General features: G+C 67.4%; 83 protein-coding genes (1 of these 83 only partly in view). 69 read left to right on the forward strand and 14 right to left on the reverse strand.

All coding sequences use genetic code 11. The features are described 5' to 3' along the window. The first annotated feature begins 179 nt into the window (after positions 1-179). The 26 genes from ACZ54P_RS37555 (at position 180) to ACZ54P_RS37680 (ending at position 11,413) form a co-directional block, all read left to right on the forward strand. The gene (locus ACZ54P_RS37555) at positions 180-746 is read left to right on the forward strand and encodes a hypothetical protein (protein ID WP_465466370.1); all 567 of its coding nucleotides are present in this window, start codon (positions 180-182) and stop codon (positions 744-746) included. Between the two features lie 69 nt (positions 747-815). Next, positions 816-1,226: a hypothetical protein gene (locus ACZ54P_RS37560; protein WP_465466371.1), complete on the forward strand. Its 411-nt coding sequence runs from the start codon at positions 816-818 to the stop codon at positions 1,224-1,226. A 2-nt stretch (positions 1,227-1,228) separates the two neighbouring features. Then, complete coding sequence (locus ACZ54P_RS37565; RefSeq protein WP_465466372.1) at positions 1,229-1,381, forward strand: hypothetical protein; 153 nt, start codon at positions 1,229-1,231, stop codon at positions 1,379-1,381. A gap of 215 nt (positions 1,382-1,596) precedes the next feature. Then, the gene (locus ACZ54P_RS37570; RefSeq protein WP_465466373.1) at positions 1,597-2,046 is read left to right on the forward strand and encodes a hypothetical protein; all 450 of its coding nucleotides are present in this window, start codon (positions 1,597-1,599) and stop codon (positions 2,044-2,046) included. Positions 2,047-2,078: 32 nt separating this feature from the next. Further along, positions 2,079-2,510 (forward strand): hypothetical protein, encoded by a 432-nt coding sequence (locus ACZ54P_RS37575; protein WP_465466374.1) that lies wholly within the window; start codon positions 2,079-2,081, stop codon positions 2,508-2,510. Between the two features lie 122 nt (positions 2,511-2,632). Further along, positions 2,633-2,971: a hypothetical protein gene (locus ACZ54P_RS37580; protein WP_465466375.1), complete on the forward strand. Its 339-nt coding sequence runs from the start codon at positions 2,633-2,635 to the stop codon at positions 2,969-2,971. A gap of 157 nt (positions 2,972-3,128) precedes the next feature. Continuing rightward, on the forward strand, positions 3,129-3,446 hold the full coding sequence (locus ACZ54P_RS37585) for a hypothetical protein (protein ID WP_465466376.1): 318 nt from the start codon (positions 3,129-3,131) through the stop codon (positions 3,444-3,446). Positions 3,447-3,645: 199 nt separating this feature from the next. Beyond that, positions 3,646-3,939, forward strand: coding sequence for a hypothetical protein (locus ACZ54P_RS37590; protein ID WP_465466377.1), 294 nt, complete (start codon positions 3,646-3,648; stop codon positions 3,937-3,939). 98 nt (positions 3,940-4,037) lie between these two features. Further along, on the forward strand, positions 4,038-4,337 hold the full coding sequence (locus ACZ54P_RS37595; RefSeq protein WP_465466378.1) for a hypothetical protein: 300 nt from the start codon (positions 4,038-4,040) through the stop codon (positions 4,335-4,337). Then, the gene (locus tag ACZ54P_RS37600) at positions 4,331-4,597 is read left to right on the forward strand and encodes a hypothetical protein (protein ID WP_465466379.1); all 267 of its coding nucleotides are present in this window, start codon (positions 4,331-4,333) and stop codon (positions 4,595-4,597) included. Before ACZ54P_RS37595 ends, ACZ54P_RS37600 begins: the two co-directional genes overlap by 7 nt. Beyond that, positions 4,594-4,788, forward strand: coding sequence for a hypothetical protein (locus ACZ54P_RS37605; protein WP_465466380.1), 195 nt, complete (start codon positions 4,594-4,596; stop codon positions 4,786-4,788). Before ACZ54P_RS37600 ends, ACZ54P_RS37605 begins: the two co-directional genes overlap by 4 nt. Before the next feature lie 133 nt (positions 4,789-4,921). Further along, entirely contained in the window at positions 4,922-5,470 is a 549-nt protein-coding gene (locus tag ACZ54P_RS37610; RefSeq protein ID WP_465466381.1) for a hypothetical protein, read from the forward strand. Between the two features lie 98 nt (positions 5,471-5,568). Next, positions 5,569-6,072 carry a hypothetical protein gene (locus ACZ54P_RS37615; protein ID WP_465466382.1) on the forward strand — a complete coding sequence of 168 codons (504 nt, stop codon included), beginning with the start codon at positions 5,569-5,571 and terminating at the stop codon, positions 6,070-6,072. Between the two features lie 394 nt (positions 6,073-6,466). Then, a complete protein-coding gene (locus tag ACZ54P_RS37620) occupies positions 6,467-6,835 on the forward strand; it encodes a WhiB family transcriptional regulator (protein WP_465466383.1) in 369 nt (122 codons plus the stop codon). Between the two features lie 38 nt (positions 6,836-6,873). Continuing rightward, on the forward strand, positions 6,874-7,035 hold the full coding sequence (locus ACZ54P_RS37625) for a hypothetical protein (protein ID WP_465466384.1): 162 nt from the start codon (positions 6,874-6,876) through the stop codon (positions 7,033-7,035). Continuing rightward, on the forward strand, positions 7,035-7,277 hold the full coding sequence (locus tag ACZ54P_RS37630) for a hypothetical protein (protein WP_465466385.1): 243 nt from the start codon (positions 7,035-7,037) through the stop codon (positions 7,275-7,277). The genes ACZ54P_RS37625 and ACZ54P_RS37630 overlap by 1 nt, the downstream gene beginning before the upstream one ends. A gap of 149 nt (positions 7,278-7,426) precedes the next feature. Beyond that, positions 7,427-7,792 (forward strand): hypothetical protein, encoded by a 366-nt coding sequence (locus tag ACZ54P_RS37635; RefSeq protein WP_465466386.1) that lies wholly within the window; start codon positions 7,427-7,429, stop codon positions 7,790-7,792. Between the two features lie 45 nt (positions 7,793-7,837). Continuing rightward, entirely contained in the window at positions 7,838-8,209 is a 372-nt protein-coding gene (locus tag ACZ54P_RS37640; protein WP_465466387.1) for a hypothetical protein, read from the forward strand. After that, on the forward strand, positions 8,206-8,385 hold the full coding sequence (locus ACZ54P_RS37645; protein ID WP_465466388.1) for a hypothetical protein: 180 nt from the start codon (positions 8,206-8,208) through the stop codon (positions 8,383-8,385). Before ACZ54P_RS37640 ends, ACZ54P_RS37645 begins: the two co-directional genes overlap by 4 nt. After that, positions 8,382-8,705 carry a hypothetical protein gene (locus ACZ54P_RS37650; protein ID WP_465466389.1) on the forward strand — a complete coding sequence of 108 codons (324 nt, stop codon included), beginning with the start codon at positions 8,382-8,384 and terminating at the stop codon, positions 8,703-8,705. The genes ACZ54P_RS37645 and ACZ54P_RS37650 overlap by 4 nt, the downstream gene beginning before the upstream one ends. Positions 8,706-8,832: 127 nt before the next feature. Then, complete coding sequence (locus ACZ54P_RS37655) at positions 8,833-9,498, forward strand: hypothetical protein (protein WP_465466390.1); 666 nt, start codon at positions 8,833-8,835, stop codon at positions 9,496-9,498. Then, a complete protein-coding gene (locus ACZ54P_RS37660) occupies positions 9,495-9,866 on the forward strand; it encodes a hypothetical protein (RefSeq protein ID WP_465466391.1) in 372 nt (123 codons plus the stop codon). The genes ACZ54P_RS37655 and ACZ54P_RS37660 overlap by 4 nt, the downstream gene beginning before the upstream one ends. Beyond that, entirely contained in the window at positions 9,863-10,249 is a 387-nt protein-coding gene (locus ACZ54P_RS37665; RefSeq protein ID WP_465466392.1) for a hypothetical protein, read from the forward strand. The genes ACZ54P_RS37660 and ACZ54P_RS37665 overlap by 4 nt, the downstream gene beginning before the upstream one ends. Beyond that, positions 10,246-10,368: a hypothetical protein gene (locus ACZ54P_RS37670; RefSeq protein ID WP_465466393.1), complete on the forward strand. Its 123-nt coding sequence runs from the start codon at positions 10,246-10,248 to the stop codon at positions 10,366-10,368. The genes ACZ54P_RS37665 and ACZ54P_RS37670 overlap by 4 nt, the downstream gene beginning before the upstream one ends. Positions 10,369-10,385: 17 nt before the next feature. Further along, complete coding sequence (locus ACZ54P_RS37675) at positions 10,386-10,820, forward strand: hypothetical protein (protein WP_465466394.1); 435 nt, start codon at positions 10,386-10,388, stop codon at positions 10,818-10,820. Positions 10,821-10,954: 134 nt separating this feature from the next. Next, positions 10,955-11,413 carry a hypothetical protein gene (locus tag ACZ54P_RS37680; protein WP_465466395.1) on the forward strand — a complete coding sequence of 153 codons (459 nt, stop codon included), beginning with the start codon at positions 10,955-10,957 and terminating at the stop codon, positions 11,411-11,413. Positions 11,414-11,490: 77 nt separating this feature from the next. Here the strand turns inward: ACZ54P_RS37680 and ACZ54P_RS37685 are convergent, their stop codons facing one another. Next, positions 11,491-11,811: a hypothetical protein gene (locus ACZ54P_RS37685; protein ID WP_465466396.1), complete on the reverse strand. Its 321-nt coding sequence runs from the start codon at positions 11,809-11,811 to the stop codon at positions 11,491-11,493. Between the two features lie 109 nt (positions 11,812-11,920). Here ACZ54P_RS37685 and ACZ54P_RS37690 point away from each other — a divergent pair, with 109 nt between their 5' ends. From ACZ54P_RS37690 to ACZ54P_RS37725, 8 genes are all read left to right on the forward strand, one after another. Then, positions 11,921-12,340, forward strand: a complete 420-nt coding sequence (locus ACZ54P_RS37690; RefSeq protein ID WP_465466397.1) for a hypothetical protein — start codon at positions 11,921-11,923, stop codon at positions 12,338-12,340. Between the two features lie 101 nt (positions 12,341-12,441). Beyond that, positions 12,442-13,110 (forward strand): hypothetical protein, encoded by a 669-nt coding sequence (locus ACZ54P_RS37695; protein ID WP_465466398.1) that lies wholly within the window; start codon positions 12,442-12,444, stop codon positions 13,108-13,110. Next, positions 13,107-13,421 carry a hypothetical protein gene (locus ACZ54P_RS37700; RefSeq protein ID WP_465466399.1) on the forward strand — a complete coding sequence of 105 codons (315 nt, stop codon included), beginning with the start codon at positions 13,107-13,109 and terminating at the stop codon, positions 13,419-13,421. The genes ACZ54P_RS37695 and ACZ54P_RS37700 overlap by 4 nt, the downstream gene beginning before the upstream one ends. Then, positions 13,411-13,857, forward strand: coding sequence for a hypothetical protein (locus ACZ54P_RS37705; protein ID WP_465466400.1), 447 nt, complete (start codon positions 13,411-13,413; stop codon positions 13,855-13,857). The genes ACZ54P_RS37700 and ACZ54P_RS37705 overlap by 11 nt, the downstream gene beginning before the upstream one ends. Continuing rightward, positions 13,854-14,249: a hypothetical protein gene (locus ACZ54P_RS37710; RefSeq protein WP_465466401.1), complete on the forward strand. Its 396-nt coding sequence runs from the start codon at positions 13,854-13,856 to the stop codon at positions 14,247-14,249. Before ACZ54P_RS37705 ends, ACZ54P_RS37710 begins: the two co-directional genes overlap by 4 nt. Further along, positions 14,246-14,668: a hypothetical protein gene (locus tag ACZ54P_RS37715; protein WP_465466402.1), complete on the forward strand. Its 423-nt coding sequence runs from the start codon at positions 14,246-14,248 to the stop codon at positions 14,666-14,668. The genes ACZ54P_RS37710 and ACZ54P_RS37715 overlap by 4 nt, the downstream gene beginning before the upstream one ends. Before the next feature lie 26 nt (positions 14,669-14,694). Continuing rightward, on the forward strand, positions 14,695-15,015 hold the full coding sequence (locus ACZ54P_RS37720; RefSeq protein ID WP_465466403.1) for a DUF6247 family protein: 321 nt from the start codon (positions 14,695-14,697) through the stop codon (positions 15,013-15,015). Positions 15,016-15,018: 3 nt separating this feature from the next. Next, positions 15,019-15,273 (forward strand): hypothetical protein, encoded by a 255-nt coding sequence (locus ACZ54P_RS37725; RefSeq protein WP_465466404.1) that lies wholly within the window; start codon positions 15,019-15,021, stop codon positions 15,271-15,273. Between the two features lie 130 nt (positions 15,274-15,403). Here the strand turns inward: ACZ54P_RS37725 and ACZ54P_RS37730 are convergent, their stop codons facing one another. The 4 genes from ACZ54P_RS37730 to ACZ54P_RS37745 form a co-directional block, all read right to left on the reverse strand. Beyond that, positions 15,404-15,556, reverse strand: coding sequence for a hypothetical protein (locus ACZ54P_RS37730; RefSeq protein ID WP_465466405.1), 153 nt, complete (start codon positions 15,554-15,556; stop codon positions 15,404-15,406). Between the two features lie 138 nt (positions 15,557-15,694). Next, entirely contained in the window at positions 15,695-16,444 is a 750-nt protein-coding gene (locus ACZ54P_RS37735; RefSeq protein WP_465466406.1) for a hypothetical protein, read from the reverse strand. 222 nt (positions 16,445-16,666) lie between these two features. Then, a complete protein-coding gene (locus ACZ54P_RS37740) occupies positions 16,667-17,248 on the reverse strand; it encodes a hypothetical protein (RefSeq protein ID WP_465466407.1) in 582 nt (193 codons plus the stop codon). Between the two features lie 98 nt (positions 17,249-17,346). After that, positions 17,347-18,216, reverse strand: a complete 870-nt coding sequence (locus tag ACZ54P_RS37745; RefSeq protein ID WP_465466408.1) for a hypothetical protein — start codon at positions 18,214-18,216, stop codon at positions 17,347-17,349. Between the two features lie 153 nt (positions 18,217-18,369). Here ACZ54P_RS37745 and ACZ54P_RS37750 point away from each other — a divergent pair, with 153 nt between their 5' ends. The 7 genes from ACZ54P_RS37750 to ACZ54P_RS37780 all read left to right on the forward strand — a co-directional run bounded on the left by ACZ54P_RS37750 (position 18,370) and on the right by ACZ54P_RS37780 (position 22,719). Then, a complete protein-coding gene (locus ACZ54P_RS37750; protein ID WP_465466409.1) occupies positions 18,370-18,669 on the forward strand; it encodes a hypothetical protein in 300 nt (99 codons plus the stop codon). After that, positions 18,669-18,899, forward strand: coding sequence for a hypothetical protein (locus ACZ54P_RS37755; protein WP_465466410.1), 231 nt, complete (start codon positions 18,669-18,671; stop codon positions 18,897-18,899). The genes ACZ54P_RS37750 and ACZ54P_RS37755 overlap by 1 nt, the downstream gene beginning before the upstream one ends. A 52-nt stretch (positions 18,900-18,951) precedes the next feature. Then, on the forward strand, positions 18,952-19,290 hold the full coding sequence (locus ACZ54P_RS37760; protein ID WP_465466411.1) for a hypothetical protein: 339 nt from the start codon (positions 18,952-18,954) through the stop codon (positions 19,288-19,290). 112 nt (positions 19,291-19,402) lie between these two features. Continuing rightward, positions 19,403-19,933 carry a hypothetical protein gene (locus ACZ54P_RS37765; RefSeq protein WP_465466412.1) on the forward strand — a complete coding sequence of 177 codons (531 nt, stop codon included), beginning with the start codon at positions 19,403-19,405 and terminating at the stop codon, positions 19,931-19,933. Between the two features lie 59 nt (positions 19,934-19,992). Beyond that, positions 19,993-20,316 carry a hypothetical protein gene (locus ACZ54P_RS37770; RefSeq protein WP_465466413.1) on the forward strand — a complete coding sequence of 108 codons (324 nt, stop codon included), beginning with the start codon at positions 19,993-19,995 and terminating at the stop codon, positions 20,314-20,316. After that, positions 20,313-21,431 (forward strand): tyrosine-type recombinase/integrase, encoded by a 1,119-nt coding sequence (locus tag ACZ54P_RS37775; RefSeq protein WP_465466414.1) that lies wholly within the window; start codon positions 20,313-20,315, stop codon positions 21,429-21,431. Before ACZ54P_RS37770 ends, ACZ54P_RS37775 begins: the two co-directional genes overlap by 4 nt. Positions 21,432-21,597: 166 nt before the next feature. After that, positions 21,598-22,719, forward strand: a complete 1,122-nt coding sequence (locus tag ACZ54P_RS37780) for a hypothetical protein (RefSeq protein ID WP_465466415.1) — start codon at positions 21,598-21,600, stop codon at positions 22,717-22,719. On the opposite strand, the gene ACZ54P_RS37785 is transcribed toward ACZ54P_RS37780, so the two are convergent. From ACZ54P_RS37785 to ACZ54P_RS37800, 4 genes are read right to left on the reverse strand one after another with little or no spacing between them, the layout of a single operon-like run. Next, on the reverse strand, positions 22,684-23,511 hold the full coding sequence (locus ACZ54P_RS37785; RefSeq protein ID WP_465466416.1) for a phosphotransferase: 828 nt from the start codon (positions 23,509-23,511) through the stop codon (positions 22,684-22,686). The genes ACZ54P_RS37780 and ACZ54P_RS37785 overlap by 36 nt on opposite strands. A gap of 16 nt (positions 23,512-23,527) precedes the next feature. Next, positions 23,528-24,481: a radical SAM/SPASM domain-containing protein gene (locus ACZ54P_RS37790; protein WP_465466417.1), complete on the reverse strand. Its 954-nt coding sequence runs from the start codon at positions 24,479-24,481 to the stop codon at positions 23,528-23,530. A 9-nt stretch (positions 24,482-24,490) separates the two neighbouring features. Next, on the reverse strand, positions 24,491-25,216 hold the full coding sequence (locus tag ACZ54P_RS37795; protein WP_465466418.1) for a hypothetical protein: 726 nt from the start codon (positions 25,214-25,216) through the stop codon (positions 24,491-24,493). A gap of 48 nt (positions 25,217-25,264) precedes the next feature. Next, positions 25,265-26,452 (reverse strand): cytochrome P450, encoded by a 1,188-nt coding sequence (locus ACZ54P_RS37800; RefSeq protein WP_465466495.1) that lies wholly within the window; start codon positions 26,450-26,452, stop codon positions 25,265-25,267. Positions 26,453-26,607: 155 nt separating this feature from the next. Here ACZ54P_RS37800 and ACZ54P_RS37805 point away from each other — a divergent pair, with 155 nt between their 5' ends. Beyond that, complete coding sequence (locus tag ACZ54P_RS37805) at positions 26,608-27,114, forward strand: hypothetical protein (protein ID WP_465466419.1); 507 nt, start codon at positions 26,608-26,610, stop codon at positions 27,112-27,114. Between the two features lie 313 nt (positions 27,115-27,427). On the opposite strand, the gene ACZ54P_RS37810 is transcribed toward ACZ54P_RS37805, so the two are convergent. The 4 genes from ACZ54P_RS37810 to ACZ54P_RS37825 are packed head-to-tail and all read right to left on the reverse strand — an operon-like array spanning position 27,428 to position 30,272. After that, positions 27,428-28,036, reverse strand: coding sequence for a hypothetical protein (locus ACZ54P_RS37810; protein ID WP_465466420.1), 609 nt, complete (start codon positions 28,034-28,036; stop codon positions 27,428-27,430). Positions 28,037-28,049: 13 nt separating this feature from the next. Further along, entirely contained in the window at positions 28,050-29,210 is a 1,161-nt protein-coding gene (locus tag ACZ54P_RS37815) for an MAB_1171c family putative transporter (protein WP_465466421.1), read from the reverse strand. Beyond that, positions 29,203-29,817, reverse strand: a complete 615-nt coding sequence (locus ACZ54P_RS37820) for a hypothetical protein (RefSeq protein ID WP_465466422.1) — start codon at positions 29,815-29,817, stop codon at positions 29,203-29,205. Before ACZ54P_RS37820 ends, ACZ54P_RS37815 begins: the two co-directional genes overlap by 8 nt. A gap of 14 nt (positions 29,818-29,831) precedes the next feature. After that, on the reverse strand, positions 29,832-30,272 hold the full coding sequence (locus ACZ54P_RS37825; protein WP_465466423.1) for a helix-turn-helix domain-containing protein: 441 nt from the start codon (positions 30,270-30,272) through the stop codon (positions 29,832-29,834). 282 nt (positions 30,273-30,554) lie between these two features. On the opposite strand from ACZ54P_RS37825, the gene ACZ54P_RS37830 reads away from it, so the two are divergent. Beyond that, positions 30,555-30,764: a hypothetical protein gene (locus tag ACZ54P_RS37830; protein ID WP_465466424.1), complete on the forward strand. Its 210-nt coding sequence runs from the start codon at positions 30,555-30,557 to the stop codon at positions 30,762-30,764. Further along, positions 30,761-31,741, forward strand: a complete 981-nt coding sequence (locus tag ACZ54P_RS37835) for a hypothetical protein (protein WP_465466425.1) — start codon at positions 30,761-30,763, stop codon at positions 31,739-31,741. The genes ACZ54P_RS37830 and ACZ54P_RS37835 overlap by 4 nt, the downstream gene beginning before the upstream one ends. 189 nt (positions 31,742-31,930) lie before the next feature. On the opposite strand, the gene ACZ54P_RS37840 is transcribed toward ACZ54P_RS37835, so the two are convergent. Next, complete coding sequence (locus tag ACZ54P_RS37840; protein WP_465466426.1) at positions 31,931-32,131, reverse strand: hypothetical protein; 201 nt, start codon at positions 32,129-32,131, stop codon at positions 31,931-31,933. A gap of 286 nt (positions 32,132-32,417) precedes the next feature. On the opposite strand from ACZ54P_RS37840, the gene ACZ54P_RS37845 reads away from it, so the two are divergent. The 25 genes from ACZ54P_RS37845 to ACZ54P_RS37965 all read left to right on the forward strand — a co-directional run. After that, positions 32,418-33,038, forward strand: coding sequence for a ParB/RepB/Spo0J family partition protein (locus ACZ54P_RS37845; RefSeq protein WP_465466427.1), 621 nt, complete (start codon positions 32,418-32,420; stop codon positions 33,036-33,038). 5 nt (positions 33,039-33,043) lie between these two features. After that, the gene (locus ACZ54P_RS37850) at positions 33,044-34,129 is read left to right on the forward strand and encodes a phosphoadenosine phosphosulfate reductase domain-containing protein (protein ID WP_465466428.1); all 1,086 of its coding nucleotides are present in this window, start codon (positions 33,044-33,046) and stop codon (positions 34,127-34,129) included. Next, positions 34,126-34,719: a ParB N-terminal domain-containing protein gene (locus ACZ54P_RS37855; RefSeq protein WP_465466429.1), complete on the forward strand. Its 594-nt coding sequence runs from the start codon at positions 34,126-34,128 to the stop codon at positions 34,717-34,719. Before ACZ54P_RS37850 ends, ACZ54P_RS37855 begins: the two co-directional genes overlap by 4 nt. Positions 34,720-34,788: 69 nt before the next feature. Further along, positions 34,789-35,214: a hypothetical protein gene (locus ACZ54P_RS37860; protein WP_465466430.1), complete on the forward strand. Its 426-nt coding sequence runs from the start codon at positions 34,789-34,791 to the stop codon at positions 35,212-35,214. A gap of 28 nt (positions 35,215-35,242) precedes the next feature. After that, a complete protein-coding gene (locus ACZ54P_RS37865; RefSeq protein ID WP_465466431.1) occupies positions 35,243-35,695 on the forward strand; it encodes a hypothetical protein in 453 nt (150 codons plus the stop codon). Next, complete coding sequence (locus tag ACZ54P_RS37870) at positions 35,676-37,175, forward strand: terminase large subunit domain-containing protein (RefSeq protein WP_465466432.1); 1,500 nt, start codon at positions 35,676-35,678, stop codon at positions 37,173-37,175. The genes ACZ54P_RS37865 and ACZ54P_RS37870 overlap by 20 nt, the downstream gene beginning before the upstream one ends. 14 nt (positions 37,176-37,189) lie before the next feature. Continuing rightward, positions 37,190-38,833, forward strand: a complete 1,644-nt coding sequence (locus ACZ54P_RS37875) for a phage portal protein (protein WP_465466433.1) — start codon at positions 37,190-37,192, stop codon at positions 38,831-38,833. Positions 38,834-39,135: 302 nt separating this feature from the next. Further along, positions 39,136-39,417 carry a hypothetical protein gene (locus ACZ54P_RS37880; RefSeq protein ID WP_465466434.1) on the forward strand — a complete coding sequence of 94 codons (282 nt, stop codon included), beginning with the start codon at positions 39,136-39,138 and terminating at the stop codon, positions 39,415-39,417. Positions 39,418-39,450: 33 nt separating this feature from the next. Beyond that, on the forward strand, positions 39,451-39,681 hold the full coding sequence (locus tag ACZ54P_RS37885; RefSeq protein WP_465466435.1) for a hypothetical protein: 231 nt from the start codon (positions 39,451-39,453) through the stop codon (positions 39,679-39,681). A gap of 324 nt (positions 39,682-40,005) precedes the next feature. Continuing rightward, positions 40,006-41,010: a hypothetical protein gene (locus tag ACZ54P_RS37890; RefSeq protein WP_465466436.1), complete on the forward strand. Its 1,005-nt coding sequence runs from the start codon at positions 40,006-40,008 to the stop codon at positions 41,008-41,010. Continuing rightward, complete coding sequence (locus ACZ54P_RS37895) at positions 41,007-41,387, forward strand: hypothetical protein (RefSeq protein ID WP_465466437.1); 381 nt, start codon at positions 41,007-41,009, stop codon at positions 41,385-41,387. The genes ACZ54P_RS37890 and ACZ54P_RS37895 overlap by 4 nt, the downstream gene beginning before the upstream one ends. Before the next feature lie 98 nt (positions 41,388-41,485). Next, a complete protein-coding gene (locus ACZ54P_RS37900; RefSeq protein WP_465466438.1) occupies positions 41,486-41,689 on the forward strand; it encodes a hypothetical protein in 204 nt (67 codons plus the stop codon). Next, entirely contained in the window at positions 41,679-43,424 is a 1,746-nt protein-coding gene (locus ACZ54P_RS37905; protein ID WP_465466439.1) for a hypothetical protein, read from the forward strand. The genes ACZ54P_RS37900 and ACZ54P_RS37905 overlap by 11 nt, the downstream gene beginning before the upstream one ends. A gap of 184 nt (positions 43,425-43,608) precedes the next feature. Then, positions 43,609-44,979, forward strand: coding sequence for an SU10 major capsid protein (locus ACZ54P_RS37910; RefSeq protein WP_465466440.1), 1,371 nt, complete (start codon positions 43,609-43,611; stop codon positions 44,977-44,979). A gap of 83 nt (positions 44,980-45,062) precedes the next feature. Continuing rightward, positions 45,063-45,452, forward strand: a complete 390-nt coding sequence (locus ACZ54P_RS37915; RefSeq protein WP_465466441.1) for a hypothetical protein — start codon at positions 45,063-45,065, stop codon at positions 45,450-45,452. A 30-nt stretch (positions 45,453-45,482) separates the two neighbouring features. After that, positions 45,483-46,157 (forward strand): hypothetical protein, encoded by a 675-nt coding sequence (locus tag ACZ54P_RS37920; protein WP_465466442.1) that lies wholly within the window; start codon positions 45,483-45,485, stop codon positions 46,155-46,157. Between the two features lie 4 nt (positions 46,158-46,161). Beyond that, positions 46,162-46,689, forward strand: coding sequence for an NUMOD3 domain-containing DNA-binding protein (locus ACZ54P_RS37925; RefSeq protein ID WP_465466443.1), 528 nt, complete (start codon positions 46,162-46,164; stop codon positions 46,687-46,689). Between the two features lie 45 nt (positions 46,690-46,734). Beyond that, positions 46,735-46,971, forward strand: coding sequence for a hypothetical protein (locus ACZ54P_RS37930; RefSeq protein ID WP_465466444.1), 237 nt, complete (start codon positions 46,735-46,737; stop codon positions 46,969-46,971). Between the two features lie 3 nt (positions 46,972-46,974). Beyond that, positions 46,975-47,472 (forward strand): hypothetical protein, encoded by a 498-nt coding sequence (locus ACZ54P_RS37935; protein ID WP_465466445.1) that lies wholly within the window; start codon positions 46,975-46,977, stop codon positions 47,470-47,472. A gap of 32 nt (positions 47,473-47,504) precedes the next feature. Then, complete coding sequence (locus ACZ54P_RS37940) at positions 47,505-47,804, forward strand: hypothetical protein (protein WP_465466446.1); 300 nt, start codon at positions 47,505-47,507, stop codon at positions 47,802-47,804. A 3-nt stretch (positions 47,805-47,807) separates the two neighbouring features. Continuing rightward, positions 47,808-48,959, forward strand: a complete 1,152-nt coding sequence (locus tag ACZ54P_RS37945) for a phage tail tube protein (protein ID WP_465466447.1) — start codon at positions 47,808-47,810, stop codon at positions 48,957-48,959. A 72-nt stretch (positions 48,960-49,031) separates the two neighbouring features. Beyond that, a complete protein-coding gene (locus ACZ54P_RS37950) occupies positions 49,032-49,406 on the forward strand; it encodes a hypothetical protein (protein WP_465466448.1) in 375 nt (124 codons plus the stop codon). 107 nt (positions 49,407-49,513) lie between these two features. After that, on the forward strand, positions 49,514-49,675 hold the full coding sequence (locus ACZ54P_RS37955; RefSeq protein WP_465466449.1) for a hypothetical protein: 162 nt from the start codon (positions 49,514-49,516) through the stop codon (positions 49,673-49,675). Further along, positions 49,665-50,141, forward strand: a complete 477-nt coding sequence (locus ACZ54P_RS37960; RefSeq protein ID WP_465466450.1) for a hypothetical protein — start codon at positions 49,665-49,667, stop codon at positions 50,139-50,141. The genes ACZ54P_RS37955 and ACZ54P_RS37960 overlap by 11 nt, the downstream gene beginning before the upstream one ends. 45 nt (positions 50,142-50,186) lie before the next feature. Next, on the forward strand, positions 50,187-52,317 hold the 5' portion of the coding sequence (locus tag ACZ54P_RS37965; protein ID WP_465466451.1) for a phage tail tape measure protein. 881 nt of this gene lie beyond the right edge of the window; only the first 2,131 of its 3,012 coding nucleotides appear in the window; the start codon lies at positions 50,187-50,189; the stop codon falls past the right edge of the window.

The following is a 52,317-nucleotide window of genomic DNA, read 5'->3' on the forward strand; positions in this document are numbered from 1 at the left end:
CGGCCGGAGCGGGAGCTGACCCCGCCCGGCCGGTCACTCCACCCCGGACACCCCGAAGGCCGCCGAGCCGCCGAACAGGACCGAATCCACAACCCGTCAACCAATGTGTTGACACCAGGCATGAAGTGCCATTAGTGTCCTTCATGTCAGCAATGCAAACCGAGTTTGAGGGACCAGGAATGACCAAGGCGCGCGACTACACCAAACTCTCCGACGACCAGCTCCTCAGCAGGCTGGAAAAGGCGAAGACGGAAGAAGTCGTCGCCTCGCTCATCGCCGAGATCGAGCGCCGCGAAAAGATCGAGCAGCGCATCGCCGAACTCGTCGCGGCAGGCTGGGTGTACCGCGACGCCTTCGCCGACGCTCACGGCCTGGACCCCGAACAGCTCGCCCAGCAGGAGCGCTACGCCCTGGTCCGCTCGAACCGTCAGCCCGGTGAAAGCCTGGAGCAGACCGTCGACCGCATGTTCACCGAAGACGCTGACCGCCGATACGAGCAGGCCGAGAAGGACTGCCGGGGCCACATGCTGGTCAAGGAATCCGTGGGCAAGGTCAACCCGCGCGACCTCTTCTGCGGTCCCGCCTCCCGCATCCGCAAGCACGCATCCCCAGAACTCAAGGCGTGGTTCTACGCCAACGGCCGGATCACCTGGCGCGAGTACATGGCGCACATGCTCGGCCGCGCCCGAGACATCGAACTCGCCAAGAACGTCGACCGCGACTACGGCGAAGCCGTCGCCGCCTGACCACCCGGGCCCGGCTCCCGTCCGGAGCCGGGCCGCCCACCCGCAACGTCCCGAAAGGACATCAGCACCGTGCTCACCGATCGCGCGCTCGACTTCACCGTGTCGTTGTATCGCAGCTACGTCCAGAATCTCGGCCCTGCGGCCGCCGACGCCGCCGCCAAGGCCGCCTTCCGCCCCGAGGTCGCGGACCAGGTCCTCACGGAGTACGCCCGACAGGTTGCGACCGCCGTTCCCGTCCTGCCGCCCGTGGTCGTGGTGGATCTCAAGCTCGGCCACATCGCGTGCCCTTACTCGAGCTGCGCCACGCTCGACGCGATCAAGGAGGCCGACGACTGCACGCGGGAGAACGACGTCCGTGTAGTCGAGGGCCGCGTCCTCATCGTCGGCGAGGACCCCGAGTTCACGCACGCCGCGTTCTACTGCAACGCCTGCTCACGTCCCGTTTCCCTTCCACTCGGCATCGAGATTGAGACCAGGTGACCATGAACAAGATTCCCCGCACCGACCTCCCCACGTTCGACCTCGTGATCGAACGCCCCGCGATCGTCGATGACCACACCTACCAGTACGCGGCCTACTGGCAGTCGCGCCGCATCGAGCCCGGCGTCTACCCGATCCGGATCCGTCACGATTGACCACCAGGAGCCGTTCACCCACGACGGCCCGGACGCGCCCACCGCCGCCTGATCCGCCGCAGAGCGACCTGAGCCGCGGCCGCCGGCCTCAGGGTCCGCCTCGCCATCAGGTCGCTCTGTGTCCCACCAGGCCCCGTCAACCAATGTGTTGACACCCCGCGCAGAGTGCCGCTACAGTCCTTCATGTCAGCAACGCAAACCGAGTGAGGAACCCCATGACGCTGCCCGAGATTCCCCCGCTCGACCCCGACCTCTGCAACCACGTCCGCTACAGGACACGCTTCATGAGCCGCGAATACCTGGGCATCCGGCTTTTCGTGGCCGTGGAATCCGGCTGGGTCATCGGCTACGCGGTTCGAGGCCCCGAGATCTGGTTGCAGCAGCCAGGCACCCCGCCGCAGATCTTCAAGGCATCCGGCGGCACGACCATGCACGCCCGGCACGTCGTCGGCGCCATCCTCGCCGCGCTGCGACTCGCGGAAACCCCCTCCGCCACCGCCGTCGCCTGGATGCACCACCTCGTGAACGAGCACGGCCGCGAAGAAGGCCTCTCCCGCGCCCGCGCCGCCCTCGGCATCGACCTCTACCGGGCCGCCTTCACCCGGTGGGAGATCGAGAACGAGGTTTTCAACGACAGCCCGCCCTGCGAATCCGCCACCCACTGACCGCACACGCCACGAACCGAAAGGAGAACTCCATGACGCTGCCCGAGATCAACGAACTCCACCCGGAACTGGCCCGCCACATCTTCCGCAGCTCCGAGTGGATCGCCGAGACCCGCGACCCCAAAACCTTCCGATACACGATCTTCAAGACCTGGGTCGTCGGCTACGACGCCGAGGATCACGTCCTGTTCGGACGGCTGGCATTCGAGCCGCAGATCATCCGCATCCCCGTCACGGTCGCCTTCTCTTCGCGCCGCATCGCCGAGTACATGCTCACCGCCCTGCATCTCGCCGACGACCCCGTCGGCACCGCCGTCGCCTGGATGCACCACCTCGTCCGAGAGCACGACTACACCAAGGGGCTCATCATCGCGAGCTACGCACTCGGCAAAGAGCTCTATCGCGAGGCGTACGACATTTGGGAAGTCGAAGACGAAGCGCTCCCCGAAGAAATCACCCTCTGACCCCACTCAATCAATCGAAGCCCTGCGGGCCGCCGGGCCGGACCAGGCCGGCGGCCGCGGGCTTCCCCGCCCTCGACCACCCAAGACCACGCAGCGGGCCACCAGGCCCCGGAAGGATCGTCATGCACACCAGCTTCACCAACATCAACGTCGGCCACGCCACGTACACCGACGACGAGGGCGACACCATCGGCGAGATCTACCTCATCCCCGCAGGCGAGGACCGCACGCTCTACCTCGCCTTCGCCCACGACTGGACGAGCGACAGCCAGGAGTACAAGCCCTTGTGCCTCGACACGTGGGAAGACCCGGACCAGGCGGCCGCCGAGATCGAGCGCCAAGCACGGGAAGCGCAGGCCCCGGCGACGCTGCCCGACGTCGACGTCCAGGCGGCCCGCGAGGTGGCCGAAGCCCCACAACGCGGAGACTTCGCCGAACTGCGGGAGCTGCTGACCTTCTGACCACTCGCGCCAGCTGACACCACGGTGCCCGTCGAGCCATTCGCCCGGCGGGCACCCGTCGTGTCAGGGAACCACTGTTGTCAACCAATGTGTTGACGCCGGTCGAGAATTCGAGTAGAGTCCTTTAAGTCAGCAACGCATAGTGGAGGGAAACCCCATGTCGAACACCCTGCCCGCCATCACCGAACTCCCCATCGAACTCGCGGACGGTACCGAGTGGAAGTCGCCCGGTTGGTCGGCGTCCGCCCGATGCGCATTCATTCTCGACCACTACATCGCGTACGAAGTCCATTGCGGCGTCGGGGTGGTGGTCGTGTCTGAAATGGGCACCGGCATCGTCCGCTCGCATGTGGTCACCACGGTGACGGACGGCAACCCGTTGGCGGATGCCCGCATGGTCGCTGAGTGTGTCGTGGCCGCGTTGCTTACCGCTGAAGCGCCCGAGCATCCGGCCGTGGTTGCTCGCGCCGTGTGATGCCGTGAACCGCGTCCGGCGGCCGTCGAGGGTGATACCTCGGCGGCCGTCGTTCGTGGCGCCTGGGGGCGAATGGGCCTTCTTAGAGGAATGTGCCGACATCGGGCCGCGATATCCAGGTGTCAACTTGGTGGTTGACGGCTCGACACTGTTCCGGTAGTGTCCTTCATGTCAGCAACGTCAGCTTGAAGGAGTCACCGTGAACGCCGCCAACATCCCCGCCGCTTTCCGCCCGTCGCGCACGGCCGTCCGGGTCCTGAGCATGAACACCAGTGACGCCGTCGAGGCCATTGGCAGCAGTGACACGATGCACGCCATCTTCGACGAGATGGGGGCTCACTTCGCCCGCCAGGCGGCCGCCGCGCAGAAGGGTGCCGCGACCCGCGCTCGTCGCGCCGATGCGAAGGCGAAGTCCGCGCACGCTCGCGTTGTCGCGACCCGCTGCGGCGACTGCTTCCAGATTCCGGCCGCCTCCGGTGCTTGCTGGTGCTGACCGCCTGACGGGTGGGTGTCAACAAGTCGGTTGACACACATCCGTCAAGCATGTAGAGTCCTTCATGTCAGCAACGCAAACGCACGGAGGAACACCCCATGCGCAAGTACACACCCCCCATCGCCACCACAGCCGCGGTCTTCGCGATCCTCTTCACCGTCACCCTCACCGCCACAGAACCCGCCACCCTCGCCGACGTCGCAATCCCCACCCTGAGGGCCGTTCCCGAACTCGCCATCGACACGTTCAACGACATTCGCAACGGCGTCAACAACACCGTCACCAGCTTCGTCACCGTGTACGACGCGCCCGGCAACGCGGGCATCAACGTCGCCGGACTCGGCGGCTACGAATGGCGCGGCACCCCCGGCCCGTTCGTGTGCGGTGGCCAGTGCTGACCGCCACGACACGGCCCGACGTCGCCCGGCTCGCCGAACTCAACGCCCAAGCCGGACGACCCACCGAAGGCCACCCGCTCGCCGCGCTCACCCGCGCCGAACAGGACGAGCACCACAACCTGCTCAACGAACTAGTGCACCTGCACTTCGACGCGGCCCCCGCGCTCCTGCTCAAACGATTCCCCACCTGCCCGACGTCCCTCATCGACTACGCCAACGACCTGCTCGAACTCGACGCCATCCGGAAGGACAAGCCGTGAGCCCCGAGCAGATCCGCGACGCCATCGAAACCGGACTCCGCAGCTACGGCTACCGCCCTGGCCGCACCCTCAAGGGCCCGCAGGCGTGGCGCCAAGCGTGGCCCAGTGCCCTCGTCGACCACCTGACCGCGCAGCTCGTCGACACCCTGTCGGCCGAGCAGCCCGAACCGGCCAGCACCAACGCCGGATGACCCCGCGCAGGGGCGCCGCCATCCCCGGCGCCCCTGCGCGGCCCCAGCCGCCCCGAGAGGGCAGGCCGACACCGATCACCCCGCCCGGCAACGAAGACGCGCCAGCGCCCAAACAGAACCGGAAGGACCACCCATGTCCAGCACCATGCTCGCCAACGAGATCACCCGCCCCAACCACCACCTCAAGGTCACCGCCCTTCGCCGAACCGACGAACGCCACCTGGCGCCGCTCTGGCACGCAAGCGGCGACCTCCAAGACGGGGTAGACCACGTCCTCATCGGCTCCGAGAACGTCCTCACCGTTCACGACACGATCGCCAGCATCTACCCCGACGCGACCAACGTCCTCGTGCGTCAGCTCACCACCGAAGAACACGAATCCCTCGGCGTTGTCCTCGCGGTATCCCTGGTCAACGGCGAGGCCCACGAGCTGCATTCGAGCGACGGATTCACCGTCGTATTCACCCGCGAGGGCGAACCCGCCGAGTACGTCGAAACCGTTCCCGCGTGGAGGCTCGCCGCCCTATTCGGACGGACCAGCAACGGAAAGCCCTTCATCGCCCTCGACGAGCTGCCCAGCAAGAGCTTCGACAACACCCGTCAGTGGGGCTCCGTGCTCCAGGCCCACGACCTGCCCGTCCACGTCACCGTCCAAATCGTGCGCGCCACCTTGAACACCTAATGCGACGTGCGGCCCCGCCAGGCGCGGGGCCGCACGTTCCCCCGGGCACCCCACGAAGACCCGCCAGCGGGCCACCAGGCCCCGAAAGGACCCCCGCCGTGTACGCCGAGATCACCAAACGCGACGTCAATCCCAACGACTACTCCGACCTGTGGAAGCTCACCGGCGACTTCGGCCCCAAGAAGGGCAACACGATCTACCTGCCCGCCTGGGACCTCGCCGACGTGTACGAGTTCGTCGCCACCCAGTACCCCAACACCCCCAAGTACACCGCGAAGCGGTACACCCATGCCGAAGAAGAGCGCGTCGCCCACATCACCGTGACCAGCGAAGGCGCAACCCGCCGCTGCGCCTACGACGAAGTACTTGGCGTCGAGTTCACCTGCGACAACTACGGCGACGCCGTCGGGGACTACGTCACTTTGTGGCAGCTCGCCGCGCTCCTCGGCCACCCCGAGGAGGACGACGAGACGCCGCTCGACCTCGACGCCCTGATCGGCACGAACCCGACCGACACCAAGGGATGGTCCGCGCTGTTCATGCACGGCGACTACGGAGACGCTGCGAACCTGCACATCATCAACATCGACGCGCGCCCCTGACCACGAGACCGGTCCTGCCCACCGGCGGGGCCGGTCCTGTTTCGTCGAGGGCGTCACCAAGCCGCGGCCGCCGGCCTCCACCCCGCAGCCGCGGCAGACCCGCCAGCGGGGGAGCAGGACCGAAACGGGGGCGATTCGCTGAAGAAGGCTCGGGCGGAGCCGAGGCAACGGCTCCGCCCGAGTGCGCAGAGCTGGGGGTACAGCTCTGCGCGGAACTTCTCTTCATCTTGGCCGCCAGGTCACAACCAGCTGGTGGCCTTGATCGTCATCCTTATGAGGATCCACACGGTAGTCGCTCGGCCCATTCGCTGTGGGCAGGGGTCGTCAGTGGCGGCACCACCTGATCCCATCCGGACACCGCGCCCCGTGCGCCCGACTGTCCAAGGGGGACACCGTGACCAGCCCGCCCATTGCGCCGAGCCGCGACGAGATCCTGCGCGCCGAGCTGGCCGCACTCACCCCGTCGTTTGTCCGGCTGGTCGACGAGGACTGGCGCCTCGACGCCGCGTGTGCCGAGACCGGCCCGGATGTGTTCTTCCCCGAGCAGGGTGACGTCTCCCGCGCGCACCGCGCAGCCCGCCGGGTGTGTCTCGGCTGCGCGGTGCGTGTCGAGTGCTTCGCGTCCTCGGTCGCCGCAGACGAGCGGTACGGCACGTGGGGTGGTGTGACGGCGGGGGAGCGGGAACGGGTGCGGAGGAAGCGTGTCGCCGCAGGGATCGCCAGCGTCAACCAACGTGTTGACGCCAAGTGTCGGATCGTGTAGTGTCCTTTATGTCAGCAACGCAAAGCATGGAGGGCACCGTGAAAGACAAAGCTCAGGACGACAACTCCTCGACCGGCAATCGCCGCGACGAGACCGACGAGAAGATGTTCGGCGGCTGGATCGACGCCGCGATCCAGTACGAGGCCAGCCAGCGTGGCATCGAGGAAGCCGAGCGCCGCGCGAACGGTGGCGAGTACTGATGACGGGCGACGTGGACACCCCGCGCTTCACTCGCGAGCAGGTCGAGCAAGCCGTACACGGCGGACGGGACCTCGTCGACCAAGCCCTGCGAATCACCGACAGCGATGACGATCTCCTCGACCTCGTGGTCAACGCCATCCTGATCAGGCTCGACAGTCCCGAAGTGGACTTCGATGGCGTGGTTCGAGAGTGCTACAAGGAAACTCCTGAGGTCGTCCGGTCCTGGTGGCACTGGACCTGACCAAGTTCGCCGGGGATGACGAGCTCGCTCGACTGGCCCGTCATCCCCGGTGGCGGCAGGCCCGAATATCTGTCAACCATTGAGTTGACGCTCAACGGTTGTTTGTGTAGAGTCCTTTAAGTCAGCAACGCAAACATTCGGAGAATCCCTTGAGCGCCAAAACAGCCCTTCAATTCCGCCACGACGAACCGTTCGACGAAGCCAGGGACACCATCATCCCCGTGCTCACCCGCAAGCGGTGGAAGTACGAGACGCCGCCCCGGTCCAACAGCGTGGCCACCAACGACACCATCGGCATCCGCGTCCAGGTACACCCCGGATGCGGGATCATCAGCGTCCACTTTCCCGACGAGGCCGCCGCCAACGAAGCCCGTCGCCTCTTCCTCCGGTTCATGGCCAACCCGAACCCCGCCGGATGGCGCCGCGTCGGCCACGGCCCCGACGCCATCCGCGACGCCATCCAGTACGTCCACTGCCAAGAAGAACGCAAGCTCGCCGGGCTGCCGCCGCGCTGACCACCCGCGCCCCGCCCGCCAAACCACCCCGAACAGGGAGAACCCATGCGCACCAACAGCGTGCCCGCCAGACTCGCCCACCTCGACCCCATCGCCGACCGCATCGCCGCCGAACTCGCCCCCCACGGGTTCATCGACATCCCCCGCGACGACGACAACGCCGTGCGCCACATCAGCCACCGCGCCACCAAGACGTACTTCTCCATCGGCCTGACCGGCGTCCGCCTCACCTACTTCGCCCGGCCCGACGCCGAGATCGGCCCGCGCATCGTCTGCCACACCCTCCGCGTCGGCTACGAACCCATCGGCGCCCCCGCCCAGCACAGCGACGTCGACGGCATCGTGCTCATCGCCCGCCTCATGATCGACCACTTCACCAAGCTCGACGCTCAACTCACCCAGCAGGGCGCGGCGTGAACGAGGAGCCGACCGGGCCGCTGAGGCCGGAGGAGTTCGAAACCCTCGCCAACCTCCTGCGCCGGTTCGAGACCTGGAATGCCGACAGCGAGTCCGCGACGGCCGTCGTCAGAGACGCACAGCTTCACGTCCGCCGCGTCTACTGCGACAACTACGTCCCCGGAGACCCGCCGTGATCAGGAACTACACCTTCGCCGAACTTGCCGAACAAGTCGCGCGCACCGCATCCGCGTACCCCGGCACCGATTGGAACGAGCCGAAGCCCATGTGGAAGACCATCGCCACCGACACCACCCCGGACGGCCACGAGGTTGAGCTTCGTCTCGGCGAGTTCGACAAGGGACGTAGCAAACACCGCACTTGGAAGATGTTCCGCGACGGCAAGCAGGTGGGCTACGCCGCCGTCGAGAGGGACGTCGAAGAGAACTGGAGCCGTGTCCGTTCCGGCCTCGTGCGCAACCCGGACACCGGGCGCTACGAGAAGCCGACCGACTGACCCACGCCGCCAGCACCCCCGGTCCCGCGCACCCCTGCGTGGCGGGACCGGGGTGCACCATCCCCATCCGACTTCACGGCCCGCCCGCAGCCGGCAGGCCCCGCAGCCGCCCACCAGGAGGCCCGCAATGCCCACCACCCGAGACCGCGCCATCGTCGTGGTCGACGTCAAAACCTCCGGGGACAAGTTCAACACCCTCGGCCACGTCCCCATCGAAATCGCCTGGTGGAACCTCGCCACCGGCGACCACGGCGACTTCCTCACCCCTCATACCGTCCGCACCGTCACCGACTACGGCGACCCCGAAGCCCTCCGCGCCCTCCGCTACGTCGAACGCGGCCTCGGCCAGCAGGACCAGGACGTCGACCACCGCGAACTCATCCGGCTCGAATCCCACCTCTACGAGAACACCCTCGCCGCCGTAGACGTCGCCCGCGTCGCCCGGCTCCTCTCGTACCAGTACAAGCTCGTCCCGCCATACCTCCGGCCGAACTGGGACGACAACGTCACCACCATCGAGCCGTGGCACCCTCGACTGCTCGACCTCGCCAGCTTCGCCAGCGGCACCCTCGGCACCGCACCCGGCCGCCTCGACAGCCTCACCGACCTCGCGGCCGCGCTCGACGTCGACACGTTCCGCGAAGGCACCGCCGCCGGAGACGTCCACACCGCCGGAGAATGCCTCCTCGAGCTCATCGCCCGCAGCGAAACCCAGCACCACCGTGGCACCCAGCTTCGCCGCTTCTTCGGCGGCCGCCGCACCCATCGCACCCGTCAGGCGGTCGCACGATGACCACCTTCGCCCCCGACGTCAACCACCAAGTTGACGTACTGGAGGAAGCCCTGGAAGCTGCGGTCATGCTCACGAGTCCCGCGCTCCGCCAGGCCGCCGCCCTCATCCGCGCTCTCAAGCTCACCGACGACATTCCGTTCGACCCCACCAACCCGACTTACGACGACTTCGCCGCGCTCCTTGAGGTCGAGAAGGCCGCCCACCGTGCCGTCGTAGCCGCCCGAGTCGACCTCATAGAGAAGTGGGTCGCCGAGAAGGGCAGCCTCGCGCTGGTCGCGGCCGACCTCGGCGTCTCGAAGCAGTACCTCAGCCGCCTGCTGACCACCGAGCGGAAGCGCGAGGAAGAAGAAGCGGGGGAGACGACGTGACGACCCTGACCGACAGGCCCCGCCACCACCCCGTCCTCGACCGGGGTCGGTACGCCCGCCTGCTCGCGTGGCTCGACCAGCGCACCGCCCGAGCCCGCCGCCGACGCAGGGAAAGCCTCGCCCGCAGGCTCACGCTCCGCGCGGCCCGGCTGCCCGGCCACTGGGTACCCGTCACCGATCTCCACGTCGGCGAAGTCATCCTCGAAGCCGCGTCCGGCCCGCGCTACGGCACAGGGGAGCGGGTCCTGTACGCCACCCCAGCCGCCGCCGAAGGCGTCGTCGAGATCTCCACCGACAGCGGCGAACACGACCTACCCGCCTGCGACTGGGTGCGGCTCGCCCAAACGAGCACGTCGTCCGGCTCTGGGAAGATGCCCCGGTGACCAGCCCCAACGACGACGCCAAGCCGAAGAGGAACGCGCAAGACACGCTCGCCGACGTCCTCGCCATCGGCGAGGCCGGCGAGAAGGCCCTCGGAATCTCCGCACCCAACCAGCCGTAACCCACGGAGGACTCGTCATGCCCAAGCCCCCACGCCCGTCAGCGGACGAGCTGGTCGCCAAGTACTGGCCGCACCCGGACTACGGCCAGGACAGCGTCGCCTCCGCGCTCGAAACCGCCTCCGAGCTGATCCGGTTCGTCAACCACGCGCTGATCAACGCCAACGCGGAAGCCCTCCCGCAGGTCCAGGACGTCCAAGATGCGACGTACAGGATGAAAGAGATCAGCACCCGTCTCCAGCAGCCCGCGGAACTCCTGGCCCGCCGACTGGAGATCATGACGGACAACGACCCCACCCTCTACTCCACCGAGGGCGACGCGAACACCCAAACCAACGCGGCCGCCGGACACCTCAACCGCGCCGCAAACTGCGCCGAAGACCTCTCGGCCGCCTTCGACGCCGCGTTCAACAAGCTCGGCCGTGTCGGCCACCGGTTCCCGGACGAGGAGTAGCCGGGCAACCGCCAGGCGAAGTCATCGACCCCTGGCGGTAACGGTGCCACCGAGGTTCGCGACACTGCTGTACCTGCACGGCTGATCCTGACCGTTTTCGTTGCGAAGGAACGCTCTTGCTCAACAGTGCCGCTATGGCAGCCAGCCCGTCCGACGAGAACCAGGTCGCGGTCATGGTCGTCGGTGTCGTGTTATTCCTGCTGCTGCACGTTGTGGCGTGGGGCTTAGTAGGCTTGTGGGGGCGTTGGTTCCCGAGGCCACTTAAGCCGGTAAAGGTGACCTACCGTGACCGGATCCGAACGGTGCAGGGCCAGCTCCAATCTGTTGGCAGCCTTCTGCGCGACCTCGAAGATGATCTCGCCACCCGAACCAAGGTGTTGGAAGCACGTCAGGCCGATGTGGACCAGTACGAGAGACTGGCATCGCTCAACGAGGACCAGGCGAAAGCCGTTGAGGATCTTGTCGGCAGGCAGTTCAAGCGCCAGAGCAAGACTGCCGCGATCTACTGGTGGGCTGGGCTTGTGCTCGCCTTCATGCTCGGCCTCATCGTCAACTGGATCAGCGCACCCCTGTGGGCATGGATCAACAGTTAGCGATCGTCATGGGTTCGCGCGGCCGCCGGCCTGACCGTGCGCCGTGCTGGTCCGCACGGACAGGCCGGAGCAGGGCACTAACTCCCCGCTGGCCGGACCGCGTCCTTGTGCACCAGCTGCCGCACCTTGACGGTGGTCCTGCCGTTGCTCGACACGAGCGTCATATCGACCAGGGCCCACAAGTCCCCGGTGGACGACATGACCCACGCCAGGAGCAGCCCGCGGACCCGGCCGCCGCCGATGCCGTACGCGCGGCACCAGATCGGCGTCTCGCTGCCCCATCGAAGCCGTTGAGCTGGGAGCACCTGGTTCATGTCGACCTCGACGTCCACAGGCGGGTCTTTCGGGTGCACGGCCTCGCGCTTCCACCCCTTCAGCCTGTCGCCATCGTCGAACACGCGTTCGATAATGCACTTCGAAGTGGGTGGTAGTCCATCCGGGGGCAGGGTGCCGCCTATCAGGGTGGCACCTGGCGCCCGCGTCATCGGCTGCGGAAGAGTTGCCCCCGTGGACAAGCCGTTCGAACTCCCCGACGTATACGAGACCCGTCAAGGGGCCGCACTGGAGGCGGCCGTGAAGGCTGCCCGCGAGACCGGAGACATGGGGCCGGTGCTGAAGATCGTGGACCACGTCGCCGCCGAGGGCGACCAGGACCGGGAGTTCATCCTCGCCATGGCCCTGTTCCGATACCAGCTGTTCGCGATCGAGGCTGGCGACCAGAGCACCATGAAGGCGTTCAGCGAGCTGATGCGCGCACGGTTCTCGCCGGAGGTGCTGGACCAGGTCGTGATGTTCTCGATGCTGACCGCCGGGCTGCGGCAAGGTTGGCTACCGGCCGAGAGCTACGACAAGCTGGCCGCCTATCTGGCCGAAAAGGACGCTGGCCTGCGTGCACAGCTCGACAAGGTCGAACGGCGAGCCGCGTAGATCGATCGTCACACCTATAGCAACCGTGGCCGATCGGGTGAACCTTCACTTTCCGGCAACCGTAGGTTGCCGGAACAGTGTCGGCAACCTACGGTTGCCGGATGCTGTATCCCCTCGACATCATCGAGCGACACAACTTCGCCCAACGACTCCAACGCCTGAACATCGAGAACCGGCACATCGGATGGGGTTCCGACACCGACACCCTCGACGTCCTCCGGGGCGCCGTCGCCGTCGACCACGTCGGCCTGGAACGCCCGGACAACGTGAGCATCGAGGACCTTCACGGCGGCCTGCGCCTGCTCGTCAACCTGCGCAAGGACCTGGACTCGGCCGAGGTCCGCTTCATCGAAGCCGCGCTCGACCGGGGCCAGTCGCTCACCTCCCTGGCGAAGGACGTGTACGACGTCAGCCGCCCAGCCCTCACGAAGCGCTACCGCAGTCTCGGTGGACTTCGTGAACCTTTGGTCGGCAATCCGGAGGCCGTCACGCCGCCGGGGACCGTGGTGCGCTACTGGATGGCGCCCACCGAGGCCGATGTCACCGGCGAAGACGCCGTCGAAGTGCAGATGACGCGCGTAGGCGACGACTACCAGCCCTACGTCCCGCTCAAGTTCAGCCGCGGCGAGCACGCCTCATTCAGCGGGGAGCTTCCCCGACCGGGCAAGGTCGCGAAGGGCACGCTCTACCCGATGGGGGACAGCGCGCGACCGATCGAGGTCTGGATGCGTGCGGAAGCCGCACCAGTGACGGAGGAGCAGAGTCGATGACCGGCAGCGAGCAGGCGAGACACGACACGAACAGGCTGCCCACCTGGGACACCATGATGGGCAAGGCGCTGGAGCAGCTGACCGGCGCCCGGGAACGCCTCGGCAACGCTCGGGACCAGCTCAATTCCGACTGGCGTCCGCCCGGCCCCTACTCGAACGACGCCGGACACGATCGCCTCGCGGTGTTGAAGAAGATCACCGCGCTGAAGGCGGGCATCGACGAGGTCAAGCGCGACCTGTACGCGATGATGGACCGCGAGAACGAAGCCCGACCCGCCAAGAAGACGTCGGAGACGCGCGATGGCCAGTAACCGCGATTTCCAGCGGCATCCCCCGCCACACCCGCTCGGGAACATCCGCCCCGCGCCCACTCCCGCGCGCACCGAGACGGAACTCCTTGCCGCGCTTGGGCTCTCGGCCGACATTCCCGCCACCGGCCTGAGCCCCGTATGCGACTTCTGCGAACGCTCGAAGGATCGGCGGCCGCCGCGCTGGTACTACCCGGTGAAGCCCACCATTGACATGGACTTCGGCGGCGTCACCGTCCCGATCGACGCAGGGATTCTGACCGGCTCCGGCTGGGTCGTCTGCGACCACTGCCACGCCTTCATCGCACGCGAAGACTTCGCCGGCCTCGCCGAAGAGCTGGGCTACGCGCAGCTCGAAGGCAGCGCGGTTGACCAGTTCCGGAAGATCATGCTCAGCCCCGGCCAGCCGCTCCAGACAACGAAGAAGAACCCGGAGTGACCACCGAAGCGCAAGACGCGTACCTGCGCAGCCTCCGGGAGCGCGACGACGCAGGGGAGCGGTGGATCCTCAAGCTCGGCCCGTGGAGCGTTGCGATGATCCCCGGCATCATCTGGTACACCACCCAGAAAGGCGACGAGCCACCGGTTCCTCCGGACGACGAGCTGACGGAGCTTCTTCGACGGGAGCGAGCGGGGGAGCGGGCCGACATGCCGATCGGCCCCTACAACGCATTCTTGCTGGCCTGGGCTCTCCTTCGGGTGCTCCGCCATCGGGACTACAAGGGCTACGGGCCGCAGATGTTCAAGCTCCTGCTCGACCAGCTGATGCTGCCGATCACCGAGGACCCGCGAGGCGCTGAGATCTTCCGGGACTGGAAGGTCTCGCTGTGACAACCGGGAAACCGTTGTGCGGCTACATGATGCGCGGTCCAGGGCTGCCCTGCGCTCGACCAGAGGGCCATGAGCTGCCGCATCGTCCAGCGCCGAAGAAGGCCAGTCAGCCGACCGCGACGAAGGTGTCGTCGAAGCGGCGGGCGAAGCCGAAACCAGGGAAGGGCGCCGGAACACAGCAGGGGAGCGCCCCGGCGAAGGGCGTGCTGGCGAAGTTCCCCGGCACCTGCCCCGGATGCGGTCGCCGGTATGGGAAAGGCGCCGCTCTCGCCAAGGTCAAGGGCGGCTGGGGGCACCCGGCGTGCGCAACTGCGTGGCGCGAGACGGAGAGGATCCGGGCGGGTGAGACGTTCCGGAGCCAAAAGCCGTCCAGCTGGAAACTGGGAGCCGGGCCCGGCAGCTTGCGGGAGCGCAACTAGACCACCAGACGGGTTATGGTGGGTGCGTGACTGCGGCCGCGCACCACCCCGATCACGAGCCCGGCGACCTCGATACGCCCGGGGCGATTCGGGATGCTCTCCTGTCGGAGGAGCGCGCTGACTTCGACGCCGCGTACGAGCAGGCGCTCGACACGGCGAAGGCGACCCGGGACCTGGCTGGGGTCTTCGAGACGCTCGCCGGCTGGCGCCGCGTCGCCCGGAAGACGCTCGCTGACCCGGCCGCGCACCGCGCCATGCTCCAGCAGGCCGCCCGCATCCAGCGGACCGGTGAGCCGATCGACGGGGCGGTGTCCCTGGCCGATGTGAGGGCACTGCTCGGCAAGTAGATCGTGGCCTACCGCATCGAGACGGACCCGCGCGTCCTCGACCAGATCAAGGCGCTCCCTGCCGACGTCCTGCACGAGCTGGGCGACGTGTACGACTTCCTTGAGCTGTTGCCCTGGCGCGGCCCGCCGTACAACACCGCCAAGCCGACCAGCCCGATGCGGGCGCTCCCGTTCGGCGGCGGCCGCGGCCTGGTCACCTACCTGGTGCTCGACGAACAGGACCGCGTCGACGTCCTCGATGTCACCTGGTTCGGCTGATTCGGAGCTCATCCGCCTGGACGTCTTCGGGCCCGAGCAGGACCCCTGGATCGACTATCAGCTGGGGAAGCGTGGGCTCAAGTTGCCTGAACAGGTCACCGCGGCGGGATAAGGCGCACAGGCGTGGGCGTCAGTAGTCGAACTCGTGGATCAGCGCGTTATTGGTTTCCCAGTCGGCGTGTGCTTGCGCTCGCTGTTCCTGGCGCCACGCACGACACTCGTCGTCGTGTTCCTCGGTCGCTTGGCAATCCAGGGTTCCGGTGCAGTCTTGTTCGTCGACCATGGGCTGAGTGTGGCGCAAGGTCGACCCTGAGGCGAGCAGGCCGACCCACACTCGACCCACACCAGACCCACGCTGGGCAGTTACGGCGCCCGGGCGCCGCGGGGAACGGCGCGGCGCCGCGCGCCGCCGCCAGAGGAATCAGTGCACGGTGATGGTGAACTCGCGCGGGTTGAAGGGCGTCGTGGTGATATCGGTTCGCGGCTGCGGAACGGTCGGATCGAGTTCCAGCGTGTAGAGGCTGGTCTCGGTCCCGTTCGGATTCACCCAGCGGCCGGTGACCGTGCCGGTCCAGCTGGTCGCGTACTCGGCCATGTCACCCTGGTAGCACCAGTGCGTGTCGATGGTGATCCGCTTGCCGATCAGGTGCGACCAGTCCAGGCCGGGCGGGTGGGGCTTGTCCTTCCGGCAGTACGGCGGGCAGTGCTCGTTGAAGTGCCAAAATCCTTGCAGCGCCTTGCCGCACGTTGGGCATTCGGTGAAGTCCTTGGACCGCTCCCGATCGCTTTCGCACGTGGGGCAGTCCTTGCCGGGTTCCTTCCAGTGATCTTCGTGTTCACGTTCGACAGTGCGGAAATACGCGTCCAGCTCGGCTTCCTGCCGCAGCTCGGCGCAGTAGCAGCCGTCGCAGGTGGTGCACACGCCGCAGCCGGCGCACTGGTTGCCCAGGTAGTGCCCGCAGATGGGGTTGACGTCGTTGTCGGGGGTGACGACCGTGGGCAATTCCGGGCCACCCTGGTCGACGGGACGCGGCCGGAGCCGGGACGCGGTGACGGTGCTCTCGCGGTGTTCGGCCGCTTCGATCGTCCTCAGGGCCTCGGTGTACGTCACGCCGTGGTCGGCCATGTATTGCCGAACGTCGCGGCGGCGAGAGTGGTTGTGGCGGGTCATCAGGTCGTCCTCCAGCGAGGGCCCACGCACCCCGCGAGGTCGGCCTGGACGTCCAGGTGATCGCGTCGGGTGTTCAGTCGTACTGAGGCGGTGCCGTCTTGTCCTCGGTCGCCGTGTTGGCCGCGTGGGGGCCGGATCGGCTCGGAGATGGGCCTGTACGTTGCCCAGGCCATCACCATAGCGAAGCTCACCGACAATGACGATCCAGTCACCGGGTCGGCGTTATGGCGCCTCGCTCTTGAAGGGGACGGCCTGGCGGACCTGCCGTACGAGGTCTCGCATTGTGTCGGCGTCGGCGAACCCGTGGCCTGTGCGGAAGCGGAAGAACGTCCCCTTCATGCTGTCGGACAGGGTGGGGTCTTTGGTAGCTGGCAAGAAGGCGCCGTCGTCGTCGATCATGCAGGCCGTGGGGGTTTGGAGGACCAGATTGGAACCAGGGACGAGCAGGAAGTCCTCGGCCGATACCCAGCCCTCCTGGTCGATTTGAGGTAGCTCGACGTCGTTGAAGTTCAGCCGGAGGAAACCGCGGACAGGTCCCTGGTGGCGGCAGAGGAACATCACCGCCTCGGTCGAGTCCTTGTATCGGAGAAGCTGGTCGTGGGGGTGTGCATCGACCACCGTGGCCAGTTCGAGGTAATGCGTGGTGACGTCCCGGCCGTTCGGCAGCTTGGAGAACGCGAGCCGGTCGACGGCCACGCAGAGAAGCAGTAGGACGAGCGTCGCGATGATCGCGACGATGAAGTCCCCGCTGCGGAATCCTTCGTACAGCGCCCCGGCTGAAGGCAGAAGTATCACGAGGTTCAACAGGGGCCTCTTGAACCGCCACAGGTGCGCAGCCGCCGCGCGACCGGCCGTTCTCACGCTCACGATGCCTCACTTTGCCACCCTGTACGGGTTCGACGTCACTCGGCGTCACCTCGCGCGGCGGCCTTCGCTGCCCGGTCGAGACGTGCCTGAGCCTCCTCGATCCAGCGGTGCCGTTCGCCGGGTTCGAGCTTGTTCCATGCCCGGACGGGGAAATGCACGCGATCGCCAGCGTGGCGTGCCATGTCGCCGAGCCAGGTGCTCATGGCGCTGAGCAGAACGTCGGGGTCGACCGCGTCCAGATCGCGGGGAATCTCGTCACTCAAGTCGCGCCCGCGTCCGCGGGCGGCGTCCGCGACGGCCTTGTCCATGATCGCCTCGGTGATGGTGCCCGGGAGGCGCGCGCCCAACACGAAAACGTCGTCCTCGGTGAGGAGTTTGTCCGCGAAGACGGACGTCAGGACCTCAATGAGCACGTTTCTCCTGTTGTCGGCCCGGATCCCGTCCTCCGTGGCCACCTCGGCGGCGCCTTCGACGGCGAGGAGGACCCTGATAATCGCTCCGTCCCGCGCGACCTGGTCGACGGCCTTCGGGCTCCAGGTTCGTGTGCCGCCAAGGGTTTGCTCGTAGCGTTTCTTCGCGCCTGGGCGGCTGATCCCGTAGGCGGCGCCGATCTCGGTCCAGGACACGTCGCGGTCCCGGAGTGTTTCGATCACCAGGCGTTCGGTGTTGTTCAGGGTCAGACGTTCGTTGGGGATGACCTTCAACGCGGTCCAGAGGTCGTCGTCGGTGACTTCGTCGAGCCGAGGAAGTTTGAGGGTGCCGAGGATGGGGCGCGTTTCCGGCGAGTCGTCGAGGACGGTCATGAGGCCTGCGAGGGCTTCGCCTGCGGAGCGAGGGACGTCATGTTCTCGCCGGAGGGCGGCGAATCGGGTGAGCTTTGCTCGCGCTGCTTCCTGCTTGTCCATGCCGTAACCATAGGTTCCGCCCCTAGGAGCGCGCAACCTTTGGTTACGAAACAGATTGAGCGCAACCAAAGGTTGCGCTAGACTTTGCTCAGTACATAATCTGTATTATGTACTGAGTATCCAAACACTGTTTCGTAACTGAAAGGGCGCTCCATGACGCGCTACGAGAACTACGACTACCGGCCCGCCGCTCAACCCCTGACCGCCCGCGATCTCGTTCGAGCCCTGGGCGTACCCGACAACGTGCCGCTGACCGTCCCCGACGAACGCCTGGTCGTCATCGAAACCCTGGACCGTCCCGGCGGGATGCTGGATGGGGAACAGATCGTGGTCGGCATCGATGTCACCGCCGAAGCCAACCTCTCCGGTCTCATCGGAGACAAAACCACCGTGCTGTACCTCGAAGGCGACTACCCGGCTGGAACCTACGAGCGAGCCGTGGACGAGACCTGATGACTTCCATGCCCTACCCGCACGCCCGGCACGATTGCGTGGGATGCCGAGAGTTCGACGCCGACGTCGAACTCCTCGACGAGAACGGGCAGCCTCACAAGCCGCCCCGCGAGGTGTGCCAACGCTGCCTCGGTAAGAACATCACCTTCACGACGATCCACGGCTCGGGTCCCGACATGGATCAGCCGGTCACCGTGAAGGTGCGCCCGGCCACCGGACGGCGCGCATGAACGTCCGGGCTGGAGCACGTACACCCCCGACCCAATTCAGACAGGAGAAACAGTGAACCCGTGGATCCTCGGCATCGCTGCACCGCTCGGTGTCGTCCTTGTCATCGGCGTGGCGGCGCTCGTCACCCGGCTGACCGAACGAAGGCGTTACCAGGAGAGAGCCACCGTCTGCGACATGCGGACCTTCCGCGTCGCCGAACGACAGGTGGACTGGCAGGTCGCTCGCCACAACTGGCGGATGGCGCACTTGAACGCTGACGTCATCTGCACCTGGCTCGCAAGCGAACGTCACTACGGCAGCGCCCGGCGCCAGCGGAAGATCAGGAAAGCTCTGGAGGTCTGGACGGCGCGGCGCATCGAGTACCGGCCGGAGGAACACCCCAGCTACTAGACCGGCAAGTAAACCCCTTCACACCACGTCCGCGGGCCAGTACCTCGCGGCTGCAACACCCCACCTTCCGACACAACTTCGAGCTGTCAGCACAACAGCGAAGGAGCCCCCCATGTCCACAACGGACACCCCGGAACCGGCCAGCAGAGCCGAATTCCCGTTCGCCGTCACGATCACCCGCCCCGGCCACCCGACCCTGCACCTCGGCTACCGGTACCAGCACAGCGCCGAACACGCCGCCTGGGCGTTCACCGACATGCTCACCAGCGATGCCCACCCGCCCGGCACGACGATCAACTGGGGCGCGACGCCGCCCGACGTCGAGATCACCCCACCGGTGCCCACCACACCCAGCGAGATCGCCGAACATCCCGACTTCCCCGGCGAGCGTCCACCGCTCTTCCCCGACCTGTACGCGCGGGTACTCGCCCAGCACGGCTACGACCTCGCCGCGAGTCTCTGGTCAAACGCGTGCGCCATCTACGACGCGATGCACCAGCCGGAAGAGGAGGCAGAGGTCGAGGTGGGTTCCTTCCCGATCGATCCCCACATCCTCGAAGGCGTGTTGCTGGAGCACGTCGGCGAAAGCGAGACCCGGTCCATCTTCGCTGCGCTCGCTTCGGCCGCGGACGGTGCCCGATGAGGACCATCCCCCACCTGATCATCGCCGAACGGAACCGGCTTGAGTCGACTCTCAGGCAAATGCGCAGGCCCAAGGGTGCCGTCCAGCCGTCGTTGTTCGCTGCCCCTCCGGTGGAGCAGAGCGCGGACCTGATCTATCGCGCGCACGCGACCTCTGGCTTCGGCGACGGCCAGGACGTTATGGCCGCCCGGTTCGCCGTGCTGCTGGAGCACGCCGGCCTGCTCGGCGACGAGGCACGGCACGCGAGGGTCGTCGACGTTCTCCACTTCGTGAGCGACCCGGCAACCCGCGAACTGTCCGGCGCCGTCGTGGCCGACAAGGTCCGCGCACTCCTCGATGAAGCAGCCAACGCCACGTCCCGAACAAGCAAGGAGCCGCGTTGAGCGAAGACGTCGCCGGTGAACTCGTCCCGGCGGAAGCGATCCCCGCCCAAGCGCGGGACGAGGCCGGCGAGCGTTGGCAACGCGAGTTGGCGATCGTCCGCGCGTGGCTCAAGGAGGTCAAGGGCAACACCAAGGCCACCTACGCGGACGCGATCGGCTGGCCGTACGACAAGCACGGCACGTGGCGCGATACCTCGCGGCTGCGCAACGGTGTCACCTGGCTGTCCTGGTGCAGCCGCAACGGGGTGCACCTGCTCGACGTCGGCCGCGCGCACGTCGTCGCCTGGGCAGAGGCACTGAACGACACCCCGCATCCGGACACCGGGCAGACGCTCACGCGCTCGACTCGGGCGCATACGTTCACCGCGGCGAGCGCCTTCTACAAGTGGGCCATGCAGTCGGGGATCACGGTCATCAACCCGATGGAGTTGGTCAAACGCTCGAATTTGGGCGTCGAGATGCCGAAGAACACGAAGTCGACCACCGCGTCACTCACCCGCGAGGAGATCGGCGCGCTGCTCGCGGCCGCGGACAACGACGCCATAGAGTCGTTGCGCCTGCGGAACGCGGCGATGGTCTGGTTCCTGTTCACCGTTGCTCCCCGCGTCAGCGAGATGACCCAGCTGCGGGTGAACCGGATCCGGCACACGCACGGTGTCCGCGTCGTTGACCTGGTGCTCAAGGGCGACCGCCCGCACAGCATCACACTCTCACCGGAGGCAGGGGAACGTCTCGACAGGTACCTCAGCTCCCGGGGGATCGGCTCGGCCGTCGCCCTGCGCGGCCAGGCTGGCGCTCCCCCGTTCATGTTTGTCACCGCGAACGGAAAACCGCTCGTCCGGTCCGCGGTGAACGCCGTCCTCGAACGGCTCGCCCGGCAGGCTGGCATCGCGGCCCCGAAGCGCGTCACCTCGCACGTAGCCCGACACAGCCTCATCACCGAGGGAAGCCGCCAGGGCTATACCGACGACCAGATGCAGGAACACATCGGGCACCGGGACAAGGCAACCACTGGTCGGTACGGCAGCAGGCACTTCGACCCCGCCAACTCGCCCGGTCTGGTGATCGCGTCGTCGTTTGCCGAAGCTGCCGCCGAGCATCGCGGCCCGCTATGATCTGCGGTGGTCACTCGCGCTGACCACTCTCCGCGCCGGACGGTACCCACGTTGCCATCGGCGAGGCGGACAAGACGGCTCAGGGCCTCGGCGCGCAGCTCGAGCTTTGGACACCCGTGATCGGCAGACCTCGCGGGGTGACGTGGGCGCTCCGCTGGAGGACGCCATGACCAGCCGCAACACCAAAAAGCTTCTCAAACAGCGCAAGGCCGCCACTGGGGAGAAGCACACCGGTGCCCTTCGGGCCCTCGATAAGGAGCGGGACGCCGCCGCATCGACCGCGATCGGTCCTTCCGCATTGCGCGGTGAGAAATTCGGATGGCACGAGTTCGACTATGAGCCGTCCGATGACCTCTTCAAGTGCCGCTTCTGCGGAGAGTACGAGGTGAAGTTCCAGGCCGCTGGATCCCCTTACCTGCGTTGCCCTGTCGGCGGGGACGATCGTGCCGCCGCTGCCGCGCAACGCGCGAAGGACGCAGCAAAGAAGGTGCTGGCCCACAAGAGGAACGGCTACGAACTCACCTACGAAGGCTCTGATCCGCATGTCCGGCCGCTCACTCCTCCCGACGTCCTGCGCGAACTGGCGTCGTCGGTCTGGAGCACCGTGTGGATCGATAGGGCCGTGATGAAGACCGCGCCCGACACTGTCGAGTTGATCGAAGACCTCGCCTACTGCCACACGGTCCGCGCGGTCGCGCTTCTGACCTTGCTGGCCGAGGCCAGCATTCCAGAGCCGCGCGCGTTGGAGGCGTTGCGAGTGAACCCGCATGCCACGACAGACAGGTACAACGAGGACAGTGACCTGTTCATCACGCCTGCCGCGATGAACGCCGCGACGTTCCTTCGCGATGAGGTCGCCTCTCGTTGCCCAGAAACGGTTCTGCTGTTGCTGAGGGGCCAGATCGGCCTGGCGTTGAGGAATCGGCCCGGCGCTGTCGCGGACTTGTGCGCTGGCCTGGCGGCTCATGGCGGCCCGGCCCCGGTCGAGGGGGAAAGCCTCGCCAACCGGCACTATGGCGCTCACGTCGCTACCGCGTTGTTCGCCAGCTTCCTCGAAGTGCCGTCACTGCGTTGGCCGCTGGCCGCCGCGTGGGCAGCAAGTTCCCTCGTCACAGAGTGGCTGGAGTGGGCGGAATGGGCCTCAGGGCGTAACCGCGCCACCTTGGGCGCGCTCAGCCTGTACCGCCTCGATTACAGCAGCGCCGAACTGTTCGACGCGCCGTTGCCTGAGGACTGGGCCGACCTGATCGAATCAGCCGGCGAGCAGACGTCGAACGTGAGGACGTAGCTGTTCGATCAGGTCGGGGTGGTCGCCGCGGCCGATGATCCGCGCGGCGCCATACACCTGAGCGGTCCGCCCGGCAGGGGAATCGAGGACGTCGGCGAACGTCTCGTGCACCCGCCGGGCGGTCTCCGGCACCAGGAGGCTGAACAGGTAGAGCGTGGCGGCGTCGATGCCGAGAGGGCCGCATCCCCACATTTCCCAGTCGAGGATGCCGAGTTCGGGGCCGAGGACGTTGTTCCAGTGCAGGTCACCGTGCATGGTGGCCCAGTGGTTGATCGGCATGGCCGCCGCGGTGTCCGCGCCGAAGGCCTTGGCGGTCCGGCGATCGATGCCGTTGGGGCGAGCGAATCGGGTCGTCGGGGTGCTGGCGACGCGATAGAGGGCGTGCCGGAGGTCGGCGAACCAGTTGTCGTTGACGTCGAGAGGCTGCCGCAGGACTTCGTTCGGGGCGCATGGGGTGCCGTCGAGCACGGTCATGAGGTCGGCGCGGATGGCCAGGTCCTGGTGTTCCCACGTGGCGCTGTTGATGACGATCGGTTTCGGGACGTCGGTGATGGCGTTCGACGCTGGGATCCCCGTCCACATGGGATCGCTGGCCCACTGGCGATGTTCGCAGCCCACACGGAGCCAGAGCGGTCCGTCAGCACCCTGTACGAGGGTGCTGACGGACCGGAGATGCCAACCGAACCGGGGCTCCCCAGTGGCGACGACTCCGAAGTCTCCTGCGGCCTGGCTGAGCTGAGCGAGCATCCAGGCGCGGAAGGTCTCGTCGGACTGTGTTGGGGAGCTGGTCATCGGATGTCGTCGCCTTCTACCACTTAGGGTGACAGTTGGCCGGGTAGCAATCAGAGCCCTTGGGTTGGCAGTCTGCGGCCGCCCGGTTGGGCATTCCGCTGCTGATCAGTTCAGCCCTGGCGGCTGGCATCTTTCCGAGTATTTCGGCAAGCGTCTTGTTTCGGACGTCGCCGACGATCGACTGTCGCGCCATGATGCATGGGCGGACTCGGCCGTCCGGCATGATCGCGGCGACACCGTTCCCGCACGCACCGCACAGTTGCTTCGCGTCCGTCGTTTTCTCGCCGGTGCCGCAGCTCGAGGAAGCACCGCGGCCGACCTCGCGGAGGCGGTCGGATCCGATTCTCGGCACGCCGAGATCGACGAGTTCGGCGCGGGCCTGGTCGACGCGTTGGTCTTCGCGGACGTCGACGACGCCGGTACGGATTTGGATGCCCAGTTCGCGCGCGATCGCGATGTTTGTTTTCGTCCGCCCGTGGGTGTCGCGGCCGGTGATCGCCGCGTGTTCCTTGGGATCGTCGGAGTAGTAGCTGGTCGCCAGAGAAACGTCCAGGTCCTTGAACGTCTTCCACATTTTCGGTGTGATGTGGACGAGGTTGGAGAACACCTCGGTGCCGAGGCCGAAGTTGCGCGCGTGCTGAATCAGGTCGAGAAGGCCAGGGTGGAGGGTGGGTTCACCGCCGATGAACTGGACGCGGCGGACGCCGAGGCCGGCGGCCTGGTAGATGACGTCTTTCCACTGTTCGTTGGTCATGTCGCCGTGGGTTCCGTGGGGCCCGCTGTCGGCGTAGCAGTGTCCACACTCCAGCTGGCATTTGCCGGTGATTTCCAGCCACAGGAACTCGGTGTCCGTTGCCGTTGCAAGGGCGGTCATGCGGTTTCCCTCCCGCTGTCGTTGGGCGCGGCAATGCGCACCAGCGGTTCGCCCTTCTCCCGCCGCAGAGTATAGCGCCACCTGCAAGCGAATCACTACGGAAAGTTACCTCCGGCGCCAGGTTCCTATCATGGCGCCGATGACCGCTGCGACGGCGCCAAGGAGCACCGGCCCGGCATCGAGGGCTATACCTGCGGCATTGCTCGCCACTATGTTCGTGAGTGCCCCAACTAGTGTGGCAATCGCGGCCGCGAGGACGTACCTGACGGTCCGCAGTTCAGGTTGGAGGGGTGATTCCATCCGAACGTCTGCCTCGATTGGTACGACGGCCTTGAATTCCGGCGAGTGCGGGCCTTCCACGAGAACGGTGTAGGTCAGCTTGTGATCTCGCCGAAGCAGGGCAGGCTCAATCATCAAGGCGCCGTTCCCCCGAAATGTCCACTTCGGTTCGGGAGTGCCGGGCACTTTCGTTGTGGCGCTGGCTTCCAGCACGCCAACGATGCGGGCCCCGAACAGCAGCTCGATGGGACCGTCAAACGCGTCCTTCCGGATATCCCGGCGGCCGCGGACCATGATCTCCGCGGTGACCAGGTGAGGGTTCTTGAGCACTTCCTCACCCGACCTGACTTCGAGCGCGAGCTGCTTGCCCTTCTCGTGCACAAGCGGCGTGCTGCTGGCGACGTAGACATTCAGCCGGCGGCGCGGGTTCTGCGATCGGAACGCCGCCACGATCGCGCCGACGCCGAAAATGATCGCCACAACGACACCGGCAATCGCCCAGAACGTGCCGGACGCGTACCAGGGGACGGGCGGTGCGGGTGCAGGAGGCATGGCGGCTATCGAACCAGGTGCTTCGAGCGTGGCCGCACCGCGCCACGGTCACGATGTGGCGATCGGCAGCGTGCTGAGTCCCCGTAACGTCACCGTGGTTGCCCATTCCGGCTCGCCTGCGAGGCGCAGATCCGGGACGCGGCGTGCGAGTTCGCGCAGCACCGTGAGGCCTTCCAACCGTGCCAGCGGCGCACCGAGGCAGAAGTGGATACCGTGGCCGAACGTCAGGTGCCGTGCTGGCGGGAGCGCGATATCAAAAGTGTCCGGCCTCTGGTGTGTACGGGGGTCGCGGTTGGCCGCTCCGAAAAACACGAGCGCTGTGTCACCGGTGGCTAGTTCGACGTCACCGAGTGTCGTGGTGGTCAACGCGGTGCGCATGGTGAGCTGGATCGGTGAGTCGTAGCGCAGGATCTCCTCGACCGCCCCTTCCGCGAGCGAGCTGTCCCGCGCGAGCGCGGCGTATTGCTCGGGGTGACGCAGCAGGGCGAGCACGCCGTTGCCGATGAGGTTGGTGGTGGTCTCGTGACCGGCGACAAGCAACAGCGTGAGCGTGACCAGCAGTTCGCCTTCGCTGAGCATTTCGCCCTCGTCCGACACCGCTACAAGCGCTGATAGCAGATCATCGCCTGGCGTCCGGCGGCGCGCGGCGGCCAGGTTCCGGAAGTAGGCGATGAACTCCCGCCGCGCCGCGGCCGCCTTCTCGACGACATCGGGCGGTAGGAGGAACCCGGGGTCCGACGCTCGTGCCATCGCAGCTGACCAGTCGCCGAACCGTTCCCGATCTTCGACCGGAACACCCAGCAGTTCCGCGATCACCGTGACCGGCAGCGGCACGGCGAGCACATCCATGAGGTCGGCCTCGCCAGCATCAACGATCTGGTCGATCGCCGTGGTGGTCAACGCCTCGATCCGCGGTTGCAGGTCCTTGATCACGCGCGGCGTGAACGCCTTCGATACCAGGCGGCGCAGCCGAGTGTGGTCGGGCGGGTTGAGGAATGCGAACGCGCGCACCACTCGCCCCTGCGCGTCGACAGGGTGATCGGGGTCGTTGTCCGCGATGACCTCTGGCTCGGGGTGCCCGAAGTCGGAACTGCGCAGTACCTGCTCAGCCTCGGCGTGACCCAGAACAGCAACGAGCGGGCCGCCCACCCTGACGACCGGGGACTTCTCCCGCCACTGCGCGTACAGCGCATACGGGTCGGGGCGGTTCTGCGGGTTCAGCAGCTCTCCCAGCATGTTCACCACCTTCTCATGGTGCGGTGCACCTGCTCGGCGGTGGTGCTTTCGATGGCCAGCCCAGACCGTTGGGTCACGATGCGGCCGCGATAGGTAACGCATGATCAGGTCCGCGAGACATACCGGCGTTGACCATCGTCATGCTGGAGGGGTTCGTGATCATCCGTCGTACCGTGGCCGCTGTTTCCGTCGCGCTGGCCGCGCTCTCGTTGGCCGCGTGCAGCGGTAGCTCGTCGACGTCTACCGGCCCCGGCGCGGCCGCCGAGAGCACCAGCGCGAGGACCGCTGACGATGTCACGAAGACGCTCGGCGAGAAGATCGCCACGGTGAAGCTGATCAAGGCGTACACCGCCGAGGACGACCCGAACCACCTGCTGGGCCGCCCGAACGGCTACACGTCGAAGACGGCGTTCGGGGACTCGCGGGTCAAGGCGGCCGACGTCGAGTATCTGGGCGTGGACGCGGTGGAGCGCGGCGGTTCGGTGGAGGTGTTCGCGGACGAGGCCGGCGCGAAGGCGCGGATGGACTTCATCCAGACGGTGTCGAAGAACCTGCCCTCGGTCGGCGAGTACGACTACGTGAAAGGCGCGGTACTGGTGCGGGTGTCGCGGTTCCTGACGCCGGATCAAGCGAAGGAGTACGAGGCCGCGCTGAATAGCTGACGGTATAAGGAAAAGCGCCCGGCGGCCTGTTGGCTGCCGGGCGCTTTTCGTCACCCCCAGGGATTCCGGCGTCGAGGGTTGCCGGAGGTCTTTCCGGGGGTGGTGCGTGTGGGCACTCGTTTGTAGTCCTGCTGGCGACACAGGAAAGCGTGTCGGAAGGTCTGTGTCGCCAGCAGGATCCCCCTGCGATTCGGTCCACGCGATGTGCTGGTCACGCGGTCCGGTGTTTACCGTATCCAGGGCCTCGATCCGATGTCAACTATAAATTACATCCTAGCGGCAACGTGACATACAAGTCACATCGAACGGCGGTCTAGAACGTGGGCACGAACGTCAGGATCGTGATCCCGAACCCGAGGGTTGTACCTGCCGTGACCTGCCCCGTTGTGTGATCGCCGGTGACGACACGCGACCAGCAGATGAGCACCACGACGAGCAGCAACGACAGGGCGACAGGCCCGTAGACCACGGCCAGCGTCGCGACTCCCCCACCGGAGACGGCCGCGTGCAGGCTGATCTTCCACCAGCTGGTGATCACGAACGTCACGACAAGCGAGACGAGCATCGCGACCGCCATGTACACCAGGTCGGTCGGCGCGTTCCACACCAACATGATCACCAGACCGACCGCGGTGGAGGCGAAGCACACGATGAGCGGCTTCACCCGTCCTTCGCGGTTGCGGACATGGTGCCCGTCCCAGTCGCCCTTCTTCGCGCCGCGCACGATAAACGCCATCGGGACGGCTGCGCAGAAGAACGCGATCACGAAGCCCCACAGCAGGGTGTAGCCGATGCTGTAGTCGGTGGCCCGCCAGGGCACGGCGAGCGACAGCAGGACGAGCACCACCCACGGCGCGAGGATTTCACCGACGACCTTCGCGGTCTTACAGGGGAGGGTCTGGGATTCAGCGGTTTCGGTCATGGCCTTCTCGTGATCAACGTGAGCTGGTGGCAGAAACCACCAGCGGCGGGCGCTGCCATGCAACAGCGACCAAGCGCAGGAACTCGACCAGGACCGCGAGGTTGTCGCCGGTCGCGGGCTCCTCGATCAGCTTCTCACTCGGTTGGCCATCTTCGGCGTCGTGGGCTTCGAGGGCGGCACGCCACAGCTCGGCTTCGACGGCGGCCGTCAGCTTCGCGCCGGTGAGGCCGCGTGCTCGGCCTGCTTCCTCGGCGGCCTTCGCCAGCTCCGGATTGAGGTAGCCGCGTAGACGACTCCGGCCGTCCATGATCTCGATGGCGCGGCGGTAGAGCGCGAACTCCATGTCCCAGCGCGGCGGACGGCTCTCCAGGGCGATCGTCGGCATGGCCTCGGTGAAGGCTTCCCACAGCGGTTGCAGCTCACGGTAGGAGCGGCGGTACTGGACCAGGAGACGCAGCGCGGTCACGCGTGGTCCCCAGGCCGGCATCGACAGGCCGACCAGCGCGGCGAGGACACCGACAGCGATCACCGGAACTTCGAGGCCCTGCGGGTACGGCGGGGTGAGGCCGATCGCGCGCAGCAGTGTGTATGCCAAGTGGTGCACGGTGTAGATCAGCCCCATACCGGTGCTGATGGTCAGGGTGACGAGGCTGCGGCGCAGCCACACCCGGTCAGCGATCCTCGACCACTTCCACGACAGGCGGCACAACGTGAGCAGCGAGGCGGCCATCGCCGCGGAGTAGCTGAGCACCATCGTGAGGACGTACGGGTATTTCGCGTAATCGAAGTCGTTGTAGTCCGGGTTCTCGAAGGCGAGGCTGAGACCCCAGCTCACGACCATGGTTGCCGTGAATAGGTACATCACCAGCTGGTACCAGCGGATTTCCGTTGGCCGATCCCTCTTGCCGTAGATCGTTAGCAGGTAGAACCACTCGAACGCGGCGAGGCTGCCGAGGATGAAGAGGTGCTGGATGATGAAGGAGGCAGGAGAGTTCGGCCAGAGGCTCTTGATGCCGACCGCGACGGCGAGCGTCAGCATCAGCAGCCCGGACCACATTGCCCACATCGCGGGCCGTCGCGGGGAGCGGATCAGGTCGACCAGTCGGTAGATGGTGACCGCGAGCCCTGCGATCACCATGACGTACTGCAAGGCGGCCTGGATGGCTTCACGCACGAGTGCGCTCCATGATCGCGGCGAGGCCGTCGATACTCGCGGCGTCGGCCCCGTGGAGGGTGCGTTCGGGCTCGATGAGGCGCCGGCCTGCGCGCTTCCAGATGAGCGAGGCGGCAACCTCCGCTTCGGTTTCCTGGGCGGACGAATAGGTCTCACGGTAGAGGACCGCGTCCCCGTCTCCCGGCTCTTCGACGTTCTTGACGATGAGCTCGAGGAGTTCTCTCGTGACCGGTCCGCGGGCCAGGATGGCATCTTCGTCGCCGCGGTGGCACAGCAGAATGTGGCTGACCTCGTGTGCCAAGACTTGCTCCCAGTGCAGGTCACCCTCGCGGAGGGTGGAGTCGTAGAGGATGACGTCGACGTGCTCGGCCGGTACCCACATGGCATCTGGGCCGCCGGGCGGGATCTCGACGGCGAGAAGTTCGATCGGGCGGTCGCGGTAGTCTGCGACGAGGCGGATGAACTCGCGGAGGTCCCACGGATCAGGGATGCCGACCTCGTCGAGGAGCTTGTTGATGCGCTTGCGGAGACGCCGGTACTCGACGGCCCCGCCGAACCCGGTGTACCAGCGCTCAGCGCTGGAAGCGGGTCGGTCTTCGATTGACATGTACTGCCGGTTCCCTACTTGCGTTCTTCACGCGGTTTCGCGTGCTTGTCGTTGATCTGCACTAGCTGTTCACTCACGCTGCTGAGGGCTTGAATCGCCTCAGGCGACATCTCCCCCATGCGAAAGAGCACTTGCTTGACCCCGGCCTTACGTCGAAGAATGTCGAGCGCGGCCTGGGACTCGCCATCCGGGGTATCCCCCTCCGGACTCTCGTCGAAGTCCGTGAGGAAGGCGACCTTGCAGCCGAGCACCTTCGCCAGGATGGAGATCGTCTCCAGGGTGGGGTTTTGTTTCCGGCCTGTCTTGAGCTGGTACAACACTTGGCGACTGAGAGGGCGTCCGATCTCGTTGGCGGCGTTAAGTATCTGCTGGTCAGAGAGACCTCTTTGGCGGATCGCGTAGTTCAGGCGGCTGGTGATGGTGTTACCTGGCTCATGGTTCTCCGGCTGCGTCATCGCGTTCCTCTCGTGGCCCCGACTGCGCGCAGATGTAACTTAAAGTAGCTACCGCATCGCTAATGTCACCTTAAGTTTACATCTTAGCGGGCGGCAGGACTGTCCGCTCACCGGATGACCATCGCCACGTTCGCCATTCTCCAGCAGCTCATTGGTCAGCTTCATAACAATTAATTTCGGCCTCGAAATTGCGTTTCGAATTATGGTATGGCCATATTTAAGCCGCCGCTCTGGAATGGACTCGGGAATCAGGCACGGATTCCCCTGATCCAGGAGGGGCGCATGGCTGGGGAACACCCCACATCTGAGCTAACTGCCGAAAGGCTCGCGGGCCTGCCGCCCGCAGCGGTCGACCCGACCGCCGAACATCGACAGATTGCGCAGGTCATGGGCGGCCTGTTCACCGCCTACCAGCTGGCCGGTTTCACGCGGGCCGAAGCGCTGGCGTTGATCATCGAGCACGCCCGCGGACTTTCCGGCGGTGCCCGATGACCGTGACCAGGATCGACACCCGACAGGTGTGCGCCGCCCAGAAGTGCACGACGGCGTTGCGCGCCGATGCCCCGGACGTCCTCTGTGCCGCCTGCGTCGCCCGGCTCCGCGCCGCCCTGCGGACGCTGTACCGGCGTGGCCGCAGCGAGCGGGGCGCGGCGATGCGCACGCTCACCGAAGAAGTCCGGTTCACCGTCGAGCGGCAGGGTCGTGGCTCGAAGGTGTCCATCGGCATCGTCGTCCGGTCCAGCGAGCCTCAGGCGCCGCTGGCCGACCATCGTGCCGACACCGCGCTGCGAGACCTCAAGACGACTTTGGTGTCCTGGCTTCGCTACCTGTACGACCGGTGGATGCCGACGACAGCCGTGTGCCTTGGGATCAGCGACGGCGAAGGCCTGCGTCGTCTCGCGCACGGCTACCAGCACGTTCCGCACTGCGCGCCCACCATCGAGGGCATGGCCGAATACCTCGCGCTCCGGCCGACGTGGCTCGCGGAAACCCCGGAGGCCGGCGACCTGTACGCGATGGTGATGGACGGGATCGATCGGTGCTGGCGGGCGATCGACCGGCGGCCGGACCGGCAGTACGCGGGACAGTGCGATGAACCCGAGCCGGACACCGGGGCAGTGTGCGGCGGTGACGTGTACGGGTGGCCGGATCGCAAGCTCGCGCGCTGCTCGACGTGCGGGGTCACCTACGACGCGGCCAGCCGCCGCGAGGAGCTGCTGAACGCGGCGTTGTCGCTCGAGCTCACCGCGGCCGAGATCTCGAAGGCGCTTCCCCAGTTGATGGCGCGGGACTCGCTCAGTGTGCAGACGATCCACACGTGGGCCCGCAACGGGCGGATCGTCGCACGACGCCGCAATGGGCGCGGGTGGCCGCTGTATCTGGTGGCCGACGTCGTCGAGGTGGCGACGTCGACGCCGACCCGGAACCGGCGGCCGCGACACGCCGAAGATGTGGCGGCCGTGGCGTGATCGACTCGGTCCCTGGCTAAATAGGCGCCTGCGCGACGGGAGTCGTGTACCCAAACCGCGAAACGGCCCGCCCCTCTGCTCCGGGGGCGGGCCGTTTCTGTCGATACCGACCGCTACGGTGCTCGCAGAGGACTTTGTCAGCCTCAACGGGCCTGCCCCGGGGATCACCCTGGGCAGGCCCGGCCTCGTTCACAGGACTCCCAGCTCATGCAGCTTGATCCACATGGTGAACACTCCGCCGCTCCCGATGAGTGTCACGGCAAGGAACTTCAGCACGCGAAACGCGTCAGCTCGTTGCTTCTCGTCGGTGACGAAGATGGCGACGGTCCCGGCGCAGCCGAGCAGGACTATGACGAGTCCGATGAGGACGTAGAACAGGACAGCGAGCACGACGAACTCCACTCACCGCCTCTGCCAGCCTGCCGGGTCGGCGAGCGTCAGCGGTGTGCAGGTTCGTGTACTTGCCCTAGTGAGTAACGCGCACTGTCCGTGCAATGCGCGTGGCAAGGTCCCAGCTGGTCAGAGCCAATGGTTCTGACGGCCAAATTATTAGTAGTCCAACAATCGCGGCCAAGCCTTGTCTGATTCGCGCCAGGATACCCCCGCTTCCTGCTCTCGGGCTGCCGGGCGGCACCCCGGCAGCCCGAGGCCCAACAACTTCATCAGGGGGTGGCCAGTGAGCGCGGTATACATCGAGACGAGGGAAATCCCCCTCGGCGAGCTGACAAAGTACCCGGGGAACGCCAAGCGGGGCGACGTCGGGAAGATCCGAGAGTCGATCAAGCGCAATGGCCAGTACCGGGCGCTCGTGGTCCGCCAGGTCGACGATGGACAGCTGGTGATCCTCGCGGGGAACCACACCTTCGAGGCGCTGCGGCAAGAGCGGTCCGCGACGGCGCGGTGTGAGGTCATCACCTGCGACGACCAGACCGCGCTCCGGATCAACCTGGTCGACAACCGGTCGGCCGAGCTGGGCGGGTACGACGACGACGCCCTGATTCACCTGCTGTCCTACGTGGACGAGGACTACGAGGGCACCGGGTACACGAAGGACGACGTCGACCGGCTGCTCGAACCGCCCGAGTTCGACGGCGAGGACGAGGACAAGGAGCCTCCGGCGGGTGTCGGCGAGCCGGTCGTGGCCTACAACATGGTGTTCGACGACGAGACGCAGCAGGCGCGTTGGTACGCGTTCGTGCGCTGGCTCAAGCGCGAGTACGGCGGCGAGACCCTCGGCGAGCGGCTGATGGACTTCTTCGACGCCAAGGTCCCGGGGATCGGAGGCGCGGAGCGGTGACGCGGGTGAAGAGGCACATCGACGCGAACGTGGTCGACGAGGCGCGGCGGCGCATTCACCACATCTACGACCTGGTCGACAACGTGGTGGTCGCGTTCTCCGGCGGGAAGGACTCGCTGGCGCTGCTGCACCTGACGTGGGAGGTCGCGCAGGAGCGCGGGCTTACCGCGGTCAACGTGGCGTTCCGGGACGAGGAGGTCATCCCGGACACCGTGCTGTCCTTCGTGGACACGTACCGCCAGCTGCCCTGGGTCAACATGACCTGGTACGCGGTGCCGCTGATCTCCTCGAAGTACGTGCTCGGCAAGACGTCCCGGTACATCCAGTGGGATCCGAACCGGGAGCACGTGCGCCCGGCGCCGGCCTGGGCGACGACGCTCGACGACCTCGGCCATCCGCCGGACACGGTGTTCTCGCAGCTGACGATGGACTCGGTGCTCGCGGCCCCGTACACGGGCAAGGTCGCGATCATGACCGGCGTCCGTGCCTCGGAGTCGCTGATGCGGTGGCAGTCGTCGGTGGTGAAGCTGAACGAGAACTACATCTGCGCCAGCTCGACGCCGAAGGCGTCGCTGTGCAAGCCGTTGTTCGACTGGCAGGAGAACGACGTCCTGCGGTTCTTCTACGACAACAAGATCCGGTACTGCCCGATCTACGACGCACAGGCGTGGGCCGGGAATGCTCTGCGCGTGGCAACACCGCTGATCCCCGAGTCAGCGAAGGCGCTGCACTACCTGCGCGCCACCGAGCCGGTCTTCTACGACCAGGTGATGGAGATCTTTCCGGAGATGGCGCTCCAGGAGCGGTATCACGCGGAGATCGACCGGGCCGGGATCCTCGCCCGCTACGCCGAATCGTGGGACGGCATCGAGCAGTGGATCACCGACCACTTCGACGAAGCCGCGGAACTGGCGAACGCGAAGAAGGCGCTGGCGCGGGTGAAGGTCGCCGCACGCCGCGCCCCGGACAGCTTCCCCTTGCCATACGTGTTGAAGCAGTTCACCTCCGGCGCGTACAAGCGGCGGATCCTGCCGCAGGCCTTCGCCGACCAGACCAAATCCGACCAGGCGCAACGGGGGACGCGAGGATGACGACGACGCTCGAACCGACCCCTGCCGGGGCCGACCCGCTCGACCACCTTCAGTGGGTGGACGCGGACCTGCTCGACGCGAACACTTGGAACCCCAACCGGGTGCACGGGGCCGAGCTCAAGCTGCTGGCCCGCTCGATGCTGGCCACCGGGTGGATTCAGCCACTTCTGGTGAACCCGTCCGGTTTGATCATCGACGGCTTCCATCGGTGGCGGCTTTCCTCCAGCGGTGGACCGGACGGTCACGGGAAGTGGAAGCGCCTGGCCGCGCAGGTGCGGGAACGCTGGGGCGGGAAGGTGCCGGTGGCGGTGCTCGACGTCGACCGGCCAAGCGCGATGCTCATGACGATCCGGATCAACCGCGCGAAGGGAACCCACGTTGCGGTGTCCATGAGCGAGATCGTGCGGGAGTTGATCGAGGTTCACGCGATGGACCCGCAGGAGATCGCCACCGAGATGGGCGCGACGCTCGACGAGGTCAACCTGCTCGCGCAGGACGGAGTGTTCGCCGTGAAGGGCATCAAGGACTGGGCGTATTCGGCGGCCTGGTACCCGGCCGAGGACGGCCGGAAGCCGTCGTCGAAGAAGTAGTTGTCGCGTCGGGGGTTCCCGGTAGTGTTTTCCGGTCAGCAACGCACCGAATCCACTGAGGACTTTCCGATGGGACTCTCCACGTACAACGGCTTCACGGGCGCGCAACGCGAACGCGTGCAAGCGTGGCTCACGCGGGAATTCGCGGCCGGCCGAGTCGAACGGCCGACGTTCTGCTCGGCGTGCGGCCAATCCGAGGGCATCATCGACGCGCACCACGAGAACTACGACGAGCCGACCAGCTTCGTCGGGCTCTGCGTGATCTGCCACCTGGTGCTGCACTGCCGGTTCCGGAACGCCGAGGGATTTCTTGCGTATCGACGTCAGGTCGCGGAGGGCTACCAGCACCCCGCGGTCCTGGACCGGCGCACAGCGCTCGGCGAGGTCCAGCGAACGGTGATGAAGGGGGTCTTCCCCGGCACCGTCCGGCCCGTCGCGCCCGGCGCGACGTTCCTGGACACGCTGCGCGTGCCTCAGCCCGCTCAGCTCTGGTAGGTGTCCGACCGCGAGGGGGTGACCTCTCGTGGGTGCGTCGAAGGAGCAGCGCGCGGCCACCGCGAAGCGGCGGGCTGACGCGATCAGGCTCCGTCTCGCCGGAATGGACTACGAGACAATCGCCGAACGGCTCGAATATTCGTCGCGGCAGGCCGCCCACAAGGACATTCAGCGGGCGATGACGGCGTACATCCAGGAGGCGGCCGCGGCCGTCGACGAGCTGCGCAACGTCGAGCTGATGCGGCTCGACAGGCTTCAAGCGGCGGCATGGCCTGCCGCGATCAAGGGTGACCTGCTGGCCATCGAGACGTGCCGCCGGCTGATTGGTGAACGGCGGAAGTTGCTTGGCCTCGACAAGCCCGCGAAGGTCGAGGTGATCACTCTTGACGCCGTCGACCAGGAGATCCGAAAGCTCGAAGCCGAACTCGCTGACGGAGCTGCGGCTACTGAAGCTGCACCGTTTGCGGGAACTGAAGGCTGAGCACGAGCGGCGCGAAACCGCCCGCCTTCGGAATCTCGATGTGTTCGAGGTGCTGGGCTACACACCCACGCCCCGGCAGACGGAGTTCCACGCGGCCGCGGAATTCGATGTCCTCTACGGCGGCGCGGCCGGTGGAGGGAAGACCCGCGCGCTGCTGATGGAAGGCCTTCGAGCGTGCGTACGCCATCCCGGTCTTCGTGTCGGCGCGTTCCGCCGCACCTATCCGGAGCTTGAGGAGAGTCTGCTCGCCGAGCTGGCCGAGGTCGGGTTCGCGCGGGAGCTGGGCGCCTCCTGGAACGGCACGAAGTACAACCTGTCGTTCAGCAACGGGTCGAGGCTGATGTTCCGCTACGCCGAAAGCCTTCAGGATGCGACGCGGCGGCAGGGTGGCCAGTACCAGCTGTTGCTGTTCGACGAGCGAACCCTCACCCCGCCGAACGTGGTGTCCTTTCTGGAGTCACGGCTTCGGTCCGGCCGCGAGGACGTTCCGGTGCTGGGCATCAGATCGGGAACTAACCCCGGCGGCCCGGGTCACGGGTTCGTACGAGACCGGTTCATCAAGCCGACGAACTACGGCACGAAGACCTATGTGGACGTCCGCAAGCGCGAGGTACGGTTCATCCCCTCCAAGTTGTCGGACAACCCGTACGTGAACGCGGAGTACGCGCACGACCTGGACGCTCTGCCCGAGCAGCTGCGGAAGGCGTTCCGCGACGGCGACTGGGACACCTTCGCCGGTCAGGCATTCAGCGAATGGTCGTTCGACCGGCACGTAGTGAAGCCGGTCAGCCTGCCGTCGTCGTGGCGCCGCTACAACGGCATCGACTGGGGCTACTCGAACCCGTGGTGCACGCTGTGGGCCGCGGTCGACGAAGACGGCCGCGTGTGGGTCTACCGCGAGCTGTACGCGACGCGGGTCGGCGAAGCCGAGCAGGCGCGGCGCATCCTCGCGGCCGAAGCCGACGACGAGCATGTCGGTTCCCGCTTCGGCGACGATGCGATGTGGGCGACGCGCGGCGACGCGAAACCGATCAGCGACGCCTACGCCGATGGCGGCGTGTACCTGACCCCGGCGGGGAAGGGCGGCAGGATCCCCGGTTGGCAGCGCGTGCACTCCTACCTCGCGGAGGGCCCGGCGTGCGTGCTGCACCGCGCGATGGGTTGGGAGACCTGCCCGAAGCTGCACGCGTTCGAGACCGTCGAGAACCTGATCCGGACGCTGCCGACGCTGCCGCACGCGACGACCGGCGACCCCGAAGACATTGACAGTGCGGCCGAGGACCACGCGGCCGATGCTCTGCGCTACCTGCTGATCAACCTGGGTGGCGGGCCCGAGTTCGTGCCCGCCCCGCCGGGTGAAGACGGCGCGGGCGCCGTGCATCGGATCGGTGACTACGCCTACCGCGCCGACAATCGCCCCGGCTGGGACGGAACCACCGATACCCCGCGCGGAGCGGTGGTCACCGCCGACGACAACTGAACAGGAGGTGCGTCATGGCCTTCTGGAGCAGCTGGTTCCGGCGCGGCGACAAGGTCACCGAAGCGAAGGCGCCGGTGGCGCTCGCCCAGCCGGCGGCGCCGCGTCGCGGTTTCGAGTACGGCGTCGGGCCGGGCGGCTTGACCGAGACGTCGCAGGGCGTCGGCACGGCGACGCAGACCGACCGGCGCAGCCTCATGCAGCAGCTGTACGAGGCGTTCCTGGCGTGCCCGTGGTCGTGGGCGTGCACCAACGCGATCGCGCGCACGATCACCGCTGGCGGGCTGGTCACGGACTGGGTGAACGACGACGGTCAGGGCGACCAGGAGCAGCCGGAGAAGCCCGCGAACGTACTGGCGCTGGAGCGGCTGCTGAAGTTCTGCAACCCACGCGAGGACATTCGGCAGCTGCTCCGGTCCACGATCGCGGACCTGCTGGTGTTCGGTGACGCGTACATCGAGATCGTGTGGCTGGGCCGGGTACCGGTGGCGCTGTACACACTGGACGCGCCATCGATGCTGCCGATCGCCGACGAGCACGGCGAGATCACCTCCTACGTGCAGGTGACCGACCAGGGGCAGCGCGCGGAGTTCGAGCCGCGCGAGGTCATCCACATCAGCCTGGACGCCCCACGCAGCGGCATGTTCGGGGTGGCGCCGACGCAGGCCGCGTTATTGCCGATCACGACCTGGCTGTTCACCGCGGCGACGTTGAAAGAGATCTACCGGAAGGGCAACCCTGCTCAGATCCACGCCGATCTCCCCCGGGACTACTCTCCGGCTGAGATCACGAAGTGGGCATCGCAGCACATGGTGCGCAACGTTGGGCCGCGCAACATTGGTACACCGATCACCACCAAGGGCGGCGGGAAGATCACCGAGCTTCAGCAGGCCAAGATCGGTGAAGCGCTAGAGACGTTGTCGCAGAAACGCGACGAGATCCTGGCCTGCTACGGCGTGCCTCCGGCCGAGGTCGGCGTCATCGAGTCCGGGAACCTCGGTGGCGGCACCGGCGAGTCGCAGCGCAAGAGCTACGAGGTCAACACCTGCGACCCGATCGCCGCGATCTTGCTGGAGAAGCTGGTGTCGGCGCTGGTGACTGGCGGCTTCCAGATCACCGGCTGGACGTTGAAGTTCAAGCCGGTCGACATGCGGGACTCGAAGGTCATCGAGGAGATCCGGGAGAAGCGCGTCACCACCGGTCTGTGGACGTTGAACCGGGCCCGCGCAGAGGTCGGCGAGCCGCCGGTCCCCGGCGGTGACGAGCCGGTGTTCGTGGTCGGCACGAGGATGTTCCTGTGGCGCGACGTCATCGCGCACGGCCAAGCCCAGATCGCCGCGTTGCTGCGCGGGACGTCGCTGGAGGCCGGCGAACCGGCTGACGAGGAGACGCCGGTGCAGCTGGTGAAGCCGGATCCCGAACCGATCCCGGATCAGCTCAAGTCGTTCGCCGGAGAGCCTGGCGAGGAGGAGCCGGACGTCGGTGTCGGCGGCGACGAGGACCAGGCCGAGCCCGTCGACGACGACGGCAAGGACAAGGCGACGAAGAAGGACGGCGAGCCGACCGAGTTGTTCGGCGGCGACCGAGCCCGGATCGCCGAGTTCCACAGCCGCTACCTCGCCCGCCGCGACGCCGCGCTGGCCGAACTGGCGGCCGCGTGAATGACGACGACACTGCGGCCGCGCCGGAGCCCGCTCCGGAGCAGCCGCACCCGGTGCGCGCCCACGACATGGCCGCACTGATTCCGAAGGCCTGACCCCGCGGACGCGTGCCGCGCCGGACCTCATCCCCGTAAATGGCGGTTCCAGGCGCGCCGCGTCTGCGGCCTCATGCCGCCCTGGCCGAGTGCTCCCCGATGGGTGAGCACTCCCAGGCCGGCACTTCCCGGCCACCCCGACCGCGCGCACGTGCCGTGTGCGGCGGGGTGGCCGGGCCAAGCTCCCCGACCCCTCTGGAGGTACCCGTGTCCGCCGCGCTCGCGCAGATCGTTCACTACGTCGCCCAGTGGGACGACGGCCCCGCGCAGTGCCTCGCGGCGGTCACCACGCTCGTGCCGAACGACCCGCCGCCAGACGACGACGCGACGGCCGTGTCCCTCGCCGTGTTCACTCCCCGTGGTCATTTCTTCGTAGACGAGATCCCGATGGATGAGGGCGAACCGGTGGCCGAAGGACGTCCTCGACCGGCGTTGTGTACCCGCCTCGATCATGAGCCGGGGACGTGGCACGTGCCCGCGGAGGGCTGACCGGTGCCGCGCCGCAGGCCTTCGATCCGGAAGGTGGACGGACAGTGGACCGTCACTCTCCCCGGCTACGGGTTCGCCTCCGACACTGATCTGCCGGTGGACACTCAGCCCGCCGGGGTGCGTCTGCTGCGCGACCGGGCCTATCCCCAGACGGCGGGACTCGGTGGGTCCGCGCGGGACCAGTACGGGGCCAGCCGATCGGACGGGATCTCCGCGGTTCCCCGCTGGGATCCGTTCCGGTTCCGGTTCAGTCGACGTCCCTGACCGGCTTTCTCTCCCCACGTTTTCCCCGCCCGGCGGATTAGTCGCCACTGACGAGGCGGTCCCCGCGCGGGGACCACAGGGATGGGGAAAACGCAGGTCAAACACTTGCCGGATTATTCCTCCCCGGCGCGGGGACAGCGGGGAAACCGGGAATCCGGCGTCCCCGCGACGTCCCCGGAGCGGTGCCCGACCGGTCCCGCTCCCCGTTCACTCCCCTCTTCACTCGCCGTTCCCGACCGGGCTCGCCCGAGCGATTCAGTGCCGCTGGTCCCCGTTGCGGCAAGGCCGTGTCCCCGACTGTCGTTCGTCCCCGGGGAGGTGTTCGTGACCGAGTTCGCCGACGCCGCCCGGCTCGCGTACGTCTCCGGATGGGCCGCCACGGGCGGGCCATTCACCGACCGGGTTCGGGCGGGATGCGCGGCCGCCGTGGCGCTCGCGTGCGAGCACGACACGGAGCCCGGGGTGCTGGAGGCGACCGTCCGGCTCGGCGAACTGGAAGGCATCTGGGCCGAGGTGTACGCGCGACGCGACGCGCTCGTCGACGAGCGAACTCGCCTCGTCACCACCGCGTGGAAGTCACTCACGGTCACTATGGACGTCGCTGGATCGGTGGCCGCGTTCCGGCGACGGCTCTCGCTCACGTCCGAGTCAGCTGATCCCGAAGCGCGCGACCGGCACCGCGCCGAGGCGGTTGCGGCCGCGCTTCTGCTGCTGTCCGGGATCGCCCGAGACCGGCACGACCCGAGGTTCCAGAACCTCGCGCTTCTCGTCACCGACGCGCTCCGGGCGGCCTGGGGTGAAGGCTGGGCCGGGGCGCTCGCGCTGGCCACGCAACAAGCCGGGTACGGGCCGCTTAACGTCGCCGCCGTGTTCGGCGACGCCTACACCGACCACCCCGCAGACCCGGCCCTCGCCGCCGCGGTGATCGCCGCGGTGATCCGCGCGGCCGCGAACGACGTGGCCGCCGTCCTGGCCCGGCTCGCCGACGACGGCGCCGACTACGACGAGATGGTCCGCTCCGTGTGGGACCTGCTCGACGGCGACGAGCTGCGCGCGCTCACGGTCGGCATGGACGTCGCGATGGGCGCCGAGTTCGCGCGTGCCGGCCTCGCCCTCTACCGGGAGCACGGCGCCTGGGACGTGGACTTCGTGACGGTGGGAGGTGCGCTGGTGTGCGGGCACTGCATGGATGCCGAGTCCGCCAGCCCGTATCCGGTTGGGAGCGCCCCGACACCGCCGCTGCACCCGTACTGCCGGTGCGTCCTGATTCCCACGTCGCCGCTGACGGCGCTCGACGTCGCCCCCTACCTGCTCGGAGGTCTTCGATGAACTACCTGCCCCACGGGCGCCTTGTCTGGTCGCGTGCCTCGTCCGGCATCAGCTCGACCCTCACCGCGACGGTCACCTCGAAGGAGTTCAGCCTCCGCGAGTTCACCGACCTGTGGCTGTCGGTCTCCGTGGACGCCGTCGCCGGAGACGCCCCGACGCTGGACGTGTCCCTGGAGATCAAGGGCGCCGGGGACAAGTGGTTCCCCAGTGGGCTCGCCGCTCCCCAGTTGACCACCCCGGGGACGGCGCAGGCATCGGGGGGACTGCACCACGCGGCCAAGCCGCTGGTGCTCCCTGAGCGGGGACGACTGGTCTTCACCGTCAGCGGCACGACCCCCAGCCTGCAAGGCGTCGCCGTCGCCCTTTATGGCCGGTGACCTGCGTGTCCCCCTCTTATTCCCCGTCTCCCCGGTTGTCCCCGACGCGTTCCCCGTCCCCGATCCGGTCCTCGTCTTCCCCGCGTCGACCGGAGCGGATGCGTCCCCGTCCCCGGCCTCCCGGCGGCGGGGACGACGTCCTCGCCGACGGCGAGATCGAGGACTTCATGGAGCTGCTTCTCCTCGCGCTCGACTCCCCGGAGGTTCGGGCGAAGCTGCGCCAGATCTTCCCCGCGGCCGCCGCGCCGATCCGGGCGGCGACGCCCCCAGCTCGAGGAGGAGGTGCCCGCCGTGGCCGCTAGCGCGCTCGCCATCGCGACCGGTGTCGCCATCAAGCCGGGCGTGAGTCGCAACCGGCGGCTGTACACGCGGGAGCTGATCGCCCGGATGGTGGCGCGGGCGCAGGAGCGCCTGGCCGATCCGGACGGGATGCCGCTGACGATGCTCACCCACCACGACGCCGAGGACGACTCCACGGAGATCGTGGGGCGGGTCGTCGAGCTGTCGATGGACAAGACCGGCGCCGTGCACTTCACCGCCGAGATGGCCACGACGGGCACCGCCCGCGACATTCTCGACTTGATCGAGCCGGACTCCGAGGGGCGCCAGTTCTTGCGGGGCGTGTCGATCCGGGGGTTCTGGCTCGGGCCGGTCCGCACCGAGTCCGGCCCGGACGGCGGGCCCGTCGAGACCGGCGACGACCTGGAGCTGGACGGCTTGGATTTCACCAAGAGCCCCGGCGTGCCGGGTGCGCGCGTCGACGCCGTGCAGCGCACTGAACCGGCCGAGGCCGGCGCCACTGAGTCCGCTGGTCGCACCGTCATCCACGAGTCCGTGCAGGAAGCGCTGGTGGACACCACCCCGATCAAGGAGGAAAGCCCCGTGACCCCAGCGTCCGAACCCGCGGCCGCCGAGCAGCCGCGCGTCACCTACGCCGACAACGGCTACACCGGCCGTGGCCAGCGGTACCCGCTCGGCACAGCCGCCGAGACGGTGAACGCCTGGTACGCGTTCACGCAGGAGAGCGTGACCGCCGAGTACACCCCCGCCCAGCTGAAGCGCGCCCGGCAGCGCATCGCGCGGGCCCTGGAGGGCCACGGCCTCACCGCGACGGCTGGGGTTCTGTCCGGCCCGGTGACGCCGGTCGGCGAGTCCAGCGCGCTGGAGATGTTCGGCGACGAGTCGGGATCGTTCCGCGTCGAGCTGACCAACGGCCCGATCTGCGTGTGCGTGTCGTCCTGGTACCTCGACGCCGACCAGCTGCCCGCGATCGGCAAGGCCGCGATGGACGGCGCGCTCTCCGCGCTCCTGGCCATCGATCCCGATCTCGACGGCGAAACCGGAGGCGGCGACGAGCCGACCGAGGCAGCCACCGAGGACCCCGACGCCGCGGTGGTCGAGACCGAGCAGACCACCCCCGAACCCGAGGCCGCACCCGTGGCCGACACCCCCGACGAGACGGTGACCGCCCCGGTGGCCATCGCCGACACACCAGGAGAGGAGCCCGCGATGACGGAGCCCACCACCCCGGCGGCCGACACCCCGGCGGCCGCGCCCAGCATCACCCTGACCGGCGACCAGTTCGACGCCCTGCTGGCCCGGATCGGCGGCGCCAAGCCCGCCGAAGCGACGGCTCCGGCCGCCGAGGCAGCGCCGGAAACCCCGGCGGCCGCGACGGAGACCGCTCCCCCGGCAGCCACCCCGGCACCAGCGGCGGCCGCGCCTGTCGCCCCGGCCGTGGCGGAGACCGACGAGCAGCGCATCGCGCGCCTGGTGCAGGACGGCATCACCGCCGCCCTCCAGGGCCACGCCGCAGCCGGCGGGCTCCCCGCGCGGAAGGGCCTGGTGCCCGGCGCCACGGAGAGCGTGGCGGCCGCAGGTGCCGCGAACTTCGTCGGCGCCGACTACGGCCTCCCGGCGGAATGGCCGCAGAAGCCGCTGCACACCTACACCGAGGAGGAGCGCTCGAAGTACCTGCGCCCCTCCACCGAGCAGACGATCATGGGCCCCCGCTCGATCTACCGGCAGCCGCAGTAGCCGATCCCCCGGCGCGGTCCTGCCCTGAGGGGAGCAGGCCCGCGCCGATCCCTCTTCTCTGCTTCATCCCCTCGTCTTGACCGCCAGCATCCAGCTGGTGCCGTCCGGCAGCGATGGTCGCCCACCCCCGGCCCGCCACACACCTGTGGCGGGCTTCTTCGTGCCTGAAAGAAGGACCATCGCCGTGAACGGCAACGAACTCAAGGAAGCCCTCGGCGCGGCCGGTGTCGGCGCGCTCATCCCGAAGATCATCGACCCGCAGCTGCTGGAGTACCAGCGTCGCTATTCGCCGCTGGTCCGCTCGATCCCGTCCGGCCGCTGGGACTCGGACGTCTACTACTTCAACCGCCGTACCCGGAACCCTCGCGGTGGTCACGTGCAGGACGGCGGCGCGCGACCGCTGACCGCGAGCACCTACGAGCAGTACGCGTTCAACATGACGCACCTCCAGACGGTCGGCGGCGTCACCGGCTACGCCCAGGCGGTCACCCGTCAGGTGATCGGTGATCTGCGTGCCCGAGAGATCGAGGGTTCGATCCAGGGTCTCTACTGGGACATGGAGACGTCGGTTTTGTGGGGCAACGCGGCCGCCACGCTCAACGGCGCCTACCCGCAGTTCGACGGCCTGGATTCCCTGGTCGGTAACTTCACCGGCTCTGAGCAGAACGCCCAGGACAAGGGCGGCGCCAGCTTCTCGCTCGCGCACCTCGACGAGCTGGCGGACATGGTCGAGACCAACGCCGCGATGAGCGTGTTCGACAGCCAGTGGATGTTCGTCATGAGCAACACGGCGCAGTCCCGCATGTCGCAGCTGCTCCAGGCGCAGCAGCGGTTCGAGGACCGCGTCGAGGTCGCGGCCGGTCTGCTCGTGCCGTCCTACCGGGGCATCCCGATCGTGAAGTCCTCGTTCCTGTCGACCCGCACCTACACGATGGGGACGGTCACGCAGGCAAGCGCGTCGACCGGCGGCACCCTGGCGGCGGGCACCTACAACTACCGCATCTCTGCGGTCATGGAACGCCAGGGCGAGATCGCCGCGTCGGCGCCGGTCACCACCGCGGCGCTGACCGGCGCCACGAACACCGTGACGCTCAGCTTCGCTGTCCCGGGCGGCCTGGAGGGCGCGCAGCCGCTCCTCTATAAGGTCTACCGCTCCACCAGTGCGGGCACCGAAACCCTGCTCGGTGTCGTGGACGCCGTCGTTGGGTTCGCGGCGGACGGCAAGACCCCGATCATGGCCACGTCCATCGTGGACACCGGCGCCACGCTGATCCCGAAGGCGGGCGCGACCGCCCCGGCGCAGCCGAACCCGGTCTACGTCGGCGGCAACGCGAACCGGTTCCCGCCCGCCACCGGCAACGAGTCGATCTACCTCGTGTCGCGCGACCGCGAGAACCTGTTCCGCCCGTACGTGCGGGAGCTGGAGCCGCTGGATGTTTACCCGACTACCGACAGCCCGGACACCCTGCCGTACGCGATCGTCGCCGACACCACGCTGGCGCTGCGCGCACCGAAGTACCTCGGCGTGATCAACCGGGTCAACACCCAGCTCTGATCTGACGCGGCATCCGGGGCGCGGCCGACCACTGTGGCGGCCGCGCCCCTCCCTCTCCCTTCTTCTGTCGTGATTGGACAGTCATGGTTTTGATCCGAAAGGACCGTGCGGGCAGCGACTCGTACGGCCACACGTGGGATAGCGACGGCGCGGTGGTCGACGTCGCCCCCGAGCAGGCCGCCGAGCTGCTGGAGATCCCGGACGGCGGTTTCCACGAGCACGAGCCCGTCGACGAGCCGGAACCGGAGGCCAGTGGCCTGGTCGACCTCGAAGCGCTCGCCGCGCAGGTCGCTGCCGAGAAGGCCGCGGCCGCGGTGACGACGGACGTCGGGCTGGAGGCGAACCTGGCCGGTCTCGCCGCCCGTGAGGCCAGCGGCGAACCGGAGACGAGCGACCCCGCTCCGGAGCCCGAACCGGAGGGTCCGAAGCCGCGCGGTCGCGGCGGTAGCCGGAAGACCACTTCGCAGGGGTGACGCCCTGGACGCCGTTGGAGGTGATCACCGATGCCCGATGACAGCCCGACGCCGTTGTGCACGGCGGAACAGCTGACGCAGGGGGCGTTCGCGGACTTGGTGCATGGGTTCTCCCCGGCGGCAATCACGGACATGCTGGCCGAGGCGACCCGCGCGTGCGAAACCGAGGTAGGTCGCCGGCTGGCGCCGTTCACCGGGCTCGTCGAGACGCATCGGTTGTCCGGTGTGGACCCGGACGAGTTTTCGGGGTCGGCAGGGATACCGCTGGATCTGGCTGGTCAGCTGGGCAGATCGTGGGCGACGTCGCTGAACTCGGGATCGGATCAGGTCCGGCATATCTGGCTGCACCAGTGTGCGCCGCACTATCCGGAGTTCTGGTCCTATTCGGACCTGTCCATCGCGGTCACCCGCTCCTACGGCGGCGGGCAGGATCTCGTGGGGGGCGGCTTCGAGGGGCCGGACGTCGACACCGGGCACGTGTGGTTCCGGCTCGGCACGTGGCTGCCGATCGGGTCGTACGCGACGGTGCGGTACTCCGGCGGGTACACGACCGTGCCGTCTGACCTGCGGCGCGCGTGCAAGTACATGGCGGCCGCGATCGCCTGCCGCGAGTTGGCGCCGCTGCAAACGACGCACGGGCACGATCCGGATGCGCTGGAGGCGCTGGCGGTGTCGTGGCTGAGCCCGTACCAGCGCGGCGACTGATCCGATGGCCAGGACGTACCACCTGACCCCGGAGGGCCGGGCGCGGCTCGCCGAGGCGGCTCGGCAGCGAAACCGGGCCCGGAAAGGCAAGTCCCACAAGGGTCATCCGCTGTCGGCCGAGACGAAAGCGAAGATCTCGGCCGCGCTCAAGGCCTACTGGGAGAAGAAGCGACGCGCGTCCGGAGCGAAGCCGAAGAGACCGCTCGACCCGAACGCGCGGGCGCGGTTGAAGAACTCTCGCGGCCGCCACGGCGGCACCGCGACCAGACGGCTTCGGCGCCCTGCCCGGCATGGCGCGGTATCGCACGCCGGGAAGCGACGCGGAACGAGACGAGTCAGGCGGGGCAGCCACCACGCCCAGCAGTACCGGCTGATCTCGGCGCGCTCCTACCGGAAACGGACCCGCGTGGTCATCAAGCACCGGGCGCGCCGAACCCGGATCGTCGTCCGTCGCCGCGTTCCGCACCACCGCGTGTGGAAGCCGCCGAAGAAGACCCGGCATCGGAAGAAGCGCCGTGCCCGCAAGACCTGACCGCTCCGGCCGGGGCGTGTCCTCCCCTGACTTCATGAGGTGAACGTGGAAAGGCTGGAAGGCCGCCATCAGGCGGTCCGCGATCTCGCACGCTACTTCGAGTACGAGCACCTGCCGAACAGGTTGCGCGCGGTCAGCCAGGCGGTGCACGACCTCGCGCAGGACATGATCGACCACCTGCCCGACTGTCCGATGCTGACGCGCGGGCTGGGTTCGCTGCTGTCCGCGAAGGACTCGTTCGTGCGGGCCGCACTCGACGCCCCGGCCGGGGACGGCGACTGAGCCGTGCCCGGTATCGGCGACGCGATCAAGCGCGAAGCGGAATGGCTCGTCTTGTCCGGCGACGGGCTTCCCGCACTGCTTCAGGCGGACGGCGGTCCTTTCCGGGTCGTGCAGGCGCGGATGCCGAGGACACCGCCGACACGGGCCGCCGGCCTGTACCTGCTGCCCGGCAACTACACCGACGACCGGTGGGCGAATGAGCGGAAGCTGGCGACGTACTCCTTCCGGGCGGCGATCTACTGGCCGCTCGGCACCACCACGGTCACGGCGAATATCGCCGAGCTTGAGCAAGACGCTCTCGACGAGGCGATCGGCCTGCTGATCGAGCGGGTCCGCGGCCTGCTCGGGGATCACACCCACGGCGGCCGGTTCCTCGCCGTCGCCGAAGCGCCCGCACGCACGGAGATCACCGTGCACTACTCGCCGGTCGAGAACACCGCTGTCGATGGCCTGCTCCGTGCTGACGTGATGTGGCAGGCGCAGGACGAGGCGTTCATCTGACCCCGCATCCCTTGTCCTGCTTGGAGTTTCGTATGCGACAGATCAACAACAGCCCGTGGCCGATCACGGTCCCGGGGATCCCGAAGGAAGTGCAGCCCGGCGAGGTCGTGGACTGGCCTGATCCCATCACCGGCCTGGACTCGGTCGACCCGCAGCCGGAATCCGTGACGGAGCCGGACAAACCTGCGGACCCGACCACGCTCCCCCAGCCCATCAACCCGCCGCCCGGCAAGCAGACCCCGAGCCGGGTCTCCGTGGCAGCGCGGAAGAAGTCCGCCGTCGCCGAAGCACCGACCGCTGGCGGCGAGGACGAATCGACCGTGAAGGAGTAGCCGATGACCCAGCTGTCCAGGCTCACGAAACTGGGCATCGCCCCCGAAGTCACCCCCGGCACGTACGTTGTCCCGTCGTACTCGATTCCGTTCACCAAGGCGGACTTCGACGACGTGATCGGGTCCATCAAAGACGAGTCCTACCGGTACAACGACTCTGAACTTCAGGGCATGTACCAGGGCCCGGTGCACGGCACATGGTCGTTGGACGTCATGGCCTACCCCGATCTGCTCGGCCTGTTCCTGGCTGGGATCGTGGGCCCGGACGTCGTCACGCCTGGTGTCTCGACGACGCTGGCGGCCGCGGCCGCCGCTGGTGCGACGTCGATCCAGACCGCGGTGTCGATCCCTGCCGGGTCGACGATCATGCTCGACACCGGGCAGAACATCGAGTACGCGGTCACCGGTGCCGCGACGGGCACCGGCCCGTACGAGATCCCGATCGTGACGCCAGTGGGCGGGCTCACCAAGGGGCACCTGATCAACGCGGCCGTCGTTGGCCAGACGACGCACACGTTCCGCCAGAACCCTTTCGTGCCACGGCGTTCGTACGCGATCACCCTCGACGACACGACCGGGAATCCGCAGGGCTACACGTACGCGACGATCAGTGATTTCGGGTTGAAGATCGACCCGAAGAATGCGGTCACCATGTCAGTGAAGATGACGTCGATGCCCGCGACGTCGCAGGCGACGTTCTCACCGGCTTTCACCGGGCAGCCTCCACTGCTGGGCTGGCAGTGGTCGATGGTGAACGCCGGGTCGGCCTCGAACCGTGGCTTGTCGCTGGACTACACGATCAAGCGGCCGGTCGACCCGATCCAGTCGAGTGACGGCACGCAGGGCCCGCGCGAGATCTTCCAAGGGCCGCTGTCGGTCGACGGCTCGTACAAGGCGATCTTCGAGTCCCAGGTGGACTACGACCTGTACCGCAACAACGTCCAACTGCCCGCGACGGCGACGTTGACGCAGCCGATCACGGCGGGCGGTACGTCGCTGGCCATCACGACGTCGAAGACGGGCGTCGAGAAGGCGTCGCGTGACGTCGGCGGGAACTACGTGCAGGCGTCCTACAGCATCAGCGGCATCTACAACGGCACCGATGGTGGCTCGCTCGCCGTCGTGCTGCGCAACTTCCACCCCGGCGTCTACTGACGCCACACGCCGCCGGACCCGTCCGGCAGCGCTTTCCCCTGTCCCGCAACACCTTCTCCCGAGGAGTCCCTTATGGCCGGATACGCCAACCGCGTGATCACCACGCACTTCCCCGAACTCGCCGAGGACGGCGAGGACATCTTCGTCGTCTTCCGGAACCCGAAGACGCAGACCATGTCCAAACTGGAGGCCGATGCGGTGACGTTGGGCCCGGACGGCACCCCGGACAGGGCGCAGGCGACGGCCGCGGTGAACAGCTTGATGGCGCGCCTGATCATCGGCGGCCGCCTTTACGATGCCCGTGTGGACGGTCTCGACGAGAGCGGGCAGCCCCTCGACCAGCCGTTGCTGACGTTCCCGCTGACGCCGGAGTCGGCCGCTGGCCTGCCGCTGGAGGTTATCTCCGCGATCACCGACAACGTCAAGGCCGCCCAAAACCCTCAGTAGAGCCCGGGAGCCCGTACCTCGAAGATCTGCTCTGGCCTGCCGAGTCGATCTATGAGGGAACGTGGTCTTCCGGGCCTCCCCCGCCGGAGTTCGTCGACTTCGAGCTGATGCGCTACATGGGCTGGTCCTGGTCCGATTTGGATGCCACGCCGGAGTACGTGCGGCGGTACTGCTGGGACCTGATGCAGGCCAGGCTCGCCGCCGAGCAGGCCGAGCACGACAAGGCGATGGCCGAGCACGAACGAGAGAGGGCGGCTCATGGAGCGTGAACTGGCGCCCGGCCTGCTGTCCGCGGTGTTCGCGCGGATCAGTGCGGAGACGGGGCTGCGGACCCGGACGGCGCTGGTGCCGATCGCGGACCTGATCGTGAAGCAGGCCCGGATCAACGCCAGCGTCGGGAAACACCCGTATGGCACCAAAACCCCGGCGTGGCCGGGTACCGGTCCGGCGCAGATCTCGGGGACCTTGTACCGCTCGATCGTCCGCACCGCGGTCCTTCCGTCCGGTCTCGGCTGGGAGGTCAAGGTCGGCATCGCGGCCGGGCAGTACCCGTCGTACGGAGCGCGTCGGTCGAAGACGCCGTCGTCGAAGTACGGCATGTACCTGGAGACCGGGCTTAAGAACGGTGCGAAGTACCCGTTCCTCGAACCGGCTTTCCTTTTCGTGGTCAACGGTCCGGCGCGCTGGATCTACGACGAGATGTACGGCGCGTCCGGCTGGTTGCGTCTGGGCTGACCCGCTGCACTCCCCTGCTCGATCACGAACCGAAGGGGGTGGGTTGTGGCGCAGGAAGTCGCTGATCTCTACATCCGGCTCCGCTCAAATGCTTCCGAGCTGCTCCCCCAGTTTCAGGCTGCCGGCCTGGCCGGGGAGTCGATGGCCGCGAAGATTACCGCTTCGGCGGCCACGATCATCCGGGAGAACCAGAAGCTCCTGCTGTCGATGGGCGCGATGACGACCAAGGCCGACGAAATGGCTCTGTCGTACGGGATCGCCTATCAGCGGATGGCGGCGCAGACGATCGCCGCCACAACGCAGATGGAGGCCGCGAACGCCCGCGCGGCGGCGTCGACGGCGGCGATGGCCGCGAAGATCGACGCGGCGGCCGCGGCTTCGGCGGCGACGACGGCCGGGAAGGTCGAGCAGCTGAAGAAGGCCGCGCTGGCGATCGGTGCGGTCGGGATCGGCGCGGCCGCGGTGACCGTGAAGATGGCGGGTGACTTCGAGGCCAGCACGGTTCGGCTGGTCACGTCGGCCGGTGAGACCGCGGACAATCTGGAGATGGTCCGGCGCGGCATTCTCGACATGGCCGGGTCGGTCGGCTACTCGGCCGAAGAGTTGTCGAAAGCCATGTACACCATCGGTTCCGGTGGCCAGCACGGCGCGGACGGGCTCAAGGTGCTGCGCGCGGCCGCCGAGGGCGCGAAGGCTGAGAACGCCGAGTTGCATACGGTCGCCGATGCGGTGACGTCGGTCCTGGTGGACTACCACCTCAAGGCCGACGACGCCGCCATGGTGACCAGCAAATTGGTCGCGGCGACGTCCGTGGGTAAGTCCACGTTCCAGGAGTTAACGGGCGCGATGGCAGCTGTGTTGCCGGTCGCGTCGGCCGCGCACGTGTCGCTGGACGACATTCTCGGGTCGCTCGCCTCAATGACCGTGCACGGCATGAGCGCGAGGCAGTCGGCACAGAACCTCACCGACGTCATCCGACACATGCAATCACCGACTTCGGTGCAGGCAAAGGAACTCGCGATCCTCGGGATCAACTCGCAGGACCTCGCGGGCAGCCTCGGTGAGCGCGGGCTGTCCGGCACTCTCCAGATGATCGCGAACCGGATCCGGGATTCGATGGGGCCTGAGTCTTCGCGGGTCATCCTCAACCTGCAAACCGCGCTCCGCGGCTTGCCGCCGGAGGTGCAGAAGCTCGGCCAGGCCGTGCTCAACGGCAGCATCTCCGCGAAGCAGTTCATTATGGATACCAAGGCGCTGGATCCGATTTCGGCGTCACAGGCCCGGTCCTTCGCAACGCTCGCGGCGTCCATGCACCAGCTCGGCACCGGCCAGACGACCGGCGCGCAGGTCATGCAGTCCTACGGGCAGGCTCTCGCGAAGGCCACCGGCGACGCGACCGGCCTGAACGTCGCGTTGATGCTGACCGGCGAGAACGCCGATATCACCAATCGGTCGGTGAAAACCGTGGCGGACGCGACGGTGGAGGCCGGCGGGCACGTTCTCGGTTGGTCGCACATCCAGCACACGTTCAACCAAAAGGTGTCCGAGGCCAAGTCCGGGCTCGGCGCGCTGGCGATCTCCGTGGGCAACCAGTTGCTTCCGGTGTTCTCCAAGATCGCCGGAGTCGTCGCCGACGTCACCGGCTGGCTGTCGCGGAACGAGACCGCGGCGAAAGTCCTCGCGGTCGTCATTGGCGTCATCCTCGTCGTCGCGTTCAGCGCGCTGCTCGCGGTCTTCTGGGGCTTCGCCGCGAACCCCGTGACCTGGATCATCGCCGGGATCATCGTGGTCGTCCTGCTGCTAGCCGCTGGGATCTATCTGCTGATCGACAACTGGGATTCGATCGCATCGTTCTTCGTCGATTTGTGGAACACGGTGAAGAACGCCTTCTCTACAGCGATCGACTGGGTGATCAATCTGATCTCCGGCTGGATCGACTGGGTGAAGGCGCTCCCCGGCAGGATCCTCGCTGGCCTCGCGTCACTGGGCCAGATGCTGCGGAATTTGTTCTCCCGGGGCTGGAATTCGGCCGTAGAAGCGACGAAGCGTGGTATCGCGATAACGATCCAGTGGGTAAAGGATTTACCGCGAAAAATTGGATTTGCGCTCGGTTTTCTAGCTGGACTTCTCGCGCGAACAGCCATTCGCGCCTGGGAGGCTTTCACCAACGGAATTA

This window comes from Amycolatopsis sp. NPDC034160 (genome assembly GCF_055575355.1).

Coding starts and splice junctions, on each gene's coding strand:
- ACZ54P_RS37835 (WP_465466425.1), top strand. CDS start 30,761: ATGACCGTGACCAGGATCGACACCCGACAGGTGTGCGCCGCCCAGAAG.
- ACZ54P_RS37960 (WP_465466450.1), top strand. CDS start 49,665: ATGGAGCGTGAACTGGCGCCCGGCCTGCTGTCCGCGGTGTTCGCGCGG.
- ACZ54P_RS37555 (WP_465466370.1), top strand. CDS start 180: ATGACCAAGGCGCGCGACTACACCAAACTCTCCGACGACCAGCTCCTC.
- ACZ54P_RS37875 (WP_465466433.1), top strand. CDS start 37,190: ATGGCCTTCTGGAGCAGCTGGTTCCGGCGCGGCGACAAGGTCACCGAA.
- ACZ54P_RS37925 (WP_465466443.1), top strand. CDS start 46,162: ATGGCCAGGACGTACCACCTGACCCCGGAGGGCCGGGCGCGGCTCGCC.
- ACZ54P_RS37580 (WP_465466375.1), top strand. CDS start 2,633: ATGCACACCAGCTTCACCAACATCAACGTCGGCCACGCCACGTACACC.
- ACZ54P_RS37785 (WP_465466416.1), bottom strand. CDS start 23,511: ATGACCAGCTCCCCAACACAGTCCGACGAGACCTTCCGCGCCTGGATG.
- ACZ54P_RS37695 (WP_465466398.1), top strand. CDS start 12,442: ATGCTGTATCCCCTCGACATCATCGAGCGACACAACTTCGCCCAACGA.
- ACZ54P_RS37655 (WP_465466390.1), top strand. CDS start 8,833: ATGCCCACCACCCGAGACCGCGCCATCGTCGTGGTCGACGTCAAAACC.
- ACZ54P_RS37610 (WP_465466381.1), top strand. CDS start 4,922: ATGTCCAGCACCATGCTCGCCAACGAGATCACCCGCCCCAACCACCAC.
- ACZ54P_RS37945 (WP_465466447.1), top strand. CDS start 47,808: ATGACCCAGCTGTCCAGGCTCACGAAACTGGGCATCGCCCCCGAAGTC.
- ACZ54P_RS37585 (WP_465466376.1), top strand. CDS start 3,129: ATGTCGAACACCCTGCCCGCCATCACCGAACTCCCCATCGAACTCGCG.
- ACZ54P_RS37765 (WP_465466412.1), top strand. CDS start 19,403: ATGTCCACAACGGACACCCCGGAACCGGCCAGCAGAGCCGAATTCCCG.
- ACZ54P_RS37820 (WP_465466422.1), bottom strand. CDS start 29,817: ATGTCAATCGAAGACCGACCCGCTTCCAGCGCTGAGCGCTGGTACACC.
- ACZ54P_RS37920 (WP_465466442.1), top strand. CDS start 45,483: ATGCCCGATGACAGCCCGACGCCGTTGTGCACGGCGGAACAGCTGACG.
- ACZ54P_RS37735 (WP_465466406.1), bottom strand. CDS start 16,444: ATGACCCGCCACAACCACTCTCGCCGCCGCGACGTTCGGCAATACATG.
- ACZ54P_RS37570 (WP_465466373.1), top strand. CDS start 1,597: ATGACGCTGCCCGAGATTCCCCCGCTCGACCCCGACCTCTGCAACCAC.
- ACZ54P_RS37900 (WP_465466438.1), top strand. CDS start 41,486: ATGCGTCCCCGTCCCCGGCCTCCCGGCGGCGGGGACGACGTCCTCGCC.
- ACZ54P_RS37595 (WP_465466378.1), top strand. CDS start 4,038: ATGCGCAAGTACACACCCCCCATCGCCACCACAGCCGCGGTCTTCGCG.
- ACZ54P_RS37750 (WP_465466409.1), top strand. CDS start 18,370: ATGACGCGCTACGAGAACTACGACTACCGGCCCGCCGCTCAACCCCTG.
- ACZ54P_RS37915 (WP_465466441.1), top strand. CDS start 45,063: ATGGTTTTGATCCGAAAGGACCGTGCGGGCAGCGACTCGTACGGCCAC.
- ACZ54P_RS37800 (WP_465466495.1), bottom strand. CDS start 26,452: ATGCTGGGAGAGCTGCTGAACCCGCAGAACCGCCCCGACCCGTATGCG.
- ACZ54P_RS37955 (WP_465466449.1), top strand. CDS start 49,514: ATGCGCTACATGGGCTGGTCCTGGTCCGATTTGGATGCCACGCCGGAG.
- ACZ54P_RS37630 (WP_465466385.1), top strand. CDS start 7,035: ATGACGGGCGACGTGGACACCCCGCGCTTCACTCGCGAGCAGGTCGAG.
- ACZ54P_RS37795 (WP_465466418.1), bottom strand. CDS start 25,216: ATGCCTCCTGCACCCGCACCGCCCGTCCCCTGGTACGCGTCCGGCACG.
- ACZ54P_RS37660 (WP_465466391.1), top strand. CDS start 9,495: ATGACCACCTTCGCCCCCGACGTCAACCACCAAGTTGACGTACTGGAG.
- ACZ54P_RS37700 (WP_465466399.1), top strand. CDS start 13,107: ATGACCGGCAGCGAGCAGGCGAGACACGACACGAACAGGCTGCCCACC.
- ACZ54P_RS37940 (WP_465466446.1), top strand. CDS start 47,505: ATGCGACAGATCAACAACAGCCCGTGGCCGATCACGGTCCCGGGGATC.
- ACZ54P_RS37730 (WP_465466405.1), bottom strand. CDS start 15,556: ATGGTCGACGAACAAGACTGCACCGGAACCCTGGATTGCCAAGCGACC.
- ACZ54P_RS37565 (WP_465466372.1), top strand. CDS start 1,229: ATGAACAAGATTCCCCGCACCGACCTCCCCACGTTCGACCTCGTGATC.
- ACZ54P_RS37745 (WP_465466408.1), bottom strand. CDS start 18,216: ATGGACAAGCAGGAAGCAGCGCGAGCAAAGCTCACCCGATTCGCCGCC.
- ACZ54P_RS37680 (WP_465466395.1), top strand. CDS start 10,955: ATGGCAGCCAGCCCGTCCGACGAGAACCAGGTCGCGGTCATGGTCGTC.
- ACZ54P_RS37780 (WP_465466415.1), top strand. CDS start 21,598: ATGACCAGCCGCAACACCAAAAAGCTTCTCAAACAGCGCAAGGCCGCC.
- ACZ54P_RS37640 (WP_465466387.1), top strand. CDS start 7,838: ATGCGCACCAACAGCGTGCCCGCCAGACTCGCCCACCTCGACCCCATC.
- ACZ54P_RS37950 (WP_465466448.1), top strand. CDS start 49,032: ATGGCCGGATACGCCAACCGCGTGATCACCACGCACTTCCCCGAACTC.
- ACZ54P_RS37855 (WP_465466429.1), top strand. CDS start 34,126: ATGACGACGACGCTCGAACCGACCCCTGCCGGGGCCGACCCGCTCGAC.
- ACZ54P_RS37575 (WP_465466374.1), top strand. CDS start 2,079: ATGACGCTGCCCGAGATCAACGAACTCCACCCGGAACTGGCCCGCCAC.
- ACZ54P_RS37860 (WP_465466430.1), top strand. CDS start 34,789: ATGGGACTCTCCACGTACAACGGCTTCACGGGCGCGCAACGCGAACGC.
- ACZ54P_RS37705 (WP_465466400.1), top strand. CDS start 13,411: ATGGCCAGTAACCGCGATTTCCAGCGGCATCCCCCGCCACACCCGCTC.
- ACZ54P_RS37675 (WP_465466394.1), top strand. CDS start 10,386: ATGCCCAAGCCCCCACGCCCGTCAGCGGACGAGCTGGTCGCCAAGTAC.
- ACZ54P_RS37755 (WP_465466410.1), top strand. CDS start 18,669: ATGACTTCCATGCCCTACCCGCACGCCCGGCACGATTGCGTGGGATGC.
- ACZ54P_RS37810 (WP_465466420.1), bottom strand. CDS start 28,036: ATGACCGAAACCGCTGAATCCCAGACCCTCCCCTGTAAGACCGCGAAG.
- ACZ54P_RS37825 (WP_465466423.1), bottom strand. CDS start 30,272: ATGACGCAGCCGGAGAACCATGAGCCAGGTAACACCATCACCAGCCGC.
- ACZ54P_RS37895 (WP_465466437.1), top strand. CDS start 41,007: ATGAACTACCTGCCCCACGGGCGCCTTGTCTGGTCGCGTGCCTCGTCC.
- ACZ54P_RS37830 (WP_465466424.1), top strand. CDS start 30,555: ATGGCTGGGGAACACCCCACATCTGAGCTAACTGCCGAAAGGCTCGCG.
- ACZ54P_RS37770 (WP_465466413.1), top strand. CDS start 19,993: ATGCGCAGGCCCAAGGGTGCCGTCCAGCCGTCGTTGTTCGCTGCCCCT.